We start from the raw sequence: 57,098 nt of genomic DNA, 5'->3' as shown, positions 1-57,098 counted from the left end.
TAGGCTCAAGGTTCTGTCCCAGTCAGGCATTAAGCACCGCACGAATCATCTGCAACATCGCTTCCGGGCTGTACGGTTTGCTCAGCAAATGCGTGTCCGGGCTCAACTGGTGATTGCGCGAGATGATGTCGCGGGTGTGCCCGGAGGTGAACAGCACCGCCACCGCCGGTATCTGCACTTTGGCCCACGCCGCCAGATCCGAACTCTTGATCAACCCCGGCATGACCACGTCGGTAAAGATCAGATCCACCTCGATCCCTTCCAGCAACATCTGCATCGCCACATCACCGTTACCGGCCGTCAACACGCGATAGCCTTCCTCGCGCAGCAACTCGACCGCCGAGGCACGCACGGCGTCGTTGTCCTCGACCACCAGAATCGTCTCATGCCCGCCGCCCTGCAGATTCTCCACACTCGGAGCCTCATCGCGAACCGGGCGCAGACTGCGCGGGAAGTACAACTGCACCCGCGTGCCCTCGCCGACCTGGCTGGCAATCTCGACATGCCCGCCACTCTGTTTGACGAAACCAAAGACCATGCTCAAACCCAGCCCCGTGCCTTGGCCATCAGCCTTGGTGGTGAAAAACGGTTCGAACACCTGCTCGAGAATCTGCGCAGGAATACCGGCGCCGGTATCGCTCACCGCCACGCGCACAAACTCGCCGGGGACGATGCCTTTACCCGCGCAAAACTCGCTGTCGAGGCGCACGTTGGCGGCACTCAAACCAATCGTGCCTTCGCCCTTCATCGCATCGCGGGCGTTGATCGCCAGATTGAGAATGGCGTTTTCCAGTTGATTGCGGTCGACGTTGATGTGCCACGGCTCTGCCGGTAATTGCACATCGACCTGAATGGTTTCGCCCAGCGCGCGCTGGAGCAATTCGCCGACGCCATCGAAAATCTGCTGCGGATTGCACACCGCCGGCGACAGCGGTTGCCGGCGGGCAAACGCAAGCAATTGCGAAGACAGTTTGGCGCCACGCTCCACCGCTGCCAGCGAGGCACTGACGCGGCGCTGCACGTTGGCGTTATCCGGTTCATGCCGAGCGAGCAAATGCAGATTGCCGGCGATCACTTGCAGCAGGTTATTGAAGTCGTGAGCCACGCCGCCGGTTAGGCCGCCAATCGATTCAAGCTTCTGCGACTGGCGCAGTTGTTCCTCAGCCGCCAGGCGTGCCTCGACTTCATTGGCAACGCGCTGTTCAAGATTGCGGGTAAATTTGAGCAGAGACTCTTCGGCTATCTTGCGCTCATGAATGTCGATCAGTACGCCGGGGAAGCGCAGCGGTTCGCCGTTCTCGTTGAACTGGCAAGCGCCGCTGGCCAGCACCCAGAAATAGCTACCGTCGCCGCGACGAACCCGATATTCGGCGTTGTACGGCTCGCCGGTCTGCACGCACCGGGTGACTCGTTCCTGCACCCAGTCGAAGTCATCCGGGTGGATGCGCGACTCGGCAACGTCCTGAGACAAATTGCTCAGATCCTGATCCGGCGGGTAGGAGAACGTGCGGGCAAAACGCTCATCCGCGGACAGCCGGTTGTTTTTCACGTCCCACACGAATGAACCGACCAACGCCCCCGCATTCAATGCCAGACGCACGCGTTCGTTATCGGCGCGATAGGCGTTTTCGGCCTCTTGGCGCAGTCTTTCGGAAATCACGAACTCGGTGGTTTCCACCACCATTGCCATCACCCCGGCAGGCGCTCCGGCATCATTGGAAACGGGACTGTAATAGAGATCGAGCCAAACCTCCTCGGGGACACCATCGCGCAGCAGTACCAGCGCCTTGTTGCGAAACGACAAGGTACCGCCGGCCAGGCACGTGTCGACTACATGGCGGTTGAAATCGGCAACTTCTGGCCAGCCCAACTCCACGGGGGAGCCGAGCAGATACGGATGGCGACCACCGGCAAATTCCGAATAGGCGTCGTTGTAGATCATGTAGCCGGCATGACCCCAAAGCATGACCATCGGCAGCGGCGAGGCCAGCATCAATTGCACCGCGCTGCACAGGCTCGCCGGCCAGGTATTCAGTGGGCCCAGTTCAGTGTGGCTCCAGTCGAACGCGCGGATACGTTCGGCCATTTCGCCTTGCCAGCCATCACAGCCGTGGCTATCGGATAAAAACTGCATCGACTGACTCGGTGTCCTGTGGTGGTTGCCCGATAAATCGCGACGCCAGAACGACGCGACGCCCGTCTGTTTCGAGCGTCTTCAGTCGTATTGGTTTCATAAGAGGTATAGCCGATTTCGTCCCCGCTCGGAGACTAGACCCCGATCAGGTGCTTGAGCGGATGGTAGCCAGTTTTCATCTTCGCGGCGACGTCGAGAATGGCTTTTTCGATGCCGTTCAAATGCATGCAGGTCAGCTCGATGGCAGCGCTCTGGTTGCCGGCCTCGATGTATTCGATCAGGCGCAGGTGTTCGTCATCGCGGCACACTTCATGACTGTCGTCGTCCAGTGCGGCGGCATACAGCGAGGCGCGCGAGATCAGCTTCTGGAACCAGTCGAGCAACACCGGGTTATTGAGGCTGCGCGCCAGTTTGATGTGGAACTCGCCGAGCAGATGAATCAACCGTTCGTGGTCACCGGCAGCGTGCGCTTCGTCTTCCAGCAATAGATGTTCACGCAAGTCCTGCATCGCCGCGCTGTCCTTGCGTCGGCACAGTTCAGTGACGATGCCGATCTCGATCAGACGGCGGGTTTCGAACAGCGAACGGATCTCTTCATTGCTCGGCAATGACACCGACGCACCTTTGTTGGGCTCGGTGGTAACCAGGCCATCGGCCTCCAGTTGCTTCAACGCGGCGCGAACCGACGTGCGGCTGACATTGAATAAATCGGCCAATGAGGCCTCGCCCAGCTTCATCCCCGGGCGCAACGAGCGCTTGCTGATCGCCTCGTAAACCCCTTGGTAGACGCGGTCGACCGTGGTTTCCAGTTTCTTCTCGGTCATTCAAACACTCCTTTAGCGTCGGGCAACCAACCCCTGGCGATCGCTGGCCAAAGAAAAAGGGGGTTGCACACGCAGATTAATCCGGGTATTTCTAAATTGCATTCAGATATTGCATACAATAAATAGAGGATTGCACCAATATGGGTCAACCAATAGCAATTGAAGTGCGCAACGTCTCAAAACGGTATTCCGATGATCCAGGCCTCGCGCCGGCCCTCGACAATGTTTCGGTGAACATCGCCGACAACGAATTCTTTACCCTGCTCGGCCCTTCGGGCTGCGGCAAAACCACCCTGCTGCGCACCATCGCCGGCTTCGAGCACGTCAGTGAAGGCGAGATTCGTTTGGCCGGTGAACCGGTCAACGATCTGCCGCCATTCAAGCGCCGGGTCAACACGGTGTTCCAGAGTTACGCGCTGTTTCCGCACATGAGTGTGGCGCAGAATATCGCCTTCGGCCTCGAGATGCAGGGTCTTGATCGCAAGTTGATTCCGGATCGCGTCAACGAAATGCTCGCGCTGGTGCAAATGGAGCATCTGGCCGGGCGCAAACCCGCGGAATTGTCCGGCGGCCAACAGCAGCGCGTGGCTCTGGCCCGGGCCTTGGCGCCGAAACCGAAAGTGCTGTTGCTCGACGAGCCGTTGTCGGCGCTTGACCTCAAGTTGCGCAAAGAAATGCAGGTCGAACTCAAGCGCGTACAGAAAGAAGCCGGGATCACCTTCATTTTCGTCACCCACGATCAGGAAGAAGCGCTGACCTTGTCCGATCGCATTGCGGTGATGTCGGCCGGCAAGATCCTGCAGATCGGCACCCCGACCGATATCTACGAGCACCCCAAACACCGTTTCGTCGCGCAGTTTATCGGCGATATCAACTTCTTGCCTGGCCAGCTCAAGCACGGCGAACACAACGAAAAACTCTTCGTGCCCAACGGCATGCCAATCGAAATCCCTTGTCAGCAGCAGAGCTTCGCCGGCAGCAGCGTGCAACTGGCGTTTCGCCCGGAGCGCTCGCAACTGGTCGACGCCAGCCAGCCGCATCACCTGCGTGGCGTCATCGAAGCGGTGCTCTACGTCGGCACGGCGACGCTGTACCAGTGCCGCCTGAACAACGACATCAAAGTCATGCTGCGTGAAAACAACGAAGGCCTGAACCCCGGCCGCGCGGTCGGTGAACGCGTCGCCGTGCACTTGCCGCCGCACGCCTGCCTGTTGATGGAGGCCTGAGATGAGCGTCAGCAGCACTTCCCCTGCCCTCAACCGCGCGCTGTTGCTCAGCCCGGTGGTGTTGACCCTGCTTGCCCTGATCGCCATTCCGCTGGGGATCATGGGCTACATCAGCCTGCTGCCGCGCAACACCTACGGCGGCGTCGACTGGCAAGCGCCATGGCAACTGCAAAGCTACGTGCAGCTGTTTTTTCAGGAAGGTTTTGACGGTGAACTGGAACTGAACTGGGTCTATGCCCAAGCGTTGCTGCGCTCGGTGCTGCAGGCCGGCGGCACCACCGTGTTGTGTTTCCTGTTCGGGTTTCCGGTGGCGTTGTGGATGTCGAGCCTGACCCCGCGCCGACGCAATTTGATGGTGTTGCTGATCACCATTCCGTTCTGGACCAACCTGCTGATTCGCAACTACGCGTGGTTGATCATCCTGCGCGAACACGGCTGGGTCGCGCAAAGCCTTAACGCCCTGTTCCCCAGCGCCGGCGGCATCACCCTGCTCTACAACGATTTCGCGGTGAGTGTCGGTCTGGTCTACAGCTTCCTGCCGTTCATGATTCTGCCGATCTATTCGACGCTGGAAAAACTCGACTGGCGTCTGGTCGAAGCCGCTTACGACCTCGGGGCGAATCGCTGGCACGCGTTGCGCCGGATCATTCTGCCGCTGTCGATGCCCGGTGTGATCGCCGGTGCGTTGCTGGTGTTTGTGCCGAGCCTCGGCGCGTTCATCACTCCGGCGATTCTTGGCGGTGGCAAGACGCTGATGATCGGCAACCTGATCCAGCAGCAGTTCGGCACCGCGCGCAACTGGCCACTGGGCAGTTCGCTGTCGTTCCTGTTGCTGGCGATTCTGCTGGTGTCGCTGGTGCTCTATGCGCTGTACAGCCGCCGCGCGGCGAAGACCATCCATCGGGGGGCGAAAGCATGATTTCCCTGCACCTGAAAAAACTCCCGGGCACCCGCGAAATCAGCCTGCTGATCCTCGCCTATCTGTACCTGCCGATCTTCGTGTTGATCGCTTACAGCTTCAACGCCAATCGTTCGGCGACGGTGTGGACCGAGTTTTCCTTTGCCTGGTACGGGCGGATTCTGGCCAATCCGTCGATTCAGACGGCGGCGCTGAATTCGATCATCGTCGCCACCATTGCCACGGTCTGCGCCACGGCGATTGCACTGCTCGCAGCGCTGGCCACGTATCGGCCGTTCTATGGACAGAAAATGGTCGAGGGCGGCATCAACCTGCCGCTGATCCTGCCGGAAATCGTCACCGCAGTGGCGACGTTGCTGCTGTTTATGGCACTCGGCATCAAGCTCGGTTTGCTCACGGTGATCGTCGCGCACATCGGCTTCTGCATTCCCTTCGCCTACCTGCCAATCCGTGCGCGGCTCAATGATCTGGACAAGAGCCTGTTGGAAGCGGCGAACGATCTTTATGCCAATCCGTGGCAGGTGTTTCGCCGCGTGACCTTGCCGCTGCTGTGGCCGGCGGTGTTGTCCGGTGCGGTGCTGGCGTTCGTGGTCAGCCTCGACGATTTCATCATGACCTTCTTCGTCGCCGGGCCCGGTTCGACAACGTTGCCGGTGTACATCTTCTCGGCAATCAAGGCTGGCGTGACGCCGGAGATCAATGCGATCTCGACACTGATGCTGCTGATTTCCATCGTCCTGGTGGTGCTGGCCTTCTGGCTGGGCCAACGCGGTAAACAACAATAAATCTGGAGCGCTCTGTTCATGAAAATCAAAAGCATGCGGTTGGCAATGTCCGGTCTGGCCCTGAGTTGTTTCACCGCGTTCAGCGCCCACGCCGCCGAACCGAAAGAGCTGTTTTTCTACAACTGGACCGATTACTACCCGGTCGAATTGTTGGCCAAGTTCGAGAAGGAAACCGGGATCAAGGTGACCATGGACGGTTACGACAGCAACGAAACTTTGCTCGCGAAATTGCAGGCCGGCGGCGCTGCGTATGACGTGATCGTGCCGTCGCAGTCGATCATGCAGACGTTGATCAAGCAGGATCTGTTGATGGAAATCGACACGCCGACCCTGAGCAATTTTCAGTACGTCAAAGAACCGTTCCGCGATCCGAGTTTCGATCCGGGGCGCAAGTTCTCGGCGCCGTATTTGTGGGGCACCACCGGGTTCTCTTACGACAGTGCGCGGGTGCCCGGCGGCAAACTGGATGACTCGTGGAAAGAGTTCTTCGAACCGCGCAAAGAGCTGCAAGGCCAACTCGCCGCGCTGGATACGTCGAGCAGTGTGATCAACGCCGCCAGCCATTACCTGAACGTCGACGAATGCAGCGAAAACCCGCAGGACGCCAAACGCATTCTGGAATTGCTGCAAAAGCAGAAGCCGTTTTTGAAGATGTACAGCTCCGACAACACCGTCGACCGCATGGCCTCGGGCGAGGTGATCATGATGCAGAACTGGAACGGCTCGACCGCCCGGGCGACCTTGCAGAAGAGCACGATCAAGTACGTCTATCCGCGTGAAGGCGTGGCGATGTTCCAGGACAACTTCGCCGTACCGAAAAGCGCGCCGCACCCGGGTAACGCGAAGATTTTTATCGACTGGATGATGAAGCCGGAGAACGCCGCCGCCGTGTCGAACGCCATTGCTTACGCCAACGGGATTCAGAGCGATTCGTTGCTTGATCCGAAGTGGAAGGTGATGGACGCGATCAACATGCCAGAGGAGTACGCCTCGCGTCTGCGCCCGGAGAAGGAATGCAGCAACAAGGCGCGGGAGCTGCAGGATCGGATTTGGTCGAAGCTCAAAGGTTGATCCGAGACCGCTGCCCTCACCCTAGCCCTCTCCCAGAGGTAGAGGGGACTGACCGAGGTGTCTTGCGCCATACGCCGACCTGAAACAACCAGTCGACTATGGATTCAAAGCAAATATTCCAAGTCGGTGTATCTCTCCAATATCCCCCATTCAGTCCCCTCTCCCTCCGGGAGAGGGCTAGGGTGAGGGAAAAAATCCAAAGACCTGAACGAGGTTTGTATGACCCAGCCACACTGGCTACGCAACGTGCGCCCCTACGGCGCCGCCGCCGAAGACCTGCTCATCGAAAACGGCCGCTTCTCTCAGCGCCGTCCGGCGTCCAACGCGCCCGTGGCTGCCACCGACATCAACGGCCAACACCAACTCCTCACCGCCGCATTGGTCGAAAGCCACGTCCACCTCGACAAAACCCTCTACGGCCAACCCTGGCGCCCAAACAGCGCGGGGCCGACGCTCAAGGACTACATCAGCAACGAGCGCCGCATCCTCCGCGAAGTCACCGCGCCCATCGCCGAACGCGCCGGTGCGCTGCTGGAAAATTGCATCGCCCGTGGTTCGCTGACCATGCGCTGCCACGTCGACATCGACCCGGAATTCGGTCTGCGTCACGTCGAAGCCATGCAGCAATTGCGCGAACGCTACAAAGACCTGATCGACCTGCAACTGGTGGTGTTCCCGCAAACCGGTTTGATCAGCCGCCCCGGTACCGCCGAACTGATGCGTGAAGCAATGGCGCTGGGCGTGGAAAACGTCGGTGGGCTCGACCCGTGCGGCATCGACAACGACCCGATCGCGCAGCTCGATTTCGTTTTCAAACTCGCGGCTGAATTCGGCCGTGGCGTCGATATTCACCTACACGACAAAGGTGAGCTGGGCCTGTGGCAAATCGCGCTGATCGCTGATTACACCGAGCGTTTCAACCTGCAAAACCGGGTGATGATCAGCCACGCCTACTGCCTCGGCATGCTGCCGTGGAGCCAGGTGAAACCGGTCGCCGAACGTTTGGCGGCGCTAGGGATTTCGCTGATGAGTTCGGCGCCGGCCGACACCGCAGTGCCGCCGTTTCTCGCCTTGCGCGAGGCCGGCGTCAATGTCTGCCTGGGTTCCGACGGTATTCGCGATGCGTGGTCGCCGATGGGCAATGGCGACATGCTCGAACGGGCGATGTTGTTGGCGTTTCGCTTTGATTTGGGCAAGGACGATGAGCTGGCGGCGGCGTTCGAGGCGGCCACGGTAAATGGTGCGCGGGCGCTGGGTATCGAGGATTACGGTTTTGCAATTGGTCAGCGTGCGGACTTCTTGCTGATGCCGGTTGAGACGCTGGGCGAGGCGGTCGTGGCGCGGCCGTTGCGTCAGGTCTATCGCGGTGGCGCGTTGATCGCCGAAGGTGGCCGCTTGCTGAGCAGCCGTCTGTGAAACGCATCGGTCTCAAGGCCAGTTGCGTGGTCGGTTTCAACGGCGCGCAACATGTGCTGTGGCGCGACGGTGAAGTGGTGTTTTCGGGTTCCCGTATCGAATTCGTCGGGCGCGGTTATGCCGGGGCGGTGGATCAGTGGATCGATTACGGCAATGCGCTGATCGGCCCTGGCTTCATTGATCTCGACGCGCTGGGCGATCTCGACTCCACGGTGTTGACGCTGGACAACGGCGACGAACGCGCCATGGGCCGCATGTGGTCATCCGAATATCTGGCCGCCGGCCCGCGTGAGACATACAGCGCCGACGAAGAAGTCTTCAAATACCGCTACGCCTTCACCCAGTTGATCCGCAACGGCATCACCACGGCCATGCCGATCACCTCGATGTACTACCGCGAATGGGCGGAAACTTACGACGAATTCGCCGCTGTTGCAGACGTTGCCGGTGAACTGGGTTTACGCACTTACCTCGGCCCCTGCTACATGAGTGGCATGAGTTATTGGCAGGCCGACGGCACCTTGGCCCATCACTGGGATGAGGCTCGCGGGCTGGCCGGACTGGATGCGGCAGAACGGTTTTTCAAGGATTTCGACGGCGCCCATGACGGTTTGATTCGTGGCGCGCTGCTGCCGGATCGTATCCAGACCTGCACACCCGCATTGCTGCAACGCACCGCCGCGCTGAGCCGCGAACTGAATGCGCCGATGCGTCTGCATTGCTGCCAGGCGCTCAGCGAAGTGGCGATGGTCGAGCAGTTGCGCGGCGCGTCACCGCTGGAGTGGTTGCAGCAACTGGACTTGCTCACGCCGCGCAGTCTGTTGCCGCACGGCATCTACACCGCTGGCGACGATGATCTGCAACGGCTGATCGACGGCGGTGCGAGTCTGGTGCATTGCCCGTTGGTGTTTGCCCGTGACGGCGAAGCGCTGAACTCGTTCGGTCGCTACCGCGCCAAGGGCATCAACTTCGCACTCGGCACTGACACCTGGCCGGCGGATCTGCTGGAAAACATGCGCCACGGCTTGAACATTGCGCGGCTGATGGAGGGCGGCTCGGCGCTGACCAGCAGCCTCGATCTGTACAACGCCGCGACCCTCGGTGGCGCGCGGGCGTTGGGTCGCGATGACCTCGGTCGACTGGCCCCCGGCGCCAAAGCCGACATCACCGTATTCAGTCTGCGCGGCCTTCATCTGGGGCCATTGTTCGACCCTTTGAAAAACCTGCTGTTGGCCGGGCGCGGCGACGATTGCGTCGCCAGTTACATCGACGGTCGTTGTGTGATGCACGACGGTCAGGTCACCGGCGTCGACTACCCCGCCCTGCAACGTCAGGCCCAACTTCAATACGAAAAACTCATGCGCAGCCACAGCGACCGCGCGATTACCCGGCCGGACTGGAAAACCCTGTTCCAGCCGTCCATTCCGTTCGCCGATGACTACAGCGCCGACGCGCCATTGAGCGCCATCGATCCACTTTCCTAGAGGTTTTGCCCATGCACAGTTTCGATTTCAGCCAGCTCAGCCCACGGGAAAAATACAAGATTCTCATTGGCAGCGTCGTGCCTCGGCCGATTGCGCTGGTGACCACCATCGATGGCGAGGGCCGGATCAATGCCGCGCCGTTCAGCTTCTTCAATGCACTGTCGGCGGATCCGCCGATTCTGGCGCTGGGCGTGGAGAACTATGGCGATCAGAGCCCGAAAGACACCACGCGCAATATTCAGCTGAATCAGGAATTCACCGTGAACATCGTCAGCGATGCGTTGGTGGAGGCCATGAACGTGTGTGCCGTGCCGTTTGCTCCGGGTTTCGATGAGTTGACCGCTGCAGGCCTGACGGCGATTCCCGGCACCACGGTGAAATGCCCACGCATTGGTGAGGCGCCGGTGGCGCTGGAGTGCCGGCGGATGATGGCGCTGAACATCGGTCAGTCGCGGGAGATCATTTTCGGTGAAGTGTTGATGGCGCATGTGCGCGATGAACTGATCGATCCGAAAACCTTGTACATCGATCAATTGGGGCTGGATGCGATTGGGCGCATGGGCGGCCATGGTTATGCGCGCACCCGTGATTATTTCGACCTGCCGACCCGCTCGTTGCAAGCGTGGACGGAAACACCGGGCGGTGGCGAACGGTTTTGGCCAGCCGCCAAATAAACCAACAGAGAAACACCTTTCCCTGTGGGAGCGGGCTTGCTCGCGAAAGCGGTGTATCAGACAAATAATCGTTGAATGACAGACCGCCTTCGCGAGCAAGCCCGCTCCCACAAGGATTTATGTTGCTTCTTAGTCAGTGCCGTATTTCGGCGAGCGCGGGCCGTACAGCAAACCTGCGTGCTGACCAGCCGAGAGCAGACGATTGCTCGCCACACCGGCAATCGGGTAACCGGCATCGGTCGAACTGTTGATGATCTGCTTCACCGCTGCGGTGATCAGCATGCCGATCAAACCGCCGCCACCGTTGTTGCCGCCCTCTTCACTCGACGCCCGCGCCGAACCGGTCCACAGCGTGGTGCCGCTTTTCAGATCCACCAGTTTCGCCGTCGCGGTCACGGCGGTTTCACTGCTGATCACCAGATAACGCGTGCCGTACTCGGTCACGGTGATATACAGCGCCGCGTCCGCACCGAAGATTTCCTTCAGTTTGTTCGGCGGTGCCTGATGGATATCGTCTGGGGTGGTCAAGCCGTTCTGGCGGAAAGTTTCATCCACCAGCGCAATCGGCAACACGTAGTAACCGGCCTCGGCCAGCGGGAACGTCACTTGCGACAGCAGACTGTAAGAGGCCTTCACATCCGGCGAAGTGTTCAGCGGCGGCAGCACCAGAATGGTCTTCGGGCGTGCCTGTTTGTACGCCGAATAGTCCACGGTTTTTGGCGCTACGCAGCCGCCGAGTACTGTCAGGGCCAAACCAGCGGCGAGTAACTTCAGGGTACGCGAGATCATTTGGCGTCTCCGGTCTTGGCGTTTTTAAGCAGAAAATCCATGTACGGGCCGGACTCGGGGAACAGCGCTTTCTCGGTGTTGAACTGCTGCACCATCTGATCGTCCTTGCCCATGCTCAGGTAGAGCAAGCCAAGGTGGGCGTGGTAACCCGGCGGCACGGCTTTGCCGGTGGAGCGAATCTTTTGCAGGTCACGTTCGAGCACTTCGGCCTGCGCTTCTTTCGGCTCTTCGCCTTTGAAGTATTCGTAGACCTGCGGTTGGTAATCTTCCCACTGGTACAGGGTTTTCGGGCCGGCACAACCGGCCAGCAAGGCACTGGCGGCCAGCGTCAGCGCCATCAGCGCGCGCGACAACGTCGAATTCATGGGTGTTGCTCCTTGCAATCAATGGGCGTCGATCAGTTGCCCGGCTTCCAGGCACCGGCGTTCATGCCATCGACCAGACGATTGATCGCCTCGCGCATGGCCAGGTCCAGTACTTTGCCGTTGAGGGTGGAGTCGTAGGCTGCGGTGCCGCCAAAGCCGACGATTTCGCGGTTGGACAAGGCGTACTCGCCGGCGCCTTGCGTCGAGTACACCACTTCGGAAGTGCTGATGTTGACGATATTCAGGTTGACCTTGGCGTACGCAATCTGGGTTTTGCCACGGCCAAGAATGCCGAACAGCTGGTGATCGCCGATCTCTTTGCGGCCGAACTCGGTAACGTCACCGGTGACCACGTAATCAGCACCCTTCAAGCGCTGGGCCTGGCCCTTGATCGCCGCTTCCTGCTGGATCTCGCCCATGTTGTCGCGATCCAGCACGCTGAAGCGGTTGGTCTGCTGCAAGTGGGTGATCAGGATGGTTTTGGCCTGGCCGCCGAGACGATCGACGCCATCGGAGAAGATCCCGCGCATGTAGCTGGAGCGGTTGTCGAACTTGCCCACGGCCATCGGCACACGAACGCCAGTCCAGACTTGAGAGGCGCTTTCAACCTTGGCCACTGGCAACGCGCGCGAGCTTTCCGTGGCGCAACCGGCAAGAGTGCCGGCCAACGTGCCGAGCACGGCAATGGCAACGCCTGAGACCAACATCCGGGAGATCATTCTCACTGCGTATTCCTTCTTGAAAAACGGTGTGTCCCGGCACGGCGACGTGGGGTGGGAGCTTGAAAGGGGCGGCATTATGACAAAGTGCCATCATTGCGAACAGATATTTTTGACGCCAACGAAATGGCTGATTTGGCCATACACAAAATCAACTGTGGGAGCGGGCTTGCTCGCGAAAGCGGTTTACCAGACACCAAATTTTTTGAATGACAGACCTTTTTTGCGAGCAAGCCCGCTCCCACAAGGGGGCAGCGTATTAGTGGAAATCGCGGCTTTGCACACGGATGCCGTTGAGCAGTGGGCTGAGGTCGCTCAGGCGTCCGGCAATCAAATGGCGTACTTCGCCTTGGCGCTCCCAGCGGCCATCCACCTTGAGCAGTTGCGAACCGACCAGCACCTGCCGCTGACGCTCAGCCAAGTCGCGCCAGACCACCACGTTGACGTTGCCGAATTCATCTTCGAGGGTTACGAAGGTCACGCCACTGGCGGTACCCGGTCGTTGCCGCCCGGTGACCAGTCCGGCAACGCTCACCGGCCGGCCATGCTCGACATCGAGCAACTCCTGCGAACTGCGGCAGCGCAGTGCCTTCAATTCACTGCGCAACAGCGCCAGTGGATGCGGGCCCAGCGTGGTGCCAATCGTTGTGTAGTCCGCGTGCAAATCCTCACCGACGCTCGGCTTGGGCAGCACTACATCAGGCTCTTCCTGGCTCGGCAAGCCGGCAAATAATCCCAGTTGTTTCTGCACCCCGGCGACTTCCCAACGTGCTCGATGCCGGTGCCCAGCCAGGCCGCGCAACGCGCCGGAATCCGCCAACAACGCCTGCGCCCGACTGTCGAGCGCGGCCCGTTCGCCGAGGTCGGCGATGTCGGCAAATACTCCGCGCGAGCGTGCAGCTTCAATGCGCCGGGCATCGTCTTCGCGAAAGCCCTTGATCATGCGCAGGCCCATGCGGATCGCCGGTTGTGCCCCGGCAATCGGTTCCAGGCTGCAATCCCAATCACTGGCGCGCACATCGACCGGGCGAATCTGTAAATGATGCCGGCGTGCGTCTTGCAGGATTTGATCGGGGCTGTAAAAACCCATCGGCCAACTGTTGATCAGCGCACAAGCGAACGCCGCCGGTTCGTGACACTTGAGCCAGCAACTGGCGTAGGTCAGTAAGGCAAAACTGGCGGCGTGGGACTCAGGGAAACCGTAGCTGCCGAAGCCTTTGATTTGCTCGAAGATCTGCGCAGCGAACTCAGGTGTATAGCCGTTTTTCTTCATCCCGGCGGCCAGTCGTTCCTTGTGCGGTTCGAGTCCCCCGTGACGTTTCCACGCGGCCATCGAACGGCGCAACTGATCCGCCTCACCGGGGCTGTAATCGGCGGCGACGATGGCGATCTGCATCACCTGTTCCTGAAACAGCGGCACGCCCAGGGTTCTTTCCAGAACGACCTTGAGTTCTGGCGACGGGTAGGTTTCCTCTTCTTCCTTGTTCCGGCGGCGCAGGTACGGGTGCACCATGCCGCCCTGAATCGGCCCCGGCCGGACGATGGCGACCTCAATCACCAAGTCGTAAAACGTCGCCGGTTTCAGGCGCGGCAGCATCGACATCTGCGCCCGCGATTCGATCTGGAACACGCCGATGGTGTCGGCGCGGCTGATCATCTCGTAAGTCGGTTTGTCTTCGGAAGGAATCGTCGCCAGGCTCAAATCCTGATTGCGATGCCTGCGCAGCAGGTCGAAGCAGCGGCGAATCGCACTGAGCATGCCGAGGGCAAGAATATCCACTTTGAGCAGGCCGACCGCGTCGAGGTCGTCCTTGTCCCACTGAATGATCGTGCGGTCGGCCATCGCCGCATTTTCGACCGGCACCAGCATGCTCAGCGGTTGCTCGGAAATCACGAACCCGCCGGGGTGCTGCGACAGGTGCCGGGGGAAACCGATCAATTGGCCGGTCAGGCTCAATACCCGCCGTAGCACCGGGCTGTCAGGGTCGAAGCCGCCCTCAAGCAAACGCTCCAGCGGTGGCGTTTCGTCGCTCCAGTGGCCGCAACAATCGGCCAGCGCGTTGATCTGATCCGGTGGCAGGCCCAAGGCCTTGGCCACGTCGCGTACGGCACCGGCCGCGTGATAGGTGCTGACCACCGCCGTCAGCGCCGCACGATGACGGCCATAACGGCGAAACACGTATTGCAGGACTTCTTCGCGGCGTTCGTGCTCGAAGTCGACGTCGATGTCTGGCGGCTCGTTGCGCTCTTTTGACATGAATCGCTCGAACAGCAGCGTGGTGTGATCCGGATTAATCTCGGTGATGCCCAAGGCAAAACACACCGCCGAGTTGGCCGCCGAGCCACGGCCCTGACAGAGGATTTTTTGCTCGCGGGCAAAGCGCACCACGTCATGCACGGTGAGGAAGTAGCTTTCGTAGCCGAGCTCGGCGATCAGCTGCAATTCCTTGTTGATCTGCCGCAACACCTTGAAGGGCGCGCCCTTCTTCCAACGCCAGGCGATGCCCTCTTTCGTCAGTTGGCGCAACCAGGAACTGGCGCTGTGCCCCTCCGGCACCAACTCTTTCGGGTACTGATAACGCAGTTCACCGAGGTCGAAAGTGCAGCGCCGGGCCAGAGTCACCGACGCGTCCAGCAGTGCTGGCGGATACAGTTCGCGCACCACCTCGACACTGCGCAAATGCCGCTCGCCATTGGGATGCAGGCGCAACCCGGCCTCGGCCACCGGCACGTGATGACGAATCGCAGTCATGGTGTCCTGCAGGGCGCGCCGACCACGGGCGTGCATGTGTACATCACCGCTGGCCACGGCGGGAATCTGCAGTTCGCCGGCCAGACTCAACAACCTCGCCAAACGCTGCTGATCGTCCTGGCCACGATGCAATTGCACCGCCAGCCACAGGCGCTCGCCGAACGTCTGCTTCAGCCAGCGGCCCTCTTCCACGTCATCCAGCGAGTCCGGCACCCACAACACCAGCAACCCCGGTGGCGGCTCGCTGAAATCTTCGCGCAGTATCTGATACTGACCTTTCTGGGTGCGCCGCCGGGCACGGGTAATCAAGCCGCACAGCGACTGATAACCGGCGAGACTCTCCACCAACAACACCAGTTTCGGGCCGTTTTCGATGCGCACTTCACTGCCGATAATCAGCGGCAGCTCAACCGACTTCGCCGCTTGCCAGGCCCGGACGATCCCGGCCAGCGTGCATTCATCGGTGATCGCCAGCGCCTGATAGCCGTGTTTTTTTGCCCGTTGAAACAGCTCAAGGGCACTGGAGGCACCGCGCTGGAAACTGAAGTTCGACAGGCAGTGCAATTCGGCATAGCCGTCATTCATGCGAACCAGCCTTGCAGCCACAACGGCCCGCCCTCACCCACCGCGCGATACGCCCAGCCTTGCTGACCGGCGCGGTTCTGGATCAGGTAATAATCGCGGCGTACATCGTCACCGTCCCACCAGCCCGATTCGATGCGTTCCGGGCCCATGAGAATCCGCGCCGAACCTTGCGGCACACTCTGCGGCTCACCGAGCAACCAGCCCGGACGGTGCACGCCGGGCAACACGGCGCAGCGCTGTTTATCGACGCCGTGCTGCCAGGCGCACTCCGGTCGATGATCAGCCTGAAAGCGCAAACCCTGCACCGCGTCATCACCCAGACGCGCACGCAGGCGTTCGCGCAACTGCTCCCACGGCAGCGTCTGCTGCGGGCGGTCATCGAACAGCTCCTGAAACTGCGGGACGAAACTCGGCAGATCTTCGGCGCGCAGACGAAAGCCGCGCACCGGCGCCTCAACCTGCACTTGTTCCAGCCGCCCACGGGCCAGTTCGAAAAGCATCGCCGGATCACGTTCGGCGCTGAGCAGGCCGACTTTGATTACGGTGTCCGGCAGCCCGGCATGTTCCAGATGCAGATCAAAACGCTGCACGCCGCTGTCACGCCCACAAAGGAACGCCGACAGATCACCGGTCAAACGCCGTAACGGGAACAACAAGGCCTGATGCGATTGCACGTCGAAGTTGAGTTCGATGCGCACGTCAAAACGATCCGGCGGCAGGTAAAACTCCAGCGCCAGTGGTCGTGCACCGAACAAGGTGTCGAGGTGTTTGAGCATCTGCGCTTCGAAACGCCGCGCCAGTGCCTGACGCGGCAGGCTCTGCACCTGACTGAGGTTGCGCAGGCCCATGCGCGACAACGCCGTGGCCACGCCCGGTTCCAGACCGACGCGGTCAACCGGCAACTGGCCTAGGTGATGCTGCAAAGCTTCGCCGTCGGGCACCACTAAACCGTCGTAAGCATTGGCCAGCACCCGCGCCGCCACTGGATTGGGGGCGGCAACGATGCGATGGCGGAAACCCAACGCGGTCAGTTCCTTGCGCAAACGCGCTTCTAACTGCGCCCAGGAACCAAACAGACCCAGGCTGGACTCGATCTCGAACACCACGGTGCGCGGGTAATGCACGCTGACCTGCGCGCTGAAACCGTAAGCCCACGCCGCGAGAAACTGCTGCCAGTGTTCGACTTCGGCGGCCTCGTAATCGGCGGTAGCAAAACCTTTGCTCATCGCCTGAGCGGCGGTCATCGACTGTCCGGCACGCAAGCCAAGTTTGCGCGCTGCCGGGTTGACTGCTTGCAGCACTCGCCGCTGAGCCGGGCCGCTGAGCAGCACTAACGGTTCATCCGGATCAGCGCGCTGACGCAGCACCGCGTCCAAGGCCAATTGCGGAAAAAGAATACAGACCCAGCGCATGCTGACCTCAATGACCCACGGCAAAGGCAATCGGCGTCGTACGCGCCAAGCCGCCACGGCACTTGAGCACGCGCAATTGTGCGGGTTTGGCGTCGATGGCGATGCGCAACGCCGCCGGTGACGGGTTGACCGCTTCGCTCAATGGACGCCAAGCGAATGCGAGGGTCTGACCGGTTTCCGCCGCCACCTGCAAACGCCGCAACGCACGATCATCGGCCTTGTGCGGCCAACACAGCACCGCGCCGCAACTGCCTGAACGCAAACACTGTTCCGCCGCCCACAAGGCATCGCGCTCACTGGCCTGAATCACTGACAACTGGCGCAAATCGACCCCGGCGCTTTCCCATGCCTGCGGGTACGGCACGAACGGCGGCGCCACCAGCACAATACGCTCACCCGCCGCCGACAATCGCGCCAGCGTCGGCCAGACCAGTTGCAGTTCGCCGACACCGGGGCCGGCCAAGAGGATTTCACTCAACGCCGCTTCCGGCCAGCCACCGCTGGGCAGTGCCGCGTCCAGCGCTGCATGTCCGGTCGGTTGCGGGCTGGCCGCTGGTGGCGCAGGCCGGCCCTTCCAGACCTGGCCGCCATTGAACAGCGTATCCAACGCAACGACGGCGCCCATCAGCCTTGCCTCACCAGACCGCAGAACACCCCTTCGATGGCCAGATCCTGATCGTCACGCACGACAATCGGCCGATACGCCGGGTTGCGCGGCAACAGCCGCACTTCATCGCCAACCCGTTCGAAGCGTTTGATGGTGACTTCACCGTCGAGGCGCGCCACGACAATCTGGCCGTTGAGCGCTTCGGGATTACGTCGCACGCCAACCAGATCACCGTCGAGAATGCCATCCTCGATCATCGAATCGCCTTGCACCCGCAGCATGTAATCGGGTGTGCGCGAGAACAGCGCCGGGTCGAGCATCAAGCGGCTATGGATCTCGGCATCGGCGCCAATCGGCGCACCGGCAGCGACGCGGCCGAGCACGGGAATGTCGAGCAGTTCGGGGCGCGGTGGCTGACCGAGCAAACGAATGCCCCGGGCCTGATTGGGATTGACCTCGATAAAACCGGCTTCAGTGAGCGCGAGCACGTGCTTGCGCGCCACGCTGCGCGAGGCAAAACCAAAAGCCTCACTGATTTCAGCGAGGCTTGGGGGCTGACCGTGTTCGGCGATTCGATCGCGGATAAAGGTCAGGATGGCGGTACGGCGGGGAGTGAGGTTTGTCATGGAGTACATTTGTACTCTTTTGGCCTTTTCCTGACAAGCGCCGCCAGTCCGGATCCCCGGAAATCCATGTAGGAGCTGCCGAAGGCTGCGATCTTTTGATCTTTGATCGTTCCCACGCTCCGCGTGGGAATGCAGCCCGTGACGCTCCGCGTCACTGGACGCAGAGCGTCCCCAGAGGCATTCCCACGCAGAGCGTGGGAACGATCAATCAGCTCAGGCCACGTTCGGCTAGGAATTCGGCGATGTAATCAATGAAGGCGACAACCTTGGCCGTGGCCCGCCGATGACTCGGGTACACCGCCAGAATGTGCGGGCCAAAGGTGTCGGGATCGATTTCGTAATCAGCCATTACCCGCACCAGTCGCCCGTCGGCAATGTACGGCGCGGCGCTCCACAGCGGCGTGTGCAGCAATCCTCGTCCGGCCAACGCACTGGCCAGCAACAAATCGTAATTATCACTGCGCAACAACGGCGCGGTGGGTTGCGCCAGACTCAAACGCTGGCCATCACGCTCGGCCCACCAGAATTCGCGGCTAAGCAACGGATGCTGATAAAGCAGCCATTCATGCTGTTCAAGGGTCTGCGGATTCACCGGCAAACCCTTGCGCGCCAAGTATTCCGGGCTGCCGCACAGCGCCAGACGATTGCTGCCGACCACCCGCGCAATCAGCCCCGGCAAATCATCGTGGCCCTCGCGCAACGCCAGGTCATAACCACTTTCCAGCAAATTGACGAATGCATCGCACAGATCCACCTGCAGGCTGATTTGCGGGTATTGCTGCAAAAAGCCGTCACACACTTGATCGAGAAACGCCCGCCCATAGGCCAGCGGCGCGGTGATTTTCAGGCTACCGCGCAAGCCGTGCTGCAACTGCTCGATTTCCTCGCTGGCCTCGTCGAGCCGCTGCAACACCAGCCGCGCGGTTTCCAGGTACACCCGGCCGATTTCCGTGAGCAGAATCCGCCGCGTGCTGCGCTCGAACAGCCGCGCGCCCAGCTCCGACTCCAGATGATTGACCGCTTTGGTCAGCGCCGACGGGGTCTTGCCCAACTGCTCGGCGGCGCGGCTGAAACTGCCGAGCTGCGCGGTGACCACGAACATCTTTAATGCGCCCAACTTGTCCATGCTTTTTCCATTCAGGCAAAAACGTTTTTCGTGAGGGAGGAGTTCTGTCAGCCGCTGACAGCCACTAATCTCGCCATCAGACGCAATAACAAGGAAATCTTCAATGAAAAGATTCATCCCGAGTCTGTTGGTAGTCGCTGTAAGTTTTGCCTCGATGGAAGCCATGGCCGCCCCTGATCTGATCCTGCTCAACGGCAAGATTTTCACCGCCGACCGCGCGCAACCCAAGGTGCAGGCCCTCGCCGTAGAGAACGGTAAAGTGCTGAAGGTCGGTACCGATGCGCAAATCAAAGCCCTGATCGAACCCGGCACTCAAGTCATCGACCTCAAGGGCAAAGCGTTGATGCCCGGGCTGATCGACAGCCATTCCCACGCAATTTTCGGTGGATTGGAAATGACTTCGGCGAACATGGAAGACGAAGTCGTTGAGCTCGACGAACTGCAAAAGCGTCTGCGCGACTGGCGTGCAGACGGCAAGGCGAAACACGGCGACGTGCTGAGCATTGCCGGCATGAGTTCGGTTTATTGGGCGCAGGCAGAGGCCTTGGGCAAAACCTTCAACAGCGGCGAATGGGCCGATGTGCCGGTGGTGTTTATCGGCAGCGACCACCACACGGCGTGGGCCAACGATGTGATGCTCAAGCGTGCCGGGATTGACGCGGCCCTGCTGAAAACCCTGCCCGACGCGGAAAAAGACACCATCGGCAAATTGGCCAGCGGCGAGCCGAACGGTTTTGTGGTCGATGCCGGTTGGGATCGGGTCGCCTCGAAAATGCCGGTGCCAAGCCCCGCCGACATGTTGAAGGCCGCGAAATCAGCGGTGCGCTACAACAACAGCCTCGGCATCACCGCGTGGATGGATCCGGCCGCCAACGCCGCACCGGGCGAAGCGGTGTTCGCGCTCAAACCCACCGAGAAAACCGTCGGCGTGCTGCCGGCTTATAAAGCGTTGTCGGAAAGCGGCGACATGAGTGTGCACGTCGCGGCGCTGCTGGTGGCCAATCCGAAAAGCGTGCCCGCCGATCTCGATACGCTGGATAAGGTGCGCCAGCAATTTCGGGGCATTCCCAACCTGACCCTGCCCGGCATCAAGATCTTCGCCGATGGCGTGATCGAATTCCCGGCGCAAAGCGCGGCGATGATCGATCCGTATAGCAACTCGCACAAACAGGGCGAACTGCTGATCGACCCGCAGCACTTCGGCGAACTGGTCAGCGCCATCGACAAACGCGGCTGGCTGGTACACATCCACGCGATCGGCGACCGCGCGGTGCGTGAATCGCTGAACGGCATCGCCCAGGCACGCAAGGATCGCCAGAGCGGCGTAACTCACTCGATCACTCACCTGCAAATGGTCAACCCGAAAGAGTTCGCCCGTTTCAAACCGCTCAACGTCATCGCCTCGATGCAGTTGCTGTGGGCCAGCGCCGACGACTACACCACCGACATGATCAAGCCCTACGTCAGCGCCCTCGCCTTTCGCTATCAGTACCCGGCGCATTCGCTGCTGAAACAAGGCGCGACAATTGCCGGCGCCAGTGACTGGCCAGTGTCGACGCCGAACCCGTTCAACGCCATGGCGCAAGCGATCACCCGCGTCGGCCCATTGGGCGTGCTCAATGCTGACGAGCGTCTGGATCGCGACACCATGTTCTACGCCTACACCGTCAATGCGGCGCGCACGATTGGCCTGGAGAAACAGATCGGCTCGCTGACGCCGGGCAAGCAGGCGGACTTTATCGTCCTCGATCGCGACGTGTTCAGCGTCGACAACAAAGCCCTGCATGACACCCAGGTGTTGCAGACCTGGTTTGGCGGCCGTCAGGTCTACACCGCCGAAAAATAACAACACTGTTCCCCTTGTGGGAGCGGGCTTGCTCGCGAAAGCGGTGGTTCAGTCAATGAAGATGTTGAATAGACTGGCCTCTTCGCGAGCAAGCCCGCTCCCACAGGATTTGTGTGGGTGGCAGGGATCGCATTGCCACCCGCATTTTTCGTACTGCCCCAACAATAATCACAACATCGGGACTTCACATGAAAGCCTTGCCCCTTTTCGCCCTGAGTTTCTTGAGCGTGCTGCCCTTGAGCAGCTTTGCGATCCCTTTGAACGATGACTTTGCTGTGTTGGTGGATCTCACTTTAGCCAGCGACTACCGCACCCGTGGCATCTCGCAAACCCAGAATGACCCTGCCGTGCAGGCCGGTCTGACCCTTGCCCACAGCAGCGGTCTGTACCTCGGCGCGTGGAGTTCGAACGTCGATTTCGGCGGCGGTCTGAAAACCCGTCAGGAAGTCGATTACTACGCAGGTTGGCTGTGGCAAGCGACCGAAGCGGTCAGCCTCGATCTGGGCTACATCAAGTACGCCTACCCCAAGGAAAGCCAGTTCAACCAAGGTGAGGTCTACGGAATTCTCGGCGTGTACGGGGTGAAACTGGCGGCGTATTACTCCAACGACGCGCCGGGGATCGATAGCAAGCAGAACTCGCTGTACACCTACATCGGTTACGAAACCGAGTTGCCGTACGACTCGGGATTGAAGCTGCGTTACGGCAATATGGATTTCAAGGATCCGTATTTGTATTCGGCGTCCGGCAGCGCTGAAGACTCGTACCGCGAATGGGAGGTGAAACTCACCCACAATCTGGCGGGTGTAGTGCTGGGCCTGAGCTATATCGATACCGACCTCTCACAGAGCCAATGCCTGAGCAACTGGGGCTTCAAAGACGTCTGCACCGCGACCGTGGTTGCCAGCCTAAGCAAATCCTTCTGACAAATCGACCCCCTGTAGGAGCTGCCGCAGGCTGCGATCTTTTGATCTGCATCTTTAAAAACAGGATCAAAAGATCGCAGCCTGCGGCAGCTCCTACAGGGCTTGCGTTTGACTTGTTACAGGATGTTTACGGAATTTTTACTATTGTTCTTCTACAGTTACACGCGCAACCGTGTGTGTTTTCTATTTGAGTAGAGGAAAAATGCGAATGGCTTTGGGCAACGGACTGCGTTTACCGTCCATCACTTCTACCCGACTGGTGCTGTTGTTTTCCTTGGCACTGGTCGCGCTGTACAACCTGGCGACCTGGAAGGCGCTGGGCACGCTGATCACCCTGCAAGGCGCGCACAAACTGGCGTTTCTCGCCTCATTCGGGCTGTTTTTGTGGGCAGCCATCACCCTGCTGCTGACGTTGGTGTCGTTCCGCTGGACGCTGAAACCGGCGCTCACCGTGGTCGCCCTGCTCTCGGCCTGCGCCGCGTATTTCATGAATGAATACGGGATCACCATCGACACGGTGATGATCCAGAACGTCTTCGAAACCAACCCGTCCGAAGCCACCGCGCTGTTCAACGGCAAATTGTTGACCTATGTGCTGCTGCTCGGCGTACTGCCGGCGGTGTTGATCTGGCGTTGGCCGGTGAGTTATCGGCCGTTCTTTCGCGGGTTGCTCAACAAGGTTCTGGTGATCGTCGGTTGCGTGCTGGTAATCGCCGCATCGGTGGGCACGTTCTATTCGACTTACGCGCCGATCTTTCGCGAAGAAGACAAGCTCACCCACTTCATCAACCCGACCAACTACATCTACGCAATCAGCAAATACACCAAGCAACGCCTGGGCATCAAAAAGCACTTCGTGGTGCAGGCCATCGGCGAAGACGCGGTGATGAACGCCAAAGCGGCCAGCCGCGAGAAAAAATCGCTGATGGTGTTTGTGGTCGGCGAAACCGCCCGGGCCGATCATTTCTCGCTGAACGGTTATGAACGCGAGACCAATCCAGAGCTGAGCAAACTCGATATTCTCAACTTCACTCAAGTGCATTCCTGCGGTACGTCGACGGCGGTGTCGGTGCCGTGCATGTTCTCGATGTTCCCGCGTGAGGATTACAGCGACAAGAAAGGCAAGACCTACGAAGGCCTGCTCGACATTCTTCAACGGGTTGGCGTGCAAGTGTTGTGGCTAGACAACAACAGCGATTGCAAAGGCACCTGCCTGCGCGTGCCGCATCGCGACATCGCGAAGAATCAACCGGGGCCGTTCTGCGACGGCAATAACTGCCTCGACGAAGCATTGCTGCAGGACTTGCAAAGCTACATCGACAGCCTCAAGGGCCACGCGATCATCGTCCTGCACGCCGACGGCAGCCACGGCCCGGAATACTACGAGCGCTATCCGCAAGCGCTGGAGCGCTTTAAACCGATCTGCCACACCAATCAGTTGGGCAGTTGCAGTCGCGATGAACTGGTGAATGTCTACGACAACACGATTCTGTATACCGACCATTTCCTCGCCAAGGTGATCGAGTTGCTCAAGCGCAATCAGGCGACGCTGGATACATCAATGATTTACGTGTCCGATCACGGCGAATCACTGGGTGAGAACGGGCTGTATTTGCATGCGGCGCCGTATGCATTGGCGCCGGAAGCGCAGACGCATGTGCCGATGGTGATGTGGTTTGGTGATCACACACTGGCCAATGAAGGGATTGATCGCGGTTGCCTGCAGGGCAAGACCGGGGAAGCCGGTTTGAGCCACGACAACCTGTTTCATTCGGTGCTCGGGTTGTTTGAAGTGAAGACGTCGCTGTATCAACCGGGGCTGGATATTTTCCACGGCTGCCGGCCCTCAATGACAGCCGCGCAATAACCCGACTGGCTGATTGCTGATTGCTGATTGCTGATTGCTGATTGCTGATTGCTGATTGCTGATTGGCAATGATCAATGTAGGAGCTGCCGAAGGCTGCGATCTTTTGATCTTGATTATAAAAAACAGGATCAAAAGATCGCAGCCTTCGGCAGCTCCTACAGGGATTGTCATAGGTTTGCCAGATAGGCCCACGGGTAGATGCCGCGTTGGTGGCCGTCGCTGAACACCAGTTGCACGCCGTAGCCTTGGGGGTTTAGCTCGATCAGGCGCACTCGGTCATCTACCAGCGGCACCATGCCTTTGAGGCGAAACGCGCGGCATTGCGAACACGGGCACTGGCGGCGCAGTTCGGCGTGGTTGAGTTGCTGTTCGCGGCCGTCCGGCCAGTTCAGGCGCAGCGTTCGTTCACTTTGTGAATTACCGACGGACAACGGGTTCATTGCAGCTGACTCAAGGCGATGCGCACGGCTTTGCGCACTTCCGGGTCGCCGTCATCCTGCGCGGCCTGCAACGCGGCGACGGCACCGCGATCATTCAGTTCACCCAAGGCCAGTGCGGCTTCTTTGCGCAGGTTGCTAATGCGATGGCCGAGGGTTTCGATTAATGCGTCCAGCGCCGGAGCGAAACGCAGGCGACCGAGGCTGCGCGTGGCACGCAAACGTACCTGCCAATAGTCATCGCTCAAGGCGTCAACCAGTGCTGAGCCCGCGTCAATGTGGCCGATCTTGCCCAACGTGGTCGCGGCTTCTTCGCGCACTTGCCAGGCGTTGTCCTGCAAGGCCTGACGCAGTGCTGGCAGAACTTCAGCGCTGGAGGCGAGGCCCAATGCACCGGTAGCGGCGCGGCGCACTTCGGTGTCGGGATCGTCGCTGGCCAATCTTGCTAATGCCGGTAACGCGTCGAGTTGCTTGAGCCAGCCGAGTACGCCTACCGCTTCACGACGAACGCTGGCATCGGCATCGTTCAGCGCCGAGAGCGCAGCGGGTGCGGCATCGGCGAATCGCAGTTCACGCAATGCACGGAACGCCGCAATACGAACGCTTACATCAGCGTGATCAGTCCACGGCAGAATCACCCGCCCCGCCGCTTCGGTTTTGAGCAGGCTCAAACTCTGCGCGGCAGCGGATTGCACCGAGGGCGCGGGATCAGTCAACGCCTCGCACAAGGCTTGCACGACGTCTTCATCTTCCCAGGCTTCCAGCAATCGCGCGGCTTCAGCCCGGACTTCTTCGGCGGGGTCCTGGCCCAAGCGATCAACCAGCCAGAGCAGGCCATCCGGCTCTTCAAGATCGGCCAGATCAATCAGGGCAATGCGCCGTACCCCGGCGTCTTCAGCGGTCAGACGCGGTTGCAGGGCGAGGATGTCAACGTTATCGGTCACAGCAAAAATAGAGGTCATAGGGCAAATCGCGGCAAAGGGTTTTCGGGAGGCAGACCGAGCGGGTTGAGGCGCGGCAGCGGTCGGTCGTCGTGGCGCAGCAGGTCGAGGCAGTGGCGTTTGAGGCGCGAGAATTCAGGGCTGGTGACCAGCTCGCTGGTGCGCGGTCGGGCAAAGTCGAGGCGCAAATCTTCTATGATTCGCCCCGGCCGTGCGCTCATCACCAGCAAGCGGTCGGCAAGAAATAGCGCCTCGTCGATGTCATGGGTGACGAACACCACGGTGGTGCGGATGCGCGTCCAGATGTCCAGCAACAGCTCTTGCATGTTCAGCCGGGTCAGCGCATCCAGCGCGCCGAATGGCTCGTCCATCAGCAACAGGCGCGGGCGATTGACCAGCACACGGGCGATTTCCACGCGTTGCTGCATGCCGCCAGAGAGCTGATCGGGCCAGCGCTCGGCGAAGCCTTCGAGGCCGACCAGTTTGAGAATGTCGTCGGCGGCGCGATGCCGTTCAGCTTTGCCAATGCCGCGCATCTTCAGGCCGAAAGCGACGTTGTCGCGCACCGTACGCCACGGGAACAGCGTGTGATGCTGGAACACCATGCCGCGCTGCGGTGACGGGCCAGACACTTCACCGCCATCGACTTTCAGGCTGCCGGCGTGAGCGCTCAAATGCCCGGCCAATGCACCGAGCAACGTCGATTTGCCGCAACCGGACGGGCCGAGAATGCACACGAACTGGCCGGGCTCGATCTGGCAATCGAGGCCTTGCACCGCTTCAAAGGCTTCGCGACCTTCGCCGAGGACGATGGACAATTGGCGAATGTCGATCCGCCCTTCCGGGGTTTGCATGACGCTCATCAGGCTTTTCCTCGCGGTCGATGCCAAGGCGTGAACAACCCGCCCAGACGTTTGATCAGCAGACTGCTGCCCATGCCCAAGACGCCGATCAGCAGCATGCCGACGACGATGTCGGCGTAGTTCTGAATGGTGTAGGACTCCCAGGTGTAATACCCGATGCCGAACTGGCCGGAGATCATTTCCGCCGTGACCAGGCAGAACCATGAAGTGCCCATGCCGATCGCCAAACCGGTGATGATGCTTGGCGCAGCGCCGGGCAGGATCACTTCCAGCAGGATCGCCGAGCGCCCTGCCCCGAGGCTTTTTGCTGAGGCGATCAAGCGCGGGTCGACGCCTTCGACGCCGTGCACGGTGTTCAGCAGGATCGGGAACAACGCGCCGGTGAAGGTGATGAAGACCATCGACAATTCGGAGGACGGGAACATCAGAATCGCCAGCGGAATCCAGGCGACGGCGGGGATTGGGCGCAGGACTTCCAGCGGTGGCAGCAGCAAGTCTTCGGCCCATTTTGAACGGCCGATGGCGAGGCCCAGGGCGATGCCGATCACCAGTGCCGCGAGGTAGCCGGCGAAGACGCGGCTGAGGCTGGCGGTTAGGTGTTGCAGGAGCTTGCCGGAGTCGCCGAGGCCCAGCGCGGCTTCGATCACCGCGATGGGTGTCGGCACGTTGGCGAAGGTGACGAGGCCGAGGTTCCAGTGGTGGCTGGCGGCGAGTTGCCAGAACAGTAGGCAGAGCAGCAGTGATGCGGCTCTGGATGTCCAGCGTAGGGTGGGTGATTTCATGGATCGGGTTTCCGGTTGTGGAGCTGTGGTGTGGCTGATATTTACCCCCTCACCCCAGCCCTCTCCCCCAGGGGGGCGAGGGGGAAAGGGAGCCGATCTCCGAGCTTTTCAAAACCCGAGTTCGACTCGGTATTTCAAGTCGGCGTACTTCGCCCAAACACCTCGATCAGTCCCCTCTCCCTCCGGGAGAGGGCTAGGGTGAGGGGCTCTTGATCTTCATCAACGCGAGGCAACGGCTTGGGTGGTGGCATCGGTGAAGTCAAAGACTTTGCCGCCCTGCGCCGAGGCAAATTGCTGAGCCTGGCCTTTGAGCAGGAAGGCGCTCAAGCGCCCCTTGGCATCACTGGCAAACCACGCCTGCTCAGCCAACAACTTGATCCCGCTATCACTGGCCTGCGCATACACCGCCCGAACGTTTTTACCTTCTTGCTTCAACGCCGCCAGCGCAGTAAACGCCTCTTCCGCCGAGGCGTATTGGCGCACTTTGTCCTCACCGCGCACCCAGATTTCGGCGACATGGCTAACGTCAGTGATTGCTTCTCCCGTTACCGCATCCGTGCTCTTCAACGGCGTCTGCGCGTAATCCGCCAGCTGCGCCGTGTAATCCAGACCCGACGCTTTGAACGCCGCACGAATATATTGATCGTCAATGAAGTTGTTCAGATCGAGCCCGCGATCGGCCTTCTTCAGCAGCTTCAGCGTATCGATCGCCGTACCCACCGCCTGACGATATTCCGGCTTCCAGCTCAGGTCGCGGGTCTGCACACCAAGCGGGCCGTGGAACAGGTAGTTCACCTCAGCATCGACGCCGGTGACTTTGGCGATCAGCTCGCTGTACTTCTCAGGCTCAGTGGTGAGCAACTGATTGGCCTCGATGCTCGCACGCAGATAAGCGACGACGACTTCCGGGTACTTCTTCGCATACGCCTGATCCACCAGCGCACCATGGAACGTCGGCGCATTGGCCTGGGCGCCGTCATAAATCTTGCGCGCGAAACCCCGGCTCGGGAACAGTTCGGCGAACGGCACAAAATCAGCGTGAGCGTCGATTTTGCCGGCCTGCAACGCGGAGCCGGCGACTTCCGGCGGCTGGGCGATGATGTTCACATCTTTCAGTGGATCCCAGCCCTGCGCCGCGACGGCACGCAGCAACATGCCGTGCGCGGTGGAAGCGAACGGCACGGAAATGGTCTTGCCCTTGAGCTCGCTCAGCGACTGCACACCCGATGCGCTCGGCACGACAATGCCGTTGCCGCTGCCCTTGATGCTGCCCGACAGCACGCTGATAAACAGGCTGTGCTTGCCGGCGGTTTCAAACGCCACGCCGTTGAACGCACCGGGGAAATCGGCCATGGCGCCGAAGTCGAGTTTGCCGGCGACCATCTCGTTGGTCAGCGGTGCGCCGCTGGTGAAGTTCTTCCACTGCACGTCGTACTTGGCGTCTTTGTAAGTGCCGTCGTGGGGCAGGTATTTGTCGAGCAGTCCGAGTTCACGAATCAACAACCCGCCGGCGGCGCAGTTGATGGTGGTGTCCTGGGTGCCGATGGCGATGCGGATGGTTTCAGCCGAGGCCGACAAGGTGAACGAAGCCAGTACCAGACCGGCGATTGCTGCACGCAACATGGTTGTTTCCCCTCGAATCATTTATTTGAGTTCGTCTCCGCCGCGATCAGGGCGCGGTGGGAAACGAGGGGTGTTTTTCAATTCAGCGTCCGGGGTTCACCGGATGGCTTTGGGGTGTCGTAGATCTACTGTAGGAGTGAGCCTGCTCGCGATAGCGGTGGGTCAGATTTAGATGTGCTGGCTGACACACCGCTATCGCGAGCAGGCTCACTCCTACAGGGATCGGGTTTCAACGCAGGAGATAGGGGATGTCGACCTTGACGGCACCCGTCGGGCAATCCTTCTCGCACGGCATGCAGTACCAACATTCATCGAACGCCATGTAGGCCTTCTGCGTCGCCGGATTAATCGCCAGCAAGTCCATCGGGCAGACATCCACACACACGGTGCAGCCCTTTTCGGCGATGCATTTGTCCTCATCGACGGTGACGGGGGCGTTGGAGCGGAAGAAGATTTCTTGAGCTTGATAGGCCATGGTTCGGACTCTCTTTCAGGTGTGCATCAAGCGGCAAAGGCGCCGACCCGCAAACGGTCGTAGGCCTGCATTTCTTCGGCATCGAGCGGGATGATGTAAGGCTCGACGGCTTTCTTGAAACTGGTCATCTGACCGTCATCGCCCTTCTTCAAGTGGCAATGGCAGAACCACTCGCTGTCGTTGCGCTGCGGGTGATCGACACGATAGTGATACAGACCCCAACGACTTTCCGCTCGGAACAACGAGGCGCGCGCAGCCATTTCGGCGCAGTCGCGAATCACGCTGGTTTCCATGGCGCGCATCAGTTCGTGGGCGTTGTTGGCTTTCATCTGCTCAAGATCGCGCTCAATGTCGCTGAAGCGTTGCAAGCCGATCTGCATTTTCTTGGTCACTTTCGGCGGTTGCAGGTAATCGTTGACGAAGCGCCGCAGCTTGTATTCGACCTGCGCCGGCGGCAGACCGTGTTCGCGATCCAGCGGCGCGTAGACCCGGGCTTTTTCTTTCTCGATCTGCTCGGCATCCAGCGCAGAAAACTCGCGCCCGGCGACAAAATCCGCAGCGTTGTGCCCGGCAAACCAGCCGTAGGTGAAGGCGCCAAGCATGTAGTTGTGTGGCACGGCCGCCATGTCACCCGCCGAGTACAAGCCTTTCACCGAGGTTTCCGCGCGTTCGTTGACCCACACGCCAGACGCCGAGTGACCACTGCAAAAACCGATTTCGGAGATGTGCATTTCAACCATTTGCGTGCGGTAATCAGTGCCGCGATTGGCGTGAAACTGGCCGCGACTCGGGCGCTCGTTGCTGTGGAGGATTTCCTCGATGTTCTGGATGGTTTCTTCGGCCAGGTGATCGAGTTTGAGGAACACCGGGCCGTTGCCACTCTCCAGTTCCTGATGAAACTCCCACATCATCTGCCCGCTCCAGTAGTCGCACTCGATGAAGCGTTCGCCCTTGTTGTTGGCGGTGTAGCCGCCCAGCGGGCCGGTGACGTAAGCGCAGGCCGGGCCGTTGTAATCCTTGATCAGCGGGTTGATCTGGAAGCACTCGAGGTTGGCCAGTTCGGCGCCGGCGTGATAGGCCATCGCGTAGCCGTCGCCGGCATTGGTCGGGTTTTCGTAGGTGCCCATCAGGTAGCCCGACGATGGCAGGCCGAGTCGCCCGGCAGCGCCGCAGGCGAGGATCACCGCTTTGGCTTTGATCACATGAAAGTCGGCGGTGCGGCAGTCGAAGCCCATCACCCCGTTGACGGTGCCCTCCTCGTCGGTCAGCAACCGCGTGCAGACGAGGCGATTGGTGATGCTCACTCGTGCACGTTTCAACTGGCGATAGAGGACTTTTTTGATGTCGTGCCCTTCCGGCATCGGCAGCACGTAGGCGCCCATGTGATGGACTTTTTTCACTGCGTAATCGCCGGTTTCGTCCTTCTCGAACTTCACGCCCCAGCGGTCGAGTTGCTCGATGGTTTCGAAGCTGTGCGTCGCGTAGGCGTACACCGCAGCTTGGTTGACGATGCCGTCATTGGCGATGGTGATTTCCTTGGTGTACTGCTCCGGCGTCGAGTGGCCGGGGATGATCGCGTTGTTCAGGCCGTCCATGCCCATGCTGATCGCGCCGCTGCGTTTGACGTTGGCCTTGTCGACCAGCAACACGCGCAAGTCGCGGTTCTTTTCTTTGGCCTTGATGGCGGCCATCGGCCCGGCAGTGCCGCCGCCGATGACGACGATGTCGTATTCCTGTTCGAGAACGTTGCGGGTCATGCCTGCTCCCCTTTTTGCCGATCGATCCGCAGGCGGTACTGGAACGCATCGCCACGATAGTAAAGGTGTTCGAAGTCCAGCGGCTGGCCCTGTGCGTCGTGGGTCAGACGTTCGATGCGCATGATCGGCGAGCCAGCCTCGACGTTCAGCGCCTGGGTCAGGTCGCTGTCGGCCAGCACTGCGTCGATGGCCAGATCGGCGTGACCGAGGGCGATGCCACAGTCGTTTTCGAGGATCAGAAAGATGTCGCGGGTGACCAGATCAGCCTTCTCCAACCGCTCGCCGACGGCTTTGGGCAGGTAGGTGATTTCAAGCGAAATCGGCTCACGATTGATCAGGCGCACGCGTTTGATCTGCGCGACGATCTCGCCTTCGGCCACCTGCAAACGCTCGGCGACACGCTTGTCGGCCGGGATGAATTTGAAGCTGCGCAGGCGGTTGATCACCTCGTAACCGCGCCCGGTCATGGACTCGGCGAGGCCTTGCAGGCTGCTGACGTTTTGAAAGGTTTTCGGCTTGGCGACGAAGGTGCCTTTGCCGTGGATCTTGAAGATCAGGCCTTCCTTTTGCAGATCGCCGAGCGCCTGACGCACGGTGATGCGGCTGACTTTGAACAGCGCACCGAGTTCGCTTTCGGAGGGCATCTGGCTGTCTTGCGGGTATTCGCCGTCGAGGATGCGCGCACGGAGGACGTCGCGTAGCTGGGTGTGCAGAGGAACGCTACTGAGGGAAAGAACGTTATCGGTCATCGCGGGATCACTTGTTATAACGAGTTATGACGTGATCTTAGAGTTGTTATGACAAGGTTAGAAATATTGTTTGGGCATAACCTTAGATTCGGTGTTGAAAATCAAAAGATCGCAGCCTTCGGCAGCTCCTACATGAGACCGCGATCCCCTGTAGGAGCTGCCGAAGGCTGCGATCTTTTGATCTTAACGTTTGAGGATCTGATCCATGACCCAATCAGTCTTGAGCGCTTGCTCGGCGACTGCAGGGTGTTGTGAATCACCCCGAATATGCGCATTCATACCCAGCACGTGATGCCACTGGATGTGTTCGTGATGGGGGATTTCCAGGCTGACGACTTCATCTGCATGCAGTTGCACGGGATGCTCATCAAACACCGAAAAACTGATCCTCCCCAGGCTGCCGATGATCTCGACACGATCCTCGCGCCGATCCGCGACAAAGCTCCAGCAGCCCATGCCCAACGCCCCGGAGGCGAATCGCCAACTGGCGCTGACGGCATCTTCCGCCGCATACAAACCCGCCTGTCGCGCCGTGAATCCGGCCACTTCAACGATATCGCCGAGCAGATACTGAAACAGGTCAAAACCGTGGCTGGCCAGATCGGCAAAATAACCGCCACCGGCTACCGCAGGATCGGTGCGCCAGTTGTCGCGGCCATCGAGATCAACCGGCGACGGCGCTTTCGTCAGCGTCCAGCTCAGATGTCGAACCTCACCGATGCGCCCCTCCTCCAGCCACTGCCGCACCTGCGCAAAGCGCGGCAACGAACGGCGATAGTAGGAAACGAACAGGTGCAAACCAGCGTCGGCAAATGCCCGCTGCATCTCGCGGCTTTGCCCGGCGTTCAGCGCCATGGGTTTTTCCACGCAGCAATGTTTGCTGGCGGCAGCGACTTTCAGGCTGTAGGCATGGTGGCTGTCGGGTGGCGTGGCGATGTACACCGCGTCGACCTCGGGATCGTTGATCAGCGCATCGACGTCGGTGTAGACCCGCGCGATGCCGTGGCGCGCAGCGTAGTCAGCCACCGCTTCAAGGCGTCGGCCCATCACCGCCACCAGCGCAGAACCGGGCGCTTTGTAGAAGGCCGGCCCGCTCTTGCGTTCAGCGACGCTGCCGCACCCGATCATGCCCCAACGCACCACGTTCATTGTTATTCCTTTAGCCGATGCGCAAGGCGCGCAGATCGAGGTGACCATCCTTCAACGGCGGGCACCAGTAGTAGCCACCAGTGATCGGCCGGCTGATGCGATACAGACCGTCGGTGATGCCATCTTCCAGACCGCTCATGCGTCGCAGTTGTGCTTCGAAGGCATCCAGCGAGAAGCCGAACGCGAGGAACATCAGGCCCGCACGATCGCCTTCAATCCACGGCATCGAACGGCGCACGACGAACGCTTCCGGCGCGAAGCTTTCCTGCGCGGTGCGTTTGACGTGGGCCGAAATCGGCGCGTCGTCAATCTCTTCGTTGTCGCTGAGGCGACGGCCCATGATGTTGTCTTTGTCATCGGCGGAGAGTTTGTGGAAACCCTTGAGATCGTGCTGCCACTGCTGGATTGCGGCGAAGCTGCCGCCGACCATGCCGTCAGTGCCGGCGCTTTGCAGGGCGGCGGCGATGGCGGCTTCGTCGTGCGGGTTTTCGGTGCCGTCTTCGTAGCCGGTCAGGTCGTGGCCGTCCTTGTGGCGGAAGGCTTCCTGCATCTCAACCAGGCGCAGGGCCGGGGCCAGCGCGGCTTCAAGGGTGTTGCAACGGTTGAGCAATTCACCACGGTCGACGCCGTGCAGCCAGACCCACAGCGCATGCTGGGTCGACGGGTTTTCCACGCCGACGCCGGACATCGCCGGGAAGCTGCGCAGGCCGTCAATCTGGACGTTGAGGGCCTTGACCAGGGATTCACCGAAACCGACCACCGCCGACTTGCCGTCCACCAGATTCATCAGGTTGTCGATCGCCTGCGGCAGCGCTTCAACTGACTGAAGCGCGAAAAACAGGTGACGTGCTTGCGCAGGAACAGGGGTGGCGAGAATGCCCGGCTGGTAGTAACTCATGTGAACTCCTTGGAAAGTGCGCGGGAGTTTACCTGTGGCCGGAGGATTTGTGTGGGTTTGGATGGCGGCAGAAGCCCCTCACCCTAGCCCTCTCCCAAAGGGAGAGGGAACTGAATGGGGGATATTTGAGAGGTACGCCGACTTGGATGTGCGGTTGGGAATCCATAATCGACACAAAACGTTCAGGTCGATGTATGAAGCAAGACACCTTGATCGGCCGTTTGCCCTCACCCTAGCCCTCTCCCAAAGGGAGAGGGAACTGAATGGGGGATATTTGAGAGGTACGCCGACTTGGATGTGCGGTTGGGAATCCATAATCGACACAAAACGTTCAGGTCGATGTAACTCGCAAAACACCTCGGCCGGCCATTTCCCCTCACCCTAGCCCTCTCCCAAAGGGAGAGGGAACTGAATGGGGGATATTTGCGAGGTACGCCGACTTGAACGTGCTGCTGTGAATCCATAATCGACGCGAAACGTTCAGGTCGATGTATGAAGCTAGACACCTCGGTCGGCCCCCTCTCCCTCTGGGAGAGGGCTGGGGTGAGGGTTTGCGTCATTGCGCCACGCACTCGGACTCATCCCCGTCCAGCGCTTGAACGCCCGGCGAAAACTGCGCACATCGCTGTAGCCCACCTCTTCGGTAATCCGCTCGATCGGCATGTCCGGGTTCGCCAGCAGACTCATCGTCCGCGCCTGCCGGACTTGCTCCAGCAGCGCCTCAAACGTCAGCGCATGCTCGGTCAACCGTCGGCGCAAGGTGCGGCTGCTCATGTTCAAATCGCCGGCAATCTTTTCGATATGACTGCCGCTGCTCAAATCCCGCGCAATCGCCCGCTCCACCGCCTGAATCAGATCAAGCTTCTGATGCACCTGCGCCGCTTCCAGCTCCAGCAGTTTCACTGCCTGCCGCAGCGCCAGCGAATGGTGATTGGGCAAGTTCACATCGAGCCAGCGCACATCGATCAACATGCGATTGTGCAGGCAACCGAAGCGCACATTCGGCCCGAGCAGTCGGTGATATTCACTGAGGTAATCCGGCGCGGCATGCACAAACTCCACCGCAATCGGCGCAAAATCAGCCCCGGCTAGCGCCCGGCCGTACACCAGCAAACTGGCAAAAAACTCCTCGACCGCGAACACCTGCACTTCGGCGAACGGCAACCGACAATCAGCATCAAGGTGCACCTGATCGCCAACCACATCGACACTCGACACCACAATCCCGCCCGACGTGTGCTGATGACGAATGCCCAAGGCAAACGCATCGCGCAAAGTCTTGCACAGCGACAACACATGCCCGAGCAAGCCCAACGTGCCCAGCACATTTTGTGCGCCCACCCATAAGCCGAGACCCTGATTGGGCAGCACTTTTAACGCGCGCTGAATCATCGCCACAGCCTGGCGATAGGAAATCCGCTGCGCCGGATCCTGCAGGTCTTCAAGGGTAAAACCCAGGCCACGGCACAGGCTCTCGGGCTCGACGCCCTTGTTCTGCGCGACTTCGGCGAGGGTTTGCAGGAGGAACGGCGACACTAGCGCCAGTTCGTAGGTCGGATCGACAACTTTCATGTTCATGGCGGCGAGACATTCCGGATCAGGCTTGATTGTTATTTTTGTAACCGGTTATGTCGAAGGAAGTTAGCACAGGCTTGACGGACTGTCCGCAGAAGTCCCCCTCAGTGTCCGCCAATACCCTGCCCTGACAGGCGCCAACGGCTTATTTCTATAGTGCCGGGCGTGCTGCGTACCGGCGTTGCGTCACAACACAATAATAATGAGGACGGATATGCACCCGAACCGCGCGACATTCCCCTTGCGCCTGGCCCTTTCCTTGCTGGGCTGCGCCGCGACTGTACCGGCGCTGGCCACCGAAGCCGGCGTCGACAACATCGGCCCCGGCACCGATGGTTTCTTCATGCTGCCGCTGGAAGTCGACAGCCTTCCGGAAAACATGGTCGCGTTCAACGTCTACTACAACCACTACAAGTCGACCAAGCTCAACATCAGTTCGCTGGGCGGCAAGGTGCCGAATGTTGAAATTGAATCGACGGCGGTGATTCCGCGCCTCGACTACCTGAGCCCGGTGCGCGTGTTCGGTGGGCGTCTGGCCGGCTACATCGCACAGCCGTGGTTGAAGCAGGAAGTCTCGGTGTTCGGCCTCAGCGACACGCGCGAAGGCATGGGCGACACCACCGTCGCGCCGATCATTTTGTGGGACATGGGCAAAAACCTGACCCTCGGCGCGGCCCTGGAAATCACTGTGCCGACCGGCGAATACAGCGTCGATCGGCTGGCCAACACCAGCAACAATTTCTACACCTACAAGCCGCTGTTCTCCTTCACCTGGTTGCCGACGGATAAAACCGAGGTGTCGATGAAGACCACTTACAGCTTCAACGAGAAGAACAAAGACACCGACTACAAGTCCGGGCAGATCTTCCACTTCGATTATTCGGCGAGCTACAAGCTTACCGACGACCTGATGCTCGGGATCAACGGCTACTTTCTCCAGCAAACCACCGACGACAAACAGTTCGGCCACACCGTGCAGTTCGCCGGGCAGGATGTCGACGACGGCGTGCGCGGCAAAGTGTTCGCCATCGGCCCGGCGCTGCACTGGACGTTCCTCAAATACGCCAGCGCAGAGATCCGCTGGGCCAAGGAATTCGACGTGGAAAACCGCCCGGAAGGCGAAATGCTCTGGGCCAAGGTCAGCATCCCCTACGCCTTCTGAAATCTCCTCGCCCTCTGTGGGAGCGGGCTTGCTCGCGAAGGCGCCAGGTCAGGCACCTTCGATGTTGAATGTCGCGGCCTCTTCGTGAGCAAGCCCACTCCCACCTTTGATCCCCGCCATCCACAAATCCCGCCTCCACTCACGATCCAATGTGGGAGCGGGCTTGCTCGCGAAGGCGGCATGTCAGGTATTAGAGGTGTCGCCTGACACTACGCCTTCGCGAGCAAGCTCGGCTCCTACGGACTTGCGGTGTTCATGCGAGCATTTCTACTGCGCAAACAAGCGGCTTAATTCACCACCGGAATCCAAGCCGCCCGCGCCACATCTGCCGTATCGCCAAACGCCGGCAGTTTCTGCGCCAGGTCGCGCACGTTCTTCACGTCGAGATCCAGCAACTGCTGTCGCGTGATCAAGGTCGGTGGCACCAGCACTTGCTGCCCCGGGTTTTCCCCGGCAATCAGCATCGCCAGACTGCGCACGCTGATTGCACCGGCGACTTGTGGATTGACCGCAGCCGTCGCGGCCCATGCGCTGTTCGGTTCTTTCATGATCTGGATATCGGCGGTGGAGATGTCGGCGCTGTAGATTTTCACTTTGCTCGCCAGTCCGGCTTCGTCGACGGCGATTTTCGCGCCTTTGGCGAATTCGTCGAAGGGCGCGAAGATCACGCTGATGTCGGGATTGGCGCGCAGCACGGCGCTGGCCTGATCGGCGACGGAGTTGGCGATTGGCGGGTTGAGCGTGCCGAATCGCGCTTTTTCGATGATCCCCGGATTGGCCTTTTTCACCTGACTCCAGATCTCGTCACGCCGCTCCATCGGGGTGAAACCGCTGATGTACACATAGCCAGCGTCGAAGCGCGTGCCGTTGTCCTTCACCGCTTGATCGAGTGCCAGACGCGCCAGTGCGTGGTGATCCTGCTCAACTTGGGTGACTTGCGGCGTGTTCAGATCAACATCGAAGGCAACGACTTTGATGCCCTTGGCGAGCGCCCGGTCGATCGGGCCTTTGAGAGTTTCGGCCAGACCGAGTTGCACGATGATGCCGTCGACACCGAGGTCAGCCGCCTGATCGATCATCTCGCCCTGACTCGCCGCCTGCTGCCGCGCATCAAACACCCGCAGATTGGCACCGAGCGCTTCAGTCTGTTTCTCCACACCACGCAAATACGCTTCGGGAAAATCCCCGGAAAACAGATAACCCACCAACGCAATCTGCACCTGCCCCTTGTCGAACGGTGCCGGAGCGCCGGGCAATGCCTTGGCCTGCGCGTTAAGCGCCAATACCGAAAGCACCGCGCCGGTGAGGCAGTGGCGCGCGAACTGTTTGATTGAACCGTGCATACAACATCCTTGAATAAAAGCAGCTCAGCGCGCCCGATGCGCGAGGCCGAAGGTGAACATCAGGGCCAGCACCAACACCAGTCCCTTGACGAAATCCTGCGCGTAATACGGCGCATTGAGCATGGTCAGGCCATTGAGCAGCGAGGCGACCAATAGCGCGCCGATCAGCGTGCCAAAGGCGTTGGGTTTCTTCGCGCCGAGCACGGCGAAACCGATCAGCGCGGCGCCGAGCGCGTCGAGCACCAGACCGTTGCCGGAGCTGACATCGCCACGGCCCAACCGCGCCGCGAGCAACAATCCGCCGAGCGACGCCAGCAACGACGACAGCACGTAAGCCAACAGTTTGAAGCGCTGCACCGGCGCCCCGGCCAGCCGCGCAGCCTGCTCGTTGCCGCCGATGGCATAGAACAGCCGACCGATGCGCGTACGTTCGAGAAACAGCCACACCGCCACCGCAACCACCGCAGTGATCAACACCGGTATCGGCACCACCTCCCACAACCGCCCACGGCCCAACGCAAGAAACGCGGCACTGAATGCGCCCTCGGTTTCCTCACCGTTGGGCAGCGTCATGCCCACCGCAATCGAGCGGCCACCGGTAGGAATCAACTGCACGCCGATCACCAGAAACATGCTGCCCAACGTGGCGAGAATGTCCGGCACCCGCAGTTTGACGATGAGCCAACCGTTGAGCAGGCCGACCAGCGCGCCGCCCGCCAGGCTGATCAACACCGCCGGCACCGCGCCCCAACCGAGCACGACCATGACGTAACTGGCGATCATCAGGCTCATCGCCGCGACCGCGCCAATCGACAAATCGAGGCCACCGACGGCCATGGTCAAGGTCACGCCCAAGGCCAGCAGCGCGACAATCGACACCGATTGCAGAATGCTGAACAGATTGCCGACGCGCAGAAACGCCGGCTCTGCGAAGCTGAAAAACACCACGATGGCCGCCAGCAGCCACAACAGCCCATAACGGATCAACGCTTGCAGCAGACGCTCGGCAGGTGCCGGTGCGCTCGATAACAGTGAACTCGAATCAGGCACTCGCTCTGCTCCTTGGCGTGGCGTGAGGGGAATGTTCGGTAACGTCGCTGCCGGCCAATGCCGCGACCAGTTCGGCACGGTTCAGACCGGCGCGCGGGTATTCGGCGACGACGGCGTGATCGCGCACCAGGAGAATTCGATCGGCAATTTCCAGTGCTTCATCGACATCGGCGCAAATCACCAGCGTCGCGCGGCCCTTGGCACTTTCGCGCAGCAGTTGGCCGATTTCGCGGCGGGCGCGGACGTCGACACCCTGGAACGGTTCATCGAGGATCAACACCCGCCCTTCCCCGAGCAGCCAGCGGCCGAGCACAACCTTTTGCTGATTGCCGCCGGACAGCGCAGTCATCGGCACATCGATGCCGGCAGTCTTGATGCCCAGCGCGGCGACCTGCGCTTCGACCGCCGCCGCTTCGGCGCGATTGCGAATAAAACCGCCACGGGTGAAACGCTCCAGAAACGGCAAGGTCAGCGTGCGACGCAGAGAGAAATCCGGCACCAGCGAATGACTGGCGCGATCTTCGGCGGCGTAGAAGACCCCGCTGCGAATCGCCTCCCGAGGCGAACCTGGCTGCCAGTCAACGCCAGCCAATTGCACGCTGCCCTCCGCCAATGAGCGTAAACCGAACAGCACTTCGGCGATCTCGGTTTTGCCGGCGCCGAGCAACCCGGTCAGCACCACCACTTCGTTTTCGTGCAAGGTCAGATCGAAAGCCTTCGAACGCGGCAGCACTTTTATCGCGCTGAGCTTCAGCACTTCCCGCCCTGCCACTTGCGGCGTGTAAACATGCGCGGCCAGTGATTGCCCAAGCATTGCGTGAACCGCCTCGGGCAACTGCCGAGCGCTGAATTCGCCGGCCAACCGCCCGTCACGCAAAACGATCGCGCGATCAGCCACCCGTTGCAGATCGGACAGCCGATGGGAGATGTACAAAATCGCCACACCACGGCTGCGCAACGTATCGATCAAACCAAACAGGCGCTGCGCTTCGGCATCGGATAATGCCGCCGTCGGCTCGTCGAGAATCAGCAAACGCGGTTGCAAGGCAAAGGCGCGAGCGAGCACGACCAATTGCCGCTCGGCCTGGCCAAGGTGTTCGATGGGCTGTTCCAGCGGCAAGCTCAGGCCGAGACCGGCGGCGATACTCGCGGCGCGTTCCAGAAGGCGTTTGCGGTTAAGCCAGAAGTTCGCATCGGGCTTGCACAGCTCATCGAGCAAGAGGTTTTCGGCCACGCTCAAACCCGGCGCGATGCCCTCGTTGATCTGCTGATGCACCGCAACAATCCCGACCCTGCGCGCCGACAGTGGCGAGCTGAAATGGCGCGGCTGGCCCTCGACGAGAATCTCGCCAGCATCCGCGTTTTGACTGCCTGCCAAAATCTTCACCAACGTCGATTTACCGGCGCCATTGGCGCCGAGTAACGCGACCACTTCGGCGGGATAAATCTCAAGGCTGACCCGATCCAGCGCTCGGTTCGAGCCAAACGTTTTGCTCAGTTCACGTACCCGAATCAGTGGCTCAGGTGCCACGGCGACAGGCGCACTCATAAATTTCCTTAGCGGCGATGAGCCAGCGAACGCACGAGCCGATCGCCCAGGATTTGCACGCCCTGGACGAGGATGACCAACACCACCACGGTGGCGACCATCACTTCATTGTTGAAACGCTGATAGCCATAACGGATCGCCAGATCGCCGAGCCCGCCGCCACCGATGACCCCGGCCATCGAAGAAAAACCGATCAGCATCACCAGCGTCAGGGTGATGCCCGCGAGCAACGCTGGCAGGGCTTCGGGCAGCAGCACTTTGAAAATCACATGGCCGATGTCGCCACCCATGGCGAGGATCGCTTCGATGCGGCCCTTGTCGACTTCGTCCAGCGCGTTTTCGACGATGCGCGCGAAGAACGGAAACGCGCCAATGGTGATCGGCACTACCGCAGCGGTGCTGCCCAGCGTGGTGCCGACGACCAGACGGGTCAGCGGAATCAAGGCGATCAGCATCACCACGAACGGCAGCGAACGGCCGAGATTGACCAGACTGCTGAGTGCCGCATTGAAACGCGGCATCGGCCGCAATCCGTCACGGCGACTGATAAACAGCAGCACACCCAGCGGCAAACCGATCAGCAGCGTGAACAGCCCCGCGAGCAACACCATGTACAGGGTTTCGCCAGTGGCGTTGAACACCAGTTGCAGGATTTCATCCCAATTGATCGAACGGTTCATGACTGCGCCGCCCTTACGCCGTATTGCTTGAGAAAGGTCAGGCCCGGGGCGTCATGGCCCAGCGGTAATCCGCAAGTCGGACGCAGTGAACTGCCGAGCGCCGACTGTGGATCAGCGAGCAGACGTGGCACCGGCCCGGCCTCGACCAGCCGTCCGTTGGCCATAAATGCGGCGTGATCGCAGATCGACTTGACCACGTCGAGTTCGTGGGTGATCAGCACGATGGTCAGGCCCAATTGCCGATTGATGTCGCGCAGCAGATCAAGAATTGAAGCAGTGGTTTCCGGATCGAGGGCGCTGGTGGCTTCGTCCGACAGCAGATACGCCGGCTCCGCTGCCAAGGCGCGGGCAATCCCCACTCGCTGCTTTTGCCCGCCGGACAGTTGCGAAGGAAAGGCTTGCGCCTTGTCGCTCAAACCGACCAGTTCCAGCAGCTCGCGAACCCGCACATGGCGCCACGGTTTGCCGACGTTGGCGATTTCCAGCGGCACGGCGATGTTGTCGAACACGTTGCGCGAGTGCAGCAGGTTGAAGCCCTGAAAGATCATGCCGATACGCTGACGTTGCTTGCGCAGTTCGCTGTCGGACAGCGCCAGCAGATCCACACCATCAATCAGAATCTTGCCGCTGTCTGGTCGTTCAAGCAGGTTGAGGCAACGCAGCAGCGTCGACTTGCCCGCCCCGCTCCGCCCGAGAATCCCGTAGACCGCGCCGTCAGGAATGCTCAGCGAGACCTGATCCAGCGCCGGTTGCGTGGCCGACGCGTAGGTTTTGCTCAACTGCTCGACGGCGATCATGGCTTGCCGCCCGCCACCGGAATCACCGAGCCGGCAAAGTTATCGGTGATGTATTTGGCGACTTCCGGCGAAGTCAGATCCTTGGCCAGTTGTGCGATGCGTGGATCGTGCTCCAGCTTCGGTGTGGTCACCAGGATGTTGGCATAGGGATTGTGCTCGGCCTTCTCGAGGCCCAAGGCGTCTTTGGCCGGCACCAGGCCTGCGTCGAGCGCGTAGTTGCCGTTGATCACTGCCAGATCGACGTCGTCGAGCGAACGTGGAATCTGCGGTGATTCGATTTCGAGGATCTTCAGTTGTTTTGGGTTTTCGGCGATGTCCTTGGGCGTTGCCTGATCGGCGGCCGGATCGTTGAAACCGGGCTTGAGCTTGATCAGGCCGTTGTCCTGCAACAGGTACAGCGCGCGGCTCAGATTGGTGACGTTGTTGGGTACGGCGACCGTGCCTTTTTCCGGCACGTCGGCGAAGCTTTTGTGCCGACGTGAATAAATCCCCAATGGCTCGATATGCACGGTGGCCGCCACCGCGAGTTTCTCGCCGAGCGCCTGCTCCTGAGATTTCAGATACGGCAGGTGCTGGAAGTAATTGGCGTCGACATCACCGTGTACCAGCAGCTCATTGGAGTTCACACCGTTGGGGATTTCGATGACTTTGAGGTTGAGCTGCGGATCGATTTTCTGGATATACGCGAGGATCTGCGCGTGGGGCACCGGGTCGGCGGCAACACGCAACGGTTCCAGGGCCTGCGCGCCGAAAGAGCTCACCAGTGCGCCGAGGACGGCCAGGGTCAAACCTGCTTTTTTAATCATGTGCGGAGTCCTTGAGCGAATGATGAATCAGGCGGTTTTACGAACAGGAACTGGGGGCAGCAACGCGTCGGCGTAGAAGCGCTGCGCAACGTCCGGATGCGAGCGCAAACGACCCTTGAGGTAGTTCCAGCCGACATCACGAAACAGCGGATTGAGCGGATCACTCGCCGGCCCGCGCGCCTCGCGCAACAGCACGGTGGGCAACGGGTACAGCGGCACCACCGCATCGAGTTGCGCGCCGAGGAAGAACGCGATCGACAGGCGTTCGCTGCCCGCCGGTGGCGAAACCACGCGGTGCACCGTGGCGCGCAGATAACCGTTGGTGGCCAGTTCGAGCAGCTCGCCGATGTTCACCACCAAGGTGTTTTCGCGGGGTAATGCGTCGATCCAGCGGCCTTCTTCGATCTCGACTTGCAGCCCGGCCTGTTGGTCTTGCAGCAGAAAACTCAAGAACCCGGAATCCTTGTGCGCGCCTACGCCTTGATGGCTCGCCTCGCTCAACTGCCCGGGATAGCGCATCAACTTGATGTGTTCGTTGGGTTTGTCACCGTAGAGCTGATCGAAGGCATCGGCGCGCAGTGACAGCGCCTGAGCGAAGGCCCGCAGCAAGCGCAACGACATGCGCGTCATCGCCTGTTGCCATTCGAGCAGCAGGGGTTTCAGTCCAGGGAGTGCCGCTGGCCATTGGTTGGGGCCTTGCAGCCGCGCCCACAATGGACTGTCTTCGTTTAACGGCAGGGCTTCACGCTCGGCGCCGAGATCAAACTGTTCGCGTTGATCGGGTTGCCCGCGAGTGATCTCGGAAGCCGCACGGTTGTAGCCGCGAAAATGCGGCGAATTGATCATGCCGACGGCGGTTTTTTCGCTGTCGGGCAAGGCGAAGAATTGTCGGGCGTGGGCCTGCACTTGCTCGAGCAGCGTACTGTCGATGCCGTGGCCGGTGAGGTAGAAGAAACCGACGTCACGGGCGGCGTGGCGCAGGCTTTCAAGGAATTGATAACGCTGTTGCGCGGTGCCTTCGAACAGGGACAGGTCGAGGGTTGGCAGTGTGGTGATATCCAAGGTATGCGGCATGATTCACTCCTGGGTGAACCAAACCTGAAGAACCTTTGATCGATTCAGCGTGTGCCGTCATGGCAATCGGGGGTCTATCGGTTTGATGCGTTTATTCGTCGTTGAGGACAAAACTAAACGATCTTAAAAACAGCGGGCCAATATCTTTTTTGCATTACCTTAGGCCGATCACTGTAGGAGCTGCCGCAGGCTGCGATCTTTTGATGTTGATTTTTTAGAAACAAGATCAAAAGATCGCAGCCTGCGGCAGCTCCTACAAAGAGGGGGTCAGGCACGCGGGCGTTGACTGCGTTGTTCGGCGCTGGCGTCTGGCGCGGTTTGCAGCTGGAAGTCGAACTTGAGTTTGGCGTGGCGTCCCAACGTTTCGTGCTCATGGAACACCACCTCGCCGACCAACCCTTCACGGGTCGCGTAAGCAAAGTCATCCCACAAATATTGATCGCCCGACAGATTGATCTGCGTGGTCAGGTGTCGATGCCCCGGTGCGCTGATAAAAAAGTGCACATGCGCCGGACGCTGACCGTGACGACCGAGCAAGTTCAGACATTCCTGCGTCGGGCCCTGCGGGTCGCAGCCATATCCGGAGGGAACGATGCTGCGTGCGCGGTAACAGCCTTCGGCGTCGGTGATGATCCGGCGGCGCAGGTTGTATTCGGACTGGCTCGGATCAAAAAACGAGTAGGTGCCTTTGGTATTGGCGTGCCACACGTCGACTGTGGCGCCGGCCAGCGGCTGGCCGTGGAGGTCAAGCACCTGGCCTTGGAGAAACATCACCGTGGCAACGCCGTCCTCGCTGCCATCGTCCATGCGGCACTCGCCTTCACACAGCGGCGCACCCGCGACGTAGAGCGGCCCTTCGATGGTGCGCGGCGTGCCGCCGGTCAAGCCGATTTGTGCGTCTTTGGCGTCCTGGAGCAGATCGAGGAAGTGTTCGATGCCAAGACCGGCGACCAACAACCCCGCCTCCGAGCGACCGCCCAAACGATTGAGATAGTCGACGGCTTTCCAGAATTCGTCTTCGCTGATTTCGAGATCTTCGATGATTTTTGCGGTGTCCTGCAGTACGCGCAGAACGATGGTTTTCAAACGCGAACTGCCGTCGTCGTTGGTGAAGCCGGCGGCTTCTTTGAAGAAGGTTTGCAGCTCAGGCGTGTGGGCAATTTTCACGGTCATGGTGGGTTACCTCATCTTGTTGTTGTGTTGACGCAGTTCTTAATTCACACCCTTTTCCCTTGTAGGAGTGAGCCTGCTCGCGATCGCGGTCAATCAGTCGCCATGGATGCTGAATAAACGACCGCTATCGCGAGCAGGCTCACTCCTACAAGGGTTGGGGGGCTCAGCGGTCGTCGGCGTGGATCGACGACGGATGTCGGCAGAGCCCGTTGATCTCGATGTCCATGTAGGGGAACAACGGCAATTGCATCAGCGTGTCGTGCAGCGCTTCGACGCTTGGCAGATCAAACACGCTGTAGTTGGCGTAATGCCCGGCGATGCGCCACAGGTGACGCCACTGGCCTTCGCGTTGCAGCCGTTGCGCCAGTTCTTTTTCGTCAGCCTTGAGTCGAGTGGCGATGGCCGGATCCATGTCGACAGGCAATTTCACGGTCATTTTTACGTGGAACATCATGGTGGCTTTCCTCTGGTTGTGATCGGTTCAGGAACGGCGAAAACGCGCCAACCGCTCTTCGTCCAGCGTCAGGCCAAGGCCCGGGGTACGCGGGATGTGCAGGTGAAAATCGCGGTACTCGGGCCGTTCGGTGACGATGTCTTCGGTCAGCAGCAACGGCCCGAACAGCTCGGTGTCCCAGGTCAGTTGCTTGAGCGTGAGAAAGGCGTGGGCCGAGGCCAGCGTGCCGACGGAGCCTTCGAGCATGGTGCCGCCATACAACGCGATGCCGGCGGCCTCGGCGATTTGCGCGGTTCTGAGCACGGCGCGGGGGCCACCGTTCTTGGCGATTTTCAGGGCGAACACGCTGGCCGCGCCGTCAGCGGCGAGGCTGAAAGCATCCTCGACACTTTCAATTGATTCATCGGCCATGATCGGCGCCGGGCTGCGCTGATTCAGACGAATCTGCCCGGAGCGGTTGACCCGCGAGATCGGCTGTTCAATCAGATCAATGCCGTTGTCGCCCAATACCTGGCAGCCACGAATCGCCTGGGACTCATCCCAATATTGATTGACGTCGACCCGCACACTGGCGCGATCGCCCAAAGCTTTTTTGATCGCCACGACGTGCTTGAGATCCTGCTCCAACGGATTGGCGCCGATCTTCAATTTGAAGATGCGATGACGCCGTACTTCAAGCATCTGCTCGGCCTCGGCAATGTCGCGGGCGGTGTCGCCACTGGCCAGGGTCCAGGCCACTTCCAGGCTGTCGCGCACGCGGCCGCCGAGCAGTTCGCTGACGGGCAAACCGAGGCGTTTGCCCTGGGCGTCGAGCAGCGCGCTTTCGATGCCGGATTTGGCGAAGGTGTTGCCCTTGGCGAGCTTGTCGAGCCGCTGCATCGCCGCGTTGATGTTGTTGGCGTCCATGCCGACCAACGCTGGCGCGAGGTGCGCATCAATGTTGGCCTTGATGCTCTCCGGGCTTTCGTAACCGTAGGCAAGGCCGCCGATGGTGGTGGCTTCACCGATGCCTTCAACCCCATCGCTGCAGCGCAGGCGCAGGATCACCAGCGTCTGCTTTTGCATCGTGTGCATCGCCAGTTTGTGCGGGCGAATGGTCGGCAGGTCGACGATGATCGTCGTCAGGTTTTCAATCAGGATTCGCGGCATATCAATGCTCCTTGAGAAGTACTCAGCCGAGGTCGCCGCCACCGACCGGCAAGGTCACGCCGGTGATGTACGAAGCGTCGTCAGAGGCGAGAAAGAGGATCGCGCCGACCTGTTCATCGAGGCTGCCGTAGCGTTTCATCAGGCTACTGTCGAGGGTTTGCGTGACGATTTGCTGGTACCAGGTTTGTTCTTGCGCCGACTGTTCGGCGTCGTTGCGCGGGATGCGCCGAGGTGGCGCTTCGGTACCGCCGGGTGCAGTAGCGTTGACGCGAATGCCACGCTCGGCGTTTTCAAAGGCCAGGCACGCGGTGAGTGCGTTGATGCCGCCCTTGGCCGCGCCGTACGGCACACGATTGACGCTGCGGGTGGCGATTGAGGAAACGTTGACGATGGCGCCGCTACCTTGTTTGAGCATGTACGGCAGCGCGGCGTGGCAGCACCACAAGGTCGGGAATAACGAGCGACGCACTTCCGCTTCGATCTGGTCGACCTGGTAGTGCTCGAACGGCTTGGCCCAGATCGTGCCGCCAACGTTGTTGATCAGGATGTCGAGTCGACCGAAAGTGTTGATCGCTTCGGCCATGACCCGGGCGCAATCGTCGTATTGTTCGAGGTCGGCGGTCAGTGCCAGAACACCCTCGCCTTGCAGTTCGTGAACCAGTTCGGAGCGGTCGACGGCGACCACTTGCGCGCCTTCGCTGAGCAGGCGCTCGCAGACGCGGCGGCCGATGCCCTGCGCCGCGCCAGTGACCAGCGCGACTTTGTTGGAGAATCTGTCGTTCATGACAACCTCGATGCAAACGAATATCGAAACTGTGGTGAGGGGATTTAGCGAAACGTCGCACCGCCCCGATGGGGCGTGTAGCGGCCCTTCTTTTCAGCAACAATCGTCGGGGACTGCTGCGCAGTCCAACGGGGATAAATCCCCTCGCCACAGGTAGGGACAGGCCCACAGATGAGAGCCAGGCCACAGATTGGGGGCAATCCACAGATGAGGGGCAGACCACGATGAGAGGCAGGCCCACATACGGGGATCAGGCCGCGGCGAATTTTTCGTAGTAGAAATTCGCCGGGGTGATGCCCTGCTCGCGGATGTATTGGCTGACCGCCTCGACCATCGGCGGTGGCCCGCACAGGTAGACGTCGACGTCACCGTCGTTGAGGTGGCGCGGTTCGATGTGCTGGGTGACGTAGCCCTTGAGCGGGTGAACGCTCTGCGGGTTGGCCACACAGGCGCCGAAGCTGAAATTGGCGATGCGTGCGGCAAAGGCTTCGAGGCGATCCAGTTCAACCAGATCGAAATCGTTGGTCACGCCATAGATCAAATGCACCGGGTGCGCACTGCCCTGCTCGGCGATCTTTTCCAGCATCGCGGTGAACGGCGCCAGACCGGTACCACCGGCGAGCAACAGCAGCGGCCGCTTGATCTCGCGCAGATAGAAACTGCCCAAGCTGCCCGACCAGATTCATGCTGTCGCCGGCCTTGGCCAGGCCGGTGAGGAAGCTGCTCATCAAGCCGCCGGGCACGTTGCGAATCAGAAAACTGACCTCGCCATTCTTCTGCAACGAGCTGAAGGAATATGCACGACTGTGTTCGCTGCCCGGCACTTGCAGGTTGACGTATTGCCCAGGCAGAAACGCCAGTTTGCTCAGCGCCTCGCCCTTGATCGACAGCGCGATGGTGCTCTCGGACAACTGCCGGACAGCGCTGATCGCCGCCTGAAAATTGGCCTGTTCGGTTTTGCAGACCTGCGAGCCAACCGGCACTCGCACCACGCAATCGCTTGCGGCGCGCATCTGGCAGGTCAGCACATAACCTTGTGCGAGTTCGTCGGCGCTCAAGGCGTCTTCGATGAAGTTGTCGCCCATCTCGTAACGCCCGGCCTCGGCGAAACATTTGCAGGTGCCGCAGGCGCCGTCGCGGCAGTCCAGCGGTATGTTGATGCCTTGGCGATACGCCGCGTCGGCGACAGTTTCATGGCTGCCGGCCTCGATGAAACGGGTGACGCCGTCTTCAAAATTAAGGGCGATCTGGAAATTCATGGTGCACCTCGCCGTGTCGACTAGATGTGATAGATGTCGATAAGCTGACGGACGTAATCGTTTTTCAGCACGACTTTCTTGGCCTTGATCAGCGGCTGTTCGCCACGCAGATCGAGGGTGTAGAAACTGCTGCCGAAGTAGCTGTCGGTGACCTGATAGCGAAAGCTCAGGGTGTGCCAGTTGAAGCGCACCTGGCACTGGTCGGCGCTGTGCTCGACGATCTCGATGTTGCTCAGGTTGTGCGAGGTGCGGGTGTCGGGAATCGTCGCGCTGGAGCGCTCGGTCTTGATCCGGAAGATGCGGTCTTCGAGGCCGCCACGGTTGCCGTACCAGATCAGCGAGATTTCGCTTTGCGGGTCTTCGGTGAGCGTGTCGTTGTCGTCCCAGGCCGGCATCCAGAAAGTCGCGTCGGCGGCGTACAGCTCCAGCCATTGATCCCACTGGCCGTCATCGAGATAACGCGCTTCGCGGTAGAGAAAATCACGCACATTGTCGTAGAGATTGCTCATCACACAGCCTCCACGGGGATCAGTTGTGGCTCGGCGGCAGCGGCTTTGAGCATGGTCTCCTGCCAGTACTTGTGTTGCAGCACGAACAGGCCTTCGTCCTCGGTGCGCATACCGGAAAGCAATGGCTTGAGGTTGATTTCCTCGGCGGCTGCGTCGGCGCCTTCGACCCAGTGGGTCGCGCCCCGGGACATATCGTTCCAGCCGCGCCCGGCGCCGTAACCGGTCTGGCACGAGCGGAACTCTTCCAGATCATCCGGCGTGGCCATGCCGCTGACATTGAAGAAGTCTTCGTACTGGCGAATACGTTTGGCGCGCGCCTCGGCGCTCTCGCCTTTGGGGGCGATGCAGTAAATGGTGATTTCAGTCTTGTTGACCGAGATTGGCCGGGCGATGCGAATCTGCGAACTGAACTGATCCATCAGATACACGTTGGGGTACAGGCACAGGTTGCGCGAGTTTTCGATCATCCAGTCAGCGCGGGCCTGACCGAAATCCCGAGCGAGTTCGTCGCGGCGCTCGTAGGCCGGACGGTCTTCGGGATTGGCCCAGCGCGTCCAGAGCAGCAGATGGCCGTGATCGAAGGAATAGAAACCGCCGCCCTTCTTCGCCCAACTGCCAGCGCTCATGGTCTTGATCGCCTCGCCCGCTTCGCGTTGCTGACGCTGGTTCTGGGTGGCGGCGTAGTTCCAGTGCACGGAGCTGACGTGATAACCGTCGGCACCATTTTCGGCAGTGAGTTTCCAGTTGCCTTCGTAGATATAGGAACTGGAACCGCGCAGTACTTCGAGACCTTCCGGCGACTGGTCGACGATCATGTCGATGATCTTCGCTGACTCGCCCAAGTGCTCGGTAAGGGATTTCACATCGGCATTCAGACTGCCAAACAGAAAGCCGCGGTAGGACTCGAAACGCGCGACTTTGGTCAGGTCATGGGAGCCTTCGCAGTTAAAGCTTTGCGGGTAACCGGCCTCAGTCGGATCTTTGACCTTGAGCAGTTTGCCGCTGTTGTTGAACGTCCAGCCGTGGAACGGGCAGGTATAGCTGGAACGGTTGCCGGATTTGTGCCGGCAAAGCATGGCGCCGCGATGGCTGCAGGCGTTGAGAAAAGCGTTGAGCACGCCGTCCTTGTTGCGCGCGATGAAGATCGGCTGGCGCCCCATGGTGGTGGTCAGAAAATCGTTGTTGTTGGGCAGTTGGCTTTCGTGGGCGAGGTAAATCCAGTTGCCTTCGAAGATGTGCGCCAGCTCCAGTTCGAACAGACGCGGATCGGTGAACATCTCCCGCTTGCAGCGGTAGGCGCCCTTGTCTTGGTCTTCTTCAAGCATGGCATTGAGGTAGTCGATTCCCAGGGACATGGCCAGGGCCTCCATTGTTATTGTTCAGGCCAGGTCAGATTAGGGAGGCGCAGCGCGGGGCAATAGCCGAATCCTGCAGATCGCTATCCGTTTTGTGCAGGACGGCGCGGCAGATGATTCGGACTGTTTCGAAGGGCGATCAGTGGCGGCGTTTGAGGGTGTGCGACGGCAATTCGCCGAACTGCTGGCGATAGCTTTCGGCGAAACGGCCCAAGTGCAGGAAGCCGTAATCCAGCGCCAGCTCCGTGAGGTTGCGCACCGGGCAGCTCGGGTCGCTGAGGCAGGCGTGAATACGCGCCAGTTTGCGCTGACGGATGTATTGCATCGGCGTAACGCCGAGTTGGCGTTCGAACAGGCTGTACAGCGAACGCGGGCTCATGCTCGCCTGCGCGGCCAGGTGTTCGGCGGGCAGATCGAGTTTCAGGTTGCGCTCGATGTAATCGAGGATGCGCTCGAAACTGACGCTCGGTGCACTGAGGCTCTCACGGCAGACATTGGTGTTCATCAGCGAGATCAGTTTGCTGCCGATGATCTGCGCATAGTGCTCCTGCACCCGCAGCAACGGATCGCTGGCCTCGGCTTCCTGGCAAATCATCGCGAGCAGATTGGTGAAGCCTTCCAGTTCGTTCAACTGATAGTGATTGCGCAGGAAGCGGATACCGCTCGAAGGTCGCAACCAGCGCTGCTCGTCGCACACCGACTCGAGCACGCTGACCGGCACTTTGAGGATGAATTTTTCGCAGTCGTCGGAGTAAGTCAGATCGACCGGATCATCCGGATTGATCAATAACAACTCGCCCGGCACCAAATGATGTTCACGTTTATGCCCGCGCCACAGGCAATTGCCTTGCAGCAGCACTTGCAAGTGATACACGGTTTCCAGCGCCAGCGACGTCACCCGGACGCTGCCGCCATAACTGATGCGGCACAGATCGAGATCGGCGAGTTTGCGATGGTTGAGGCTGGCTTGCGGATGGGCGGTTTTGGACAGGCCGATGAAGTGCTGGCCAACGTGCTGATTGACGTAGTCGGAGACGGCATAGGGATCAGCGTGACGAAACACGCTGCTGCGATCACTCAGCAGATGACTGTCCATTAGGCGGTGCTCGATCTTGTCGTTATGGGGTGCACGGTTTTCAGGCTCACCGGTCACAGTACGCTTGCGTGCAAAAACCGGCAATTGGACGAAAGGTCGGGTATCCGTTAATCGAACACTTTGTGTTCAGCTTTTCAACGCCGTGCCGATAACGCGGAGACGCAAGAGCAACTCTCCCCTGTCGAAATTGAAGGACACCCGCATGAGCGACGCCTGGAACGAAGGGTATTTCACCGACGAAGGCTACACCTACAGCTATAGCCGCGAAATCAATCCGGTCTTCCAGCGTTACTGTTTGCTGCTGCGCGGTTTTGCCGGCTTGGAGACCACTGACGGCTATCACTGTGAATTGGGCTTTGGCCAGGGTGTGTCGATCAATATCCACGCTGCCGCCAACCCCGGTTCCTATGTGGGCACCGATTTCCACCCGGGTCAGGCTGGCCACGCCATAGCCTTGGCGAACAGCTGGAACAGTGACGCGCGGCTGTATGACGACAGTTTCGAACAACTGCTCGCGCGTAATGATCTGCCGCAATTCGACAGCATCAGCCTGCATGGCATCTGGACGTGGGTCAGCCGTGACAATCAGCAGCTGATCGTCGAATTTGCCCGTCGTCACCTCAAGCCGGGCGGGTTTCTGTACATCAGCTACAACTGTCTGCCCGGCTGGTCGCCTTCTGCGCCACTGCGCAATCTGTTCCGCCTGCACGATCGCTTCGCTACCAACAGTTCCGTTCGCCCTGATCAGCGCATAGACGCCGCGCTGCAATTCTCCGAGGCGTTGCTCGCAGCCAATCCCAACTACGCCAGCACCGCCCCAGGCCTCAATGCGCAACTGCAGAGCATCAAAGGCCAGAATCGTCAGTACGTCGCTCACGAATATTTCAACCGTGACTGGAACTGCATGTATTTCACCGACGTGGTCGACGCCCTCGCCCCGGCCAAACTCGACTATGCCGCGACCGCCGTGCCGCTGGACACGGTCGATCCGCTCAACCTGAGCGCTGAAGGCATGGACTTCCTCGAGGGCATCGATCACCCGATCATGCGCGAGCAAGCGCGGGATTATTTCGTTAACCAGAACTTCCGTCGCGATCTGTACGTGCGTGGCGCCAATCGACTGTCGGTGGCTGAGCAACGCCAGGGGCTATTGAATACGCGCTTTGTTCTGTTGCAGCCGGCGGAAAGCGTGGCCAGCAGTGTCAAAGGCCCGGCCGGCGAAGCAGCGTTGCAGGCTGACGTTTACGGCCCGGTACTCGAGGCTTTGGCGGCCGACGCCTATGTCGCAAAAACCCTGCGCCAGCTCTCAGCCACCGTGCCCGCAATGCCTTACGACGATCTGGTGCAGGCGCTCGCCGTGCTCGTCGGCATGGGCGCTGCAGCACCGTGCCAGAGCGAGGCCGCAGAGCGATTGGTGCAAGCACGTTGCAGCACGCTCAATCTGCAACTGTGCAAACGCTCGCTGCTGAGCGATAAGATCCAGACACTGGCCAGCCCGGTGACGGGCGGTGGCGTCGTGGTCAGCCGCTTCCATCAGTTGTTCCTGATCGCGATCAAACAGGGCAAAAATCACCCGATGGAGTGGGCACAACTGGCGTGGGCGGTGCTGGCTGAGCAAGGCGTCGTCCTGGTCAAAGACAATCAGCCGTTGACCACGGCCGAAGAAAATATCGCCGAGTTGACTGAGCAAGCCCATGCATTCGCCGCGAGCTCACTGATCATTCTGATGGCCTTGAACATCGTCTGAACGAATCACAGACAAAAAGAAGCCCGGCTGATAGTGCCGGGCTTTTTCGTTGAGGCCTGCGGTAAAACGACGCATTCAGGCGTTACGGCGTTCGAGCAGTCGATCAGCACCACCCTCGGCAACCAGATTGCCCTTCAGTCGATCCGAACCGTCGGCGGCAACGGCGTCACTGAACAGAGGATCGGTTTCGTTCGCGGCAACCGCGTCACTGAACAGCGGATCGGTTTCAGTCGCAGCAAAAGCGTTCAGGGCGAAGATCGAGAAAGCAATGCCGAGCAGGGTTTGGCGTTTCATGGTGTGTGCTCCGTGGTGCAGTGGTTGGGTATGGAGCCGATCTTACGCCGCGCTATCAATATGAGAACTTCATTGGGTTAATGGTTGTTATTGACGTCATCAATGATGGAGACCGCGCAGATTGAGCTCATCCCGGCGAGCATTAACGTCAGCCACTTTCCTGAAACGGGATGTCGACTATTCTCCAGACCAGAAACCGGCGAGCCAATAACTCAGGGAGAAAAACATGAAAGCAGCCGTATGGGTGCTGGCGTTGGCGTCACTGGCAGGCTGCGCGGCACCCTCAATGAATGAACTACGCCAGGAGGAACCGCGTCAGGTGCTGCATTCGAAAAAAGCCGTCAAGGTGATTGCCGACTGCGTCCAGCATGGCTGGGAGAACCTTTCGGTGTTCGAGGGCCGATCCGGGGCCACTCAGGAATCGGGCAAGAAAGGCGCGATTACGGTGGCCACAACGGGCTCGGCATACTTCGTTGATATTCAGCCTGATGCGTCCGGTTCGGTGGCGAAATATTACGCATCGACCTATCGCTGGATATCCAGGAAGCACTTGGACACTGTGGAAAGCTGCCTGTGATTTGCCGCCTGGCCCACTGCGCAGAGGTGGGCCGGGATTACTTGCACTTGGCCAACACCACCTGACAGGTGTTCGGCGTTCCACCGGAACGTCCGGCGTAGCGGATGCAGTTGTTCAAGGATTTTTGGCGAGCCATGTTCAGGCTGGAGCCCCACGCGAGACCGCCCTCGCCGACCGTTGGTAATGCCTTGGCGTAACAACTGTCGCCGACGCCTGATGGCGGATAGTGCTTTCGGCTCGAGCAGCCTGAGATCAACGTCAGGCTGATGACGATCAGCGCGAGCCAGGCCCACCCCTGACTCCGGCATCTCTGTAATCCGATCATCCCGTTTCACCTGCTGCAATGAGTCGTGACGAACTGAGTCTACCCGGTATGCCCAAGGGTCATGTAGGAGCTGCCGAAGGCTGCGATCTTTTGATCTGTTTTTAAGATCAACATCAAGAGATCGCAGCCTTCGGCAGCTCCTACAATAATCCGATTAGCCCGTTACCTCTGACCAACGCAGTCAAACTGTGGGAGCTGGCTTGCTCGCGAAGGCGGTGTGTCAGGTACCGAATTGTTAAACGAACGACCGCTTTCGCGAGCAAGCCCGCTCCCACACTTGGAACCGAGTACATTCAAAAAGACTGGTCGGCTGTCAGGCCGCCATCGCTGGCAAGCCAGCCACAGTGTTTTTTGGTGTGACCGGGATCTTGGAAGCACCCCAGAAACCTGTGGGAGCGGGCTTGCTCGCGAAGGCGGCGGCACATTCAAAACCATCGTGGCAGACACACCGCTTTCGCGAGCAAGCTCGGCTCCTACAAAAGCAAAAGCAACATCAAAAGATCGCAGCCTTCGGCAGCTCCTACACAGGATGAGCGCAAGCTCGGCTGCAGCTTTTGATTTTGCTTTACCCGCCCCGTCGGAAGGCTGAGTGGAGGGATTTATTCGGGGGTGGGAGCGCAGCGACCGTTTGGCGCAGCCAAATGCATCGAGAGGAGGTGCAGCGCAGCAAACCGTAGGCGATGCGCCCGGATGAATTCCGTAACGAAGGAACCCCGAGCCCCAGCGAGCGGGCCGAACGCTGGGGCAAAGCCTTTTGGGTTACCTTTTCGGCGTCTGGAAAAGGTGACCCGCCGTAAGGGCGGAACCCTAAGCCGCCGTTACCGCAGCAATGGATATGTACTCGGTCAGTCAGAACATCATTGCCTGAGCCGACGCCTTCGCGAGCAAGCCCGCTCCCACAGTTGGAACGTGGTACTCCAAAAGAACACTGGTCGGCTGTCAGGCCGCCATCGCTGGCAAGCCAGCTCCACAGTGTTTTGGGTCGGGACCAGGGATTTTGGATGCACCCCAGAAACCTGTGGGAGCGGCCGTGCTCGCGAAGGCGTCATCACATTCAAAACCATCGTGGCAGACACACCGCTTTCGCGAGCAGGCTCGGCGCCTACAAGGATTCGTGCGTTCGGGCGTGAGGTGTCAGCTCACGGATCCACTTGCGCCATCAACTCCGGCACCGACTCCGGTCGTTTCGCATAACGCTGCGCCAACACCGCACAGACCATTAACTGAATCTGATGGAACAGCATCAGCGGCAGAATCAACACGCCAATCGTGCTGCCGGCAAACAACACTTGCGCCATTGGCACCCCGGTGGCCAGGCTCTTTTTCGAGCCGCAGAACAGGATGGTGATGCGGTCCATCCTGATTGAAGCCAAACGCCTTGCCCAACAGCGTCGAAGCCACCAGCACCAGCGCCAGCAAAATGCAGCAAACCACCACCAGTCCCAGCAACTCAATCAACGGAATCTGATGCCAGATACCTTCATTGACCGCCTCGCTGAACGCGCCGTACACCACCAGCAGAATCGAGCCCTGATCAACGAATTTCAACCAGCTCTTGTTGCGGCCGACCCACGCGCCGATCCAGCGGCGGGCAATCTGTCCGGCAATAAACGGCAGGAGCAATTGCACGCTGATCTTGAGGATCGCATCCAGCGTCGAACCGCCGTCACCGTGGACGTTGAGCAACAGCGTCACCAGCAACGGCGTGAGGAAGATCCCGAACAGGCTCGAGGCCGCCGCGCTGCAAATCGCCGCCGGAATATTGCCCCGCGCCAGCGAGGTGAAGGCAATCGCCGACTGCACCGTGGCCGGCAAGGCGCAGAGGTACAACATGCCCATGTACAGCTTGTCGCCGATCAGCGGTGAGAGCAGCGGTTTCAGCGCCAGGCCCAACAGCGGGAACAACACGAAGGTCAGGCCGAACACCAACAGATGCAAACGCCAATGACCGGCGCCGGCGATGATTGATTCGCGAGAGAGCTTGGCGCCATGCAGGAAAAACAGCAGCGCAATGGCGATGTTGGTCAGCCAGCCAAAACCGACCGCGACCTGGCCGCTGGCCGGCAGAAAACTGGCGAGCAGCACAACGCCGATCAGCGTCAGGGTGAAGTTATCGGGCAAAAATCTTGGGCGAGTCATGGTGTTTTTATCCGGGGGTTGCCAGTGCGTGCCGACGACTCTAACGTGACTGCAAATTACCGACTAACGCCGAAGAGCCGTGAGATGCCGCCTAAAGGACATGACAAAAGCATTCGCCGCAGCATTCCCGGGCTGCCCAGCCTGCCGCGTCCGCTGTATGGGCGCACGGAATCACTGCCCAATCGCGCATTGACCCGGCGCCATAGTCACCCGTGGGTGCAGTTGTCGTACGCGATTCAAGGTGTGCTCGAAGTGCAGACCAGCGCCGGCCGCTTTGTCGCGCCACCGGAGCGCGCGGTGTGGATTCCGGCCGGTGTGCCGCATCGGGTATTCAGTTCGCCGCACACCGAAATGCGCAGCCTCTACATCGATT

The 57,098-nt window shown here is 60.1% G+C and carries 51 protein-coding genes and 2 pseudogenes (1 of these 53 running past the window's edge); 14 read left to right on the top strand and 39 right to left on the bottom strand.

The features are described 5' to 3' along the window. Positions 1-22 precede the first annotated feature (22 nt). A complete protein-coding gene (locus ACZZ0D_RS08540) occupies positions 23-2,134 on the bottom strand; it encodes a hybrid sensor histidine kinase/response regulator (protein ID WP_463552927.1) in 2,112 nt (703 codons plus the stop codon). A 134-nt stretch (positions 2,135-2,268) separates the two neighbouring features. Continuing rightward, on the bottom strand, positions 2,269-2,958 hold the full coding sequence (locus ACZZ0D_RS08535) for a GntR family transcriptional regulator (protein ID WP_053120886.1): 690 nt from the start codon (positions 2,956-2,958) through the stop codon (positions 2,269-2,271). 140 nt (positions 2,959-3,098) lie between these two features. Between ACZZ0D_RS08535 and ACZZ0D_RS08530 the strand changes: the two genes are divergently transcribed. From ACZZ0D_RS08530 to ACZZ0D_RS08500, 7 genes are all read left to right on the top strand, one after another. Next, positions 3,099-4,184 (top strand): ABC transporter ATP-binding protein, encoded by a 1,086-nt coding sequence (locus ACZZ0D_RS08530; RefSeq protein WP_053120888.1) that lies wholly within the window; start codon positions 3,099-3,101, stop codon positions 4,182-4,184. Position 4,185: 1 nt separating this feature from the next. After that, the gene (locus tag ACZZ0D_RS08525) at positions 4,186-5,103 is read left to right on the top strand and encodes an ABC transporter permease (protein WP_053120890.1); all 918 of its coding nucleotides are present in this window, start codon (positions 4,186-4,188) and stop codon (positions 5,101-5,103) included. Further along, positions 5,100-5,888 (top strand): ABC transporter permease, encoded by a 789-nt coding sequence (locus ACZZ0D_RS08520; RefSeq protein WP_053120891.1) that lies wholly within the window; start codon positions 5,100-5,102, stop codon positions 5,886-5,888. The genes ACZZ0D_RS08525 and ACZZ0D_RS08520 overlap by 4 nt, the downstream gene beginning before the upstream one ends. 18 nt (positions 5,889-5,906) lie before the next feature. Further along, positions 5,907-6,959: an extracellular solute-binding protein gene (locus ACZZ0D_RS08515; RefSeq protein ID WP_053120894.1), complete on the top strand. Its 1,053-nt coding sequence runs from the start codon at positions 5,907-5,909 to the stop codon at positions 6,957-6,959. A 219-nt stretch (positions 6,960-7,178) separates the two neighbouring features. After that, complete coding sequence (locus tag ACZZ0D_RS08510) at positions 7,179-8,375, top strand: amidohydrolase family protein (protein WP_463552926.1); 1,197 nt, start codon at positions 7,179-7,181, stop codon at positions 8,373-8,375. Beyond that, positions 8,372-9,859 carry an amidohydrolase family protein gene (locus tag ACZZ0D_RS08505; RefSeq protein ID WP_463552925.1) on the top strand — a complete coding sequence of 496 codons (1,488 nt, stop codon included), beginning with the start codon at positions 8,372-8,374 and terminating at the stop codon, positions 9,857-9,859. The genes ACZZ0D_RS08510 and ACZZ0D_RS08505 overlap by 4 nt, the downstream gene beginning before the upstream one ends. Positions 9,860-9,870: 11 nt before the next feature. Beyond that, positions 9,871-10,533, top strand: a complete 663-nt coding sequence (locus ACZZ0D_RS08500; RefSeq protein WP_463552924.1) for a flavin reductase family protein — start codon at positions 9,871-9,873, stop codon at positions 10,531-10,533. Between the two features lie 129 nt (positions 10,534-10,662). Here ACZZ0D_RS08500 and ACZZ0D_RS08495 read toward each other — a convergent pair whose 3' ends face one another. The 8 genes from ACZZ0D_RS08495 to ACZZ0D_RS08460 form a co-directional block, all read right to left on the bottom strand. Next, positions 10,663-11,322 (bottom strand): DUF799 domain-containing protein, encoded by a 660-nt coding sequence (locus tag ACZZ0D_RS08495; RefSeq protein WP_053120902.1) that lies wholly within the window; start codon positions 11,320-11,322, stop codon positions 10,663-10,665. Then, positions 11,319-11,687, bottom strand: a complete 369-nt coding sequence (locus ACZZ0D_RS08490) for a DUF4810 domain-containing protein (RefSeq protein WP_463552923.1) — start codon at positions 11,685-11,687, stop codon at positions 11,319-11,321. The genes ACZZ0D_RS08495 and ACZZ0D_RS08490 overlap by 4 nt, the downstream gene beginning before the upstream one ends. Before the next feature lie 32 nt (positions 11,688-11,719). Beyond that, positions 11,720-12,406 (bottom strand): CsgG/HfaB family protein, encoded by a 687-nt coding sequence (locus tag ACZZ0D_RS08485; RefSeq protein WP_172680119.1) that lies wholly within the window; start codon positions 12,404-12,406, stop codon positions 11,720-11,722. Between the two features lie 259 nt (positions 12,407-12,665). Continuing rightward, positions 12,666-15,764, bottom strand: coding sequence for an error-prone DNA polymerase (locus ACZZ0D_RS08480; protein WP_463552922.1), 3,099 nt, complete (start codon positions 15,762-15,764; stop codon positions 12,666-12,668). Next, positions 15,740-17,155 (bottom strand): Y-family DNA polymerase, encoded by a 1,416-nt coding sequence (locus ACZZ0D_RS08475; protein ID WP_463552921.1) that lies wholly within the window; start codon positions 17,153-17,155, stop codon positions 15,740-15,742. The genes ACZZ0D_RS08480 and ACZZ0D_RS08475 overlap by 25 nt, the downstream gene beginning before the upstream one ends. A 7-nt stretch (positions 17,156-17,162) precedes the next feature. Further along, positions 17,163-17,780, bottom strand: coding sequence for a translesion DNA synthesis-associated protein ImuA (imuA, locus tag ACZZ0D_RS08470; RefSeq protein WP_400749627.1), 618 nt, complete (start codon positions 17,778-17,780; stop codon positions 17,163-17,165). Further along, positions 17,780-18,397, bottom strand: coding sequence for a transcriptional repressor LexA (lexA, locus tag ACZZ0D_RS08465; protein WP_282358780.1), 618 nt, complete (start codon positions 18,395-18,397; stop codon positions 17,780-17,782). Before lexA ends, imuA begins: the two co-directional genes overlap by 1 nt. Positions 18,398-18,596: 199 nt before the next feature. After that, on the bottom strand, positions 18,597-19,514 hold the full coding sequence (locus tag ACZZ0D_RS08460; RefSeq protein WP_053120915.1) for a LysR family transcriptional regulator: 918 nt from the start codon (positions 19,512-19,514) through the stop codon (positions 18,597-18,599). A 103-nt stretch (positions 19,515-19,617) separates the two neighbouring features. Between ACZZ0D_RS08460 and ACZZ0D_RS08455 the strand changes: the two genes are divergently transcribed. The 3 genes from ACZZ0D_RS08455 to ACZZ0D_RS08445 all read left to right on the top strand — a co-directional run bounded on the left by ACZZ0D_RS08455 (position 19,618) and on the right by ACZZ0D_RS08445 (position 24,153). Further along, on the top strand, positions 19,618-21,360 hold the full coding sequence (locus ACZZ0D_RS08455; protein ID WP_463552920.1) for an amidohydrolase: 1,743 nt from the start codon (positions 19,618-19,620) through the stop codon (positions 21,358-21,360). A gap of 188 nt (positions 21,361-21,548) precedes the next feature. Then, positions 21,549-22,286, top strand: a complete 738-nt coding sequence (locus ACZZ0D_RS08450) for a TorF family putative porin (RefSeq protein WP_463552919.1) — start codon at positions 21,549-21,551, stop codon at positions 22,284-22,286. A 208-nt stretch (positions 22,287-22,494) separates the two neighbouring features. Then, positions 22,495-24,153: a phosphoethanolamine transferase gene (locus ACZZ0D_RS08445; RefSeq protein WP_463552918.1), complete on the top strand. Its 1,659-nt coding sequence runs from the start codon at positions 22,495-22,497 to the stop codon at positions 24,151-24,153. A gap of 168 nt (positions 24,154-24,321) precedes the next feature. Here ACZZ0D_RS08445 and ACZZ0D_RS08440 read toward each other — a convergent pair whose 3' ends face one another. From ACZZ0D_RS08440 to ACZZ0D_RS08390, 11 genes are all read right to left on the bottom strand, one after another. Then, positions 24,322-24,594 (bottom strand): DUF971 domain-containing protein, encoded by a 273-nt coding sequence (locus ACZZ0D_RS08440; protein ID WP_463552917.1) that lies wholly within the window; start codon positions 24,592-24,594, stop codon positions 24,322-24,324. Then, positions 24,591-25,553: a HEAT repeat domain-containing protein gene (locus ACZZ0D_RS08435; RefSeq protein WP_463552916.1), complete on the bottom strand. Its 963-nt coding sequence runs from the start codon at positions 25,551-25,553 to the stop codon at positions 24,591-24,593. The genes ACZZ0D_RS08440 and ACZZ0D_RS08435 overlap by 4 nt, the downstream gene beginning before the upstream one ends. Beyond that, complete coding sequence (locus ACZZ0D_RS08430) at positions 25,550-26,395, bottom strand: ABC transporter ATP-binding protein (protein WP_463552915.1); 846 nt, start codon at positions 26,393-26,395, stop codon at positions 25,550-25,552. The genes ACZZ0D_RS08435 and ACZZ0D_RS08430 overlap by 4 nt, the downstream gene beginning before the upstream one ends. Beyond that, positions 26,395-27,177, bottom strand: a complete 783-nt coding sequence (locus ACZZ0D_RS08425) for an ABC transporter permease (protein ID WP_463552914.1) — start codon at positions 27,175-27,177, stop codon at positions 26,395-26,397. The genes ACZZ0D_RS08430 and ACZZ0D_RS08425 overlap by 1 nt, the downstream gene beginning before the upstream one ends. Before the next feature lie 219 nt (positions 27,178-27,396). Then, the gene (locus ACZZ0D_RS08420; protein ID WP_463552913.1) at positions 27,397-28,800 is read right to left on the bottom strand and encodes an ABC transporter substrate-binding protein; all 1,404 of its coding nucleotides are present in this window, start codon (positions 28,798-28,800) and stop codon (positions 27,397-27,399) included. Positions 28,801-29,029: 229 nt separating this feature from the next. Then, positions 29,030-29,275 (bottom strand): 4Fe-4S dicluster domain-containing protein, encoded by a 246-nt coding sequence (locus ACZZ0D_RS08415; RefSeq protein WP_003225615.1) that lies wholly within the window; start codon positions 29,273-29,275, stop codon positions 29,030-29,032. 26 nt (positions 29,276-29,301) lie between these two features. After that, entirely contained in the window at positions 29,302-31,032 is a 1,731-nt protein-coding gene (locus tag ACZZ0D_RS08410) for a fumarate reductase/succinate dehydrogenase flavoprotein subunit (RefSeq protein ID WP_122600338.1), read from the bottom strand. Continuing rightward, positions 31,029-31,781, bottom strand: coding sequence for a GntR family transcriptional regulator (locus ACZZ0D_RS08405; RefSeq protein WP_016774450.1), 753 nt, complete (start codon positions 31,779-31,781; stop codon positions 31,029-31,031). Before ACZZ0D_RS08405 ends, ACZZ0D_RS08410 begins: the two co-directional genes overlap by 4 nt. A 183-nt stretch (positions 31,782-31,964) precedes the next feature. Next, entirely contained in the window at positions 31,965-32,930 is a 966-nt protein-coding gene (locus ACZZ0D_RS08400) for a Gfo/Idh/MocA family protein (protein ID WP_463552912.1), read from the bottom strand. A gap of 10 nt (positions 32,931-32,940) precedes the next feature. Then, positions 32,941-33,828, bottom strand: coding sequence for a Dyp-type peroxidase (locus tag ACZZ0D_RS08395; protein ID WP_463552911.1), 888 nt, complete (start codon positions 33,826-33,828; stop codon positions 32,941-32,943). A gap of 498 nt (positions 33,829-34,326) precedes the next feature. Beyond that, the gene (locus tag ACZZ0D_RS08390; RefSeq protein WP_463552909.1) at positions 34,327-35,406 is read right to left on the bottom strand and encodes an AraC family transcriptional regulator; all 1,080 of its coding nucleotides are present in this window, start codon (positions 35,404-35,406) and stop codon (positions 34,327-34,329) included. 211 nt (positions 35,407-35,617) lie between these two features. Between ACZZ0D_RS08390 and ACZZ0D_RS08385 the strand changes: the two genes are divergently transcribed. Then, positions 35,618-36,565: a SphA family protein gene (locus ACZZ0D_RS08385; RefSeq protein WP_212544548.1), complete on the top strand. Its 948-nt coding sequence runs from the start codon at positions 35,618-35,620 to the stop codon at positions 36,563-36,565. A gap of 287 nt (positions 36,566-36,852) precedes the next feature. Here the strand turns inward: ACZZ0D_RS08385 and ACZZ0D_RS08380 are convergent, their stop codons facing one another. The 15 genes and pseudogenes from ACZZ0D_RS08380 to ACZZ0D_RS08310 all read right to left on the bottom strand — a co-directional run bounded on the left by ACZZ0D_RS08380 (position 36,853) and on the right by ACZZ0D_RS08310 (position 51,643). Beyond that, a complete protein-coding gene (locus ACZZ0D_RS08380; protein ID WP_212544549.1) occupies positions 36,853-37,908 on the bottom strand; it encodes a substrate-binding domain-containing protein in 1,056 nt (351 codons plus the stop codon). A 24-nt stretch (positions 37,909-37,932) separates the two neighbouring features. Next, positions 37,933-38,958 (bottom strand): ABC transporter permease, encoded by a 1,026-nt coding sequence (locus ACZZ0D_RS08375; protein ID WP_053119568.1) that lies wholly within the window; start codon positions 38,956-38,958, stop codon positions 37,933-37,935. Next, a complete protein-coding gene (locus ACZZ0D_RS08370; protein WP_463552908.1) occupies positions 38,951-40,507 on the bottom strand; it encodes a sugar ABC transporter ATP-binding protein in 1,557 nt (518 codons plus the stop codon). Before ACZZ0D_RS08370 ends, ACZZ0D_RS08375 begins: the two co-directional genes overlap by 8 nt. Before the next feature lie 8 nt (positions 40,508-40,515). After that, a complete protein-coding gene (locus tag ACZZ0D_RS08365; protein ID WP_463552907.1) occupies positions 40,516-41,187 on the bottom strand; it encodes a methionine ABC transporter permease in 672 nt (223 codons plus the stop codon). Further along, positions 41,184-41,984: a methionine ABC transporter ATP-binding protein gene (locus tag ACZZ0D_RS08360; RefSeq protein WP_212544552.1), complete on the bottom strand. Its 801-nt coding sequence runs from the start codon at positions 41,982-41,984 to the stop codon at positions 41,184-41,186. The genes ACZZ0D_RS08365 and ACZZ0D_RS08360 overlap by 4 nt, the downstream gene beginning before the upstream one ends. Then, positions 41,981-42,790: a MetQ/NlpA family ABC transporter substrate-binding protein gene (locus tag ACZZ0D_RS08355; RefSeq protein ID WP_053119562.1), complete on the bottom strand. Its 810-nt coding sequence runs from the start codon at positions 42,788-42,790 to the stop codon at positions 41,981-41,983. Before ACZZ0D_RS08355 ends, ACZZ0D_RS08360 begins: the two co-directional genes overlap by 4 nt. Before the next feature lie 27 nt (positions 42,791-42,817). Next, positions 42,818-43,864 carry an isopenicillin N synthase family dioxygenase gene (locus ACZZ0D_RS08350; protein ID WP_463552906.1) on the bottom strand — a complete coding sequence of 349 codons (1,047 nt, stop codon included), beginning with the start codon at positions 43,862-43,864 and terminating at the stop codon, positions 42,818-42,820. A 267-nt stretch (positions 43,865-44,131) separates the two neighbouring features. Further along, a complete protein-coding gene (gene catA, locus ACZZ0D_RS08345) occupies positions 44,132-45,037 on the bottom strand; it encodes a catechol 1,2-dioxygenase (RefSeq protein ID WP_463552905.1) in 906 nt (301 codons plus the stop codon). Between the two features lie 163 nt (positions 45,038-45,200). Next, positions 45,201-45,491: a muconolactone Delta-isomerase gene (catC, locus tag ACZZ0D_RS08340; RefSeq protein ID WP_463552904.1), complete on the bottom strand. Its 291-nt coding sequence runs from the start codon at positions 45,489-45,491 to the stop codon at positions 45,201-45,203. A 27-nt stretch (positions 45,492-45,518) separates the two neighbouring features. Then, positions 45,519-46,640 (bottom strand): muconate cycloisomerase family protein, encoded by a 1,122-nt coding sequence (locus ACZZ0D_RS08335; RefSeq protein ID WP_463552903.1) that lies wholly within the window; start codon positions 46,638-46,640, stop codon positions 45,519-45,521. A gap of 22 nt (positions 46,641-46,662) precedes the next feature. Continuing rightward, complete coding sequence (locus ACZZ0D_RS08330; protein ID WP_463552902.1) at positions 46,663-47,424, bottom strand: 1,6-dihydroxycyclohexa-2,4-diene-1-carboxylate dehydrogenase; 762 nt, start codon at positions 47,422-47,424, stop codon at positions 46,663-46,665. Positions 47,425-47,674: 250 nt separating this feature from the next. Further along, positions 47,675-48,683: pseudogene (benC, locus tag ACZZ0D_RS08325) on the bottom strand (benzoate 1,2-dioxygenase electron transfer component BenC). 20 nt (positions 48,684-48,703) lie between these two features. After that, complete coding sequence (gene benB, locus ACZZ0D_RS08320; protein ID WP_008081326.1) at positions 48,704-49,192, bottom strand: benzoate 1,2-dioxygenase small subunit; 489 nt, start codon at positions 49,190-49,192, stop codon at positions 48,704-48,706. Next, positions 49,192-50,547, bottom strand: a complete 1,356-nt coding sequence (benA, locus tag ACZZ0D_RS08315) for a benzoate 1,2-dioxygenase large subunit (RefSeq protein ID WP_463552901.1) — start codon at positions 50,545-50,547, stop codon at positions 49,192-49,194. Before benA ends, benB begins: the two co-directional genes overlap by 1 nt. Before the next feature lie 139 nt (positions 50,548-50,686). Beyond that, entirely contained in the window at positions 50,687-51,643 is a 957-nt protein-coding gene (locus ACZZ0D_RS08310; RefSeq protein ID WP_463552900.1) for an AraC family transcriptional regulator, read from the bottom strand. Positions 51,644-51,845: 202 nt separating this feature from the next. On the opposite strand from ACZZ0D_RS08310, the gene ACZZ0D_RS08305 reads away from it, so the two are divergent. After that, a complete protein-coding gene (locus ACZZ0D_RS08305) occupies positions 51,846-53,390 on the top strand; it encodes a methyltransferase regulatory domain-containing protein (RefSeq protein WP_463552899.1) in 1,545 nt (514 codons plus the stop codon). 75 nt (positions 53,391-53,465) lie between these two features. On the opposite strand, the gene ACZZ0D_RS08300 is transcribed toward ACZZ0D_RS08305, so the two are convergent. Then, complete coding sequence (locus tag ACZZ0D_RS08300; RefSeq protein ID WP_463552898.1) at positions 53,466-53,684, bottom strand: hypothetical protein; 219 nt, start codon at positions 53,682-53,684, stop codon at positions 53,466-53,468. Between the two features lie 226 nt (positions 53,685-53,910). On the opposite strand from ACZZ0D_RS08300, the gene ACZZ0D_RS08295 reads away from it, so the two are divergent. Continuing rightward, on the top strand, positions 53,911-54,261 hold the full coding sequence (locus tag ACZZ0D_RS08295) for a hypothetical protein (RefSeq protein WP_463552897.1): 351 nt from the start codon (positions 53,911-53,913) through the stop codon (positions 54,259-54,261). A 37-nt stretch (positions 54,262-54,298) separates the two neighbouring features. Here ACZZ0D_RS08295 and ACZZ0D_RS08290 read toward each other — a convergent pair whose 3' ends face one another. Both ACZZ0D_RS08290 and ACZZ0D_RS08285 read right to left on the bottom strand, forming a co-directional pair. After that, positions 54,299-54,586, bottom strand: coding sequence for a hypothetical protein (locus tag ACZZ0D_RS08290; protein WP_400749561.1), 288 nt, complete (start codon positions 54,584-54,586; stop codon positions 54,299-54,301). Between the two features lie 1,139 nt (positions 54,587-55,725). Continuing rightward, positions 55,726-56,725: pseudogene (locus tag ACZZ0D_RS08285) on the bottom strand (bile acid:sodium symporter family protein). Between the two features lie 84 nt (positions 56,726-56,809). On the opposite strand from ACZZ0D_RS08285, the gene ACZZ0D_RS08280 reads away from it, so the two are divergent. Continuing rightward, positions 56,810-57,098 carry the start of an AraC family transcriptional regulator gene (locus ACZZ0D_RS08280; RefSeq protein ID WP_463552896.1) on the top strand. 500 nt of this gene lie beyond the right edge of the window, so only the first 289 of its 789 coding nucleotides appear in the window; the start codon lies at positions 56,810-56,812; the stop codon falls past the right edge of the window.

The sequence above is a fragment of the Pseudomonas sp. AC193 genome (assembly GCF_979258075.1).
Note: the sequence above shows the minus strand (reverse complement) of the source record. Positions and strands in the feature narration are given on the sequence as shown.

Excerpts from the sequence above, each read along its gene's own strand:
- ACZZ0D_RS08540 (WP_463552927.1), bottom strand. The coding sequence starts at position 2,134 with ATGCAGTTTTTATCCGATAGCCACGGCTGTGATGGCTGGCAAGGCGAA.
- ACZZ0D_RS08410 (WP_122600338.1), bottom strand. The coding sequence starts at position 31,032 with ATGACCCGCAACGTTCTCGAACAGGAATACGACATCGTCGTCATCGGC.
- ACZZ0D_RS08510 (WP_463552926.1), top strand. The coding sequence starts at position 7,179 with ATGACCCAGCCACACTGGCTACGCAACGTGCGCCCCTACGGCGCCGCC.
- ACZZ0D_RS08485 (WP_172680119.1), bottom strand. The coding sequence starts at position 12,406 with ATGATCTCCCGGATGTTGGTCTCAGGCGTTGCCATTGCCGTGCTCGGC.
- ACZZ0D_RS08525 (WP_053120890.1), top strand. The coding sequence starts at position 4,186 with ATGAGCGTCAGCAGCACTTCCCCTGCCCTCAACCGCGCGCTGTTGCTC.
- ACZZ0D_RS08310 (WP_463552900.1), bottom strand. The coding sequence starts at position 51,643 with ATGGACAGTCATCTGCTGAGTGATCGCAGCAGCGTGTTTCGTCACGCT.
- ACZZ0D_RS08405 (WP_016774450.1), bottom strand. The coding sequence starts at position 31,781 with ATGACCGATAACGTTCTTTCCCTCAGTAGCGTTCCTCTGCACACCCAG.
- ACZZ0D_RS08330 (WP_463552902.1), bottom strand. The coding sequence starts at position 47,424 with ATGAACGACAGATTCTCCAACAAAGTCGCGCTGGTCACTGGCGCGGCG.
- ACZZ0D_RS08390 (WP_463552909.1), bottom strand. The coding sequence starts at position 35,406 with ATGAACATGAAAGTTGTCGATCCGACCTACGAACTGGCGCTAGTGTCG.
- ACZZ0D_RS08515 (WP_053120894.1), top strand. The coding sequence starts at position 5,907 with ATGAAAATCAAAAGCATGCGGTTGGCAATGTCCGGTCTGGCCCTGAGT.
- ACZZ0D_RS08455 (WP_463552920.1), top strand. The coding sequence starts at position 19,618 with ATGAAAAGATTCATCCCGAGTCTGTTGGTAGTCGCTGTAAGTTTTGCC.
- ACZZ0D_RS08295 (WP_463552897.1), top strand. The coding sequence starts at position 53,911 with ATGAAAGCAGCCGTATGGGTGCTGGCGTTGGCGTCACTGGCAGGCTGC.
- ACZZ0D_RS08440 (WP_463552917.1), bottom strand. The coding sequence starts at position 24,594 with ATGAACCCGTTGTCCGTCGGTAATTCACAAAGTGAACGAACGCTGCGC.
- ACZZ0D_RS08365 (WP_463552907.1), bottom strand. The coding sequence starts at position 41,187 with ATGAACCGTTCGATCAATTGGGATGAAATCCTGCAACTGGTGTTCAAC.
- ACZZ0D_RS08420 (WP_463552913.1), bottom strand. The coding sequence starts at position 28,800 with ATGTTGCGTGCAGCAATCGCCGGTCTGGTACTGGCTTCGTTCACCTTG.
- ACZZ0D_RS08530 (WP_053120888.1), top strand. The coding sequence starts at position 3,099 with ATGGGTCAACCAATAGCAATTGAAGTGCGCAACGTCTCAAAACGGTAT.
- catC (WP_463552904.1), bottom strand. The coding sequence starts at position 45,491 with ATGATGTTCCACGTAAAAATGACCGTGAAATTGCCTGTCGACATGGAT.
- ACZZ0D_RS08445 (WP_463552918.1), top strand. The coding sequence starts at position 22,495 with ATGGCTTTGGGCAACGGACTGCGTTTACCGTCCATCACTTCTACCCGA.
- ACZZ0D_RS08350 (WP_463552906.1), bottom strand. The coding sequence starts at position 43,864 with ATGCCGCATACCTTGGATATCACCACACTGCCAACCCTCGACCTGTCC.
- ACZZ0D_RS08370 (WP_463552908.1), bottom strand. The coding sequence starts at position 40,507 with ATGAGTGCGCCTGTCGCCGTGGCACCTGAGCCACTGATTCGGGTACGT.
- ACZZ0D_RS08460 (WP_053120915.1), bottom strand. The coding sequence starts at position 19,514 with ATGGACAAGTTGGGCGCATTAAAGATGTTCGTGGTCACCGCGCAGCTC.
- ACZZ0D_RS08495 (WP_053120902.1), bottom strand. The coding sequence starts at position 11,322 with ATGATCTCGCGTACCCTGAAGTTACTCGCCGCTGGTTTGGCCCTGACA.
- ACZZ0D_RS08450 (WP_463552919.1), top strand. The coding sequence starts at position 21,549 with ATGAAAGCCTTGCCCCTTTTCGCCCTGAGTTTCTTGAGCGTGCTGCCC.
- catA (WP_463552905.1), bottom strand. The coding sequence starts at position 45,037 with ATGACCGTGAAAATTGCCCACACGCCTGAGCTGCAAACCTTCTTCAAA.
- ACZZ0D_RS08305 (WP_463552899.1), top strand. The coding sequence starts at position 51,846 with ATGAGCGACGCCTGGAACGAAGGGTATTTCACCGACGAAGGCTACACC.
- ACZZ0D_RS08290 (WP_400749561.1), bottom strand. The coding sequence starts at position 54,586 with ATGATCGGATTACAGAGATGCCGGAGTCAGGGGTGGGCCTGGCTCGCG.
- lexA (WP_282358780.1), bottom strand. The coding sequence starts at position 18,397 with ATGTACTCCATGACAAACCTCACTCCCCGCCGTACCGCCATCCTGACC.
- benA (WP_463552901.1), bottom strand. The coding sequence starts at position 50,547 with ATGTCCCTGGGAATCGACTACCTCAATGCCATGCTTGAAGAAGACCAA.
- ACZZ0D_RS08300 (WP_463552898.1), bottom strand. The coding sequence starts at position 53,684 with ATGAAACGCCAAACCCTGCTCGGCATTGCTTTCTCGATCTTCGCCCTG.
- ACZZ0D_RS08535 (WP_053120886.1), bottom strand. The coding sequence starts at position 2,958 with ATGACCGAGAAGAAACTGGAAACCACGGTCGACCGCGTCTACCAAGGG.
- ACZZ0D_RS08400 (WP_463552912.1), bottom strand. The coding sequence starts at position 32,930 with ATGAACGTGGTGCGTTGGGGCATGATCGGGTGCGGCAGCGTCGCTGAA.
- ACZZ0D_RS08430 (WP_463552915.1), bottom strand. The coding sequence starts at position 26,395 with ATGAGCGTCATGCAAACCCCGGAAGGGCGGATCGACATTCGCCAATTG.
- ACZZ0D_RS08500 (WP_463552924.1), top strand. The coding sequence starts at position 9,871 with ATGCACAGTTTCGATTTCAGCCAGCTCAGCCCACGGGAAAAATACAAG.
- ACZZ0D_RS08520 (WP_053120891.1), top strand. The coding sequence starts at position 5,100 with ATGATTTCCCTGCACCTGAAAAAACTCCCGGGCACCCGCGAAATCAGC.
- ACZZ0D_RS08435 (WP_463552916.1), bottom strand. The coding sequence starts at position 25,553 with ATGACCTCTATTTTTGCTGTGACCGATAACGTTGACATCCTCGCCCTG.
- ACZZ0D_RS08360 (WP_212544552.1), bottom strand. The coding sequence starts at position 41,984 with ATGATCGCCGTCGAGCAGTTGAGCAAAACCTACGCGTCGGCCACGCAA.
- ACZZ0D_RS08380 (WP_212544549.1), bottom strand. The coding sequence starts at position 37,908 with ATGCACGGTTCAATCAAACAGTTCGCGCGCCACTGCCTCACCGGCGCG.
- ACZZ0D_RS08490 (WP_463552923.1), bottom strand. The coding sequence starts at position 11,687 with ATGAATTCGACGTTGTCGCGCGCGCTGATGGCGCTGACGCTGGCCGCC.
- ACZZ0D_RS08425 (WP_463552914.1), bottom strand. The coding sequence starts at position 27,177 with ATGAAATCACCCACCCTACGCTGGACATCCAGAGCCGCATCACTGCTG.
- ACZZ0D_RS08355 (WP_053119562.1), bottom strand. The coding sequence starts at position 42,790 with ATGATTAAAAAAGCAGGTTTGACCCTGGCCGTCCTCGGCGCACTGGTG.
- ACZZ0D_RS08335 (WP_463552903.1), bottom strand. The coding sequence starts at position 46,640 with ATGCCGCGAATCCTGATTGAAAACCTGACGACGATCATCGTCGACCTG.
- benB (WP_008081326.1), bottom strand. The coding sequence starts at position 49,192 with ATGAGCAATCTCTACGACAATGTGCGTGATTTTCTCTACCGCGAAGCG.
- ACZZ0D_RS08385 (WP_212544548.1), top strand. The coding sequence starts at position 35,618 with ATGCACCCGAACCGCGCGACATTCCCCTTGCGCCTGGCCCTTTCCTTG.
- imuA (WP_400749627.1), bottom strand. The coding sequence starts at position 17,780 with ATGGGCGCCGTCGTTGCGTTGGATACGCTGTTCAATGGCGGCCAGGTC.
- ACZZ0D_RS08415 (WP_003225615.1), bottom strand. The coding sequence starts at position 29,275 with ATGGCCTATCAAGCTCAAGAAATCTTCTTCCGCTCCAACGCCCCCGTC.
- ACZZ0D_RS08395 (WP_463552911.1), bottom strand. The coding sequence starts at position 33,828 with ATGAGTTACTACCAGCCGGGCATTCTCGCCACCCCTGTTCCTGCGCAA.
- ACZZ0D_RS08475 (WP_463552921.1), bottom strand. The coding sequence starts at position 17,155 with ATGCGCTGGGTCTGTATTCTTTTTCCGCAATTGGCCTTGGACGCGGTG.